Origin of the sequence: Lacinutrix sp. 5H-3-7-4, from assembly GCF_000211855.2 — a bacterium.
GTDB lineage: Bacteria > Bacteroidota > Bacteroidia > Flavobacteriales > Flavobacteriaceae > Lacinutrix.
The window spans coordinates 3,104,919-3,162,589 of sequence record NC_015638.1; the positions used below are offsets into that span (position 1 = coordinate 3,104,919).

The 57,671-nt window shown below is 30.2% G+C and carries 46 protein-coding genes and 1 pseudogene (1 of these 47 only partly in view); 23 read left to right on the top strand and 24 right to left on the bottom strand.

The features are described 5' to 3' along the window. The 9 genes from LACAL_RS14010 to LACAL_RS14050 form a co-directional block, all read right to left on the bottom strand. Positions 1-2,674 carry the 5' portion of a histidine kinase gene (locus LACAL_RS14010; protein ID WP_013871416.1) on the bottom strand. The gene continues 230 nt to the left of window position 1, outside the view, so 2,674 of the gene's 2,904 nt are visible here — the first part of the coding sequence; it begins with the start codon at positions 2,672-2,674; the stop codon falls past the left edge of the window. A gap of 132 nt (positions 2,675-2,806) precedes the next feature. Then, positions 2,807-3,145, bottom strand: coding sequence for a DUF4870 domain-containing protein (locus LACAL_RS14015; RefSeq protein ID WP_013871417.1), 339 nt, complete (start codon positions 3,143-3,145; stop codon positions 2,807-2,809). A gap of 127 nt (positions 3,146-3,272) precedes the next feature. Further along, the gene (locus LACAL_RS14020; RefSeq protein WP_013871418.1) at positions 3,273-3,689 is read right to left on the bottom strand and encodes a DUF6691 family protein; all 417 of its coding nucleotides are present in this window, start codon (positions 3,687-3,689) and stop codon (positions 3,273-3,275) included. A gap of 73 nt (positions 3,690-3,762) precedes the next feature. Next, positions 3,763-4,317 carry a YeeE/YedE family protein gene (locus LACAL_RS14025; protein WP_013871419.1) on the bottom strand — a complete coding sequence of 185 codons (555 nt, stop codon included), beginning with the start codon at positions 4,315-4,317 and terminating at the stop codon, positions 3,763-3,765. 71 nt (positions 4,318-4,388) lie between these two features. Further along, the gene (cydB, locus tag LACAL_RS14030) at positions 4,389-5,426 is read right to left on the bottom strand and encodes a cytochrome d ubiquinol oxidase subunit II (protein WP_013871420.1); all 1,038 of its coding nucleotides are present in this window, start codon (positions 5,424-5,426) and stop codon (positions 4,389-4,391) included. A gap of 12 nt (positions 5,427-5,438) precedes the next feature. Continuing rightward, a complete protein-coding gene (locus LACAL_RS14035) occupies positions 5,439-6,794 on the bottom strand; it encodes a cytochrome ubiquinol oxidase subunit I (RefSeq protein WP_013871421.1) in 1,356 nt (451 codons plus the stop codon). Positions 6,795-6,853: 59 nt separating this feature from the next. Continuing rightward, complete coding sequence (locus tag LACAL_RS14040; protein ID WP_013871422.1) at positions 6,854-8,269, bottom strand: rhodanese-like domain-containing protein; 1,416 nt, start codon at positions 8,267-8,269, stop codon at positions 6,854-6,856. Between the two features lie 65 nt (positions 8,270-8,334). Then, positions 8,335-9,141 (bottom strand): sulfite exporter TauE/SafE family protein, encoded by an 807-nt coding sequence (locus LACAL_RS14045; RefSeq protein ID WP_013871423.1) that lies wholly within the window; start codon positions 9,139-9,141, stop codon positions 8,335-8,337. A gap of 51 nt (positions 9,142-9,192) precedes the next feature. Beyond that, on the bottom strand, positions 9,193-9,825 hold the full coding sequence (locus LACAL_RS14050) for a Crp/Fnr family transcriptional regulator (RefSeq protein ID WP_013871424.1): 633 nt from the start codon (positions 9,823-9,825) through the stop codon (positions 9,193-9,195). A 108-nt stretch (positions 9,826-9,933) separates the two neighbouring features. Between LACAL_RS14050 and LACAL_RS14055 the strand changes: the two genes are divergently transcribed. Continuing rightward, positions 9,934-10,593, top strand: a complete 660-nt coding sequence (locus LACAL_RS14055; protein WP_013871425.1) for an HAD family phosphatase — start codon at positions 9,934-9,936, stop codon at positions 10,591-10,593. Between the two features lie 84 nt (positions 10,594-10,677). Further along, the gene (locus tag LACAL_RS14060) at positions 10,678-11,889 is read left to right on the top strand and encodes an ATP-binding protein (protein ID WP_013871426.1); all 1,212 of its coding nucleotides are present in this window, start codon (positions 10,678-10,680) and stop codon (positions 11,887-11,889) included. A 9-nt stretch (positions 11,890-11,898) separates the two neighbouring features. Here the strand turns inward: LACAL_RS14060 and LACAL_RS14065 are convergent, their stop codons facing one another. The 7 genes from LACAL_RS14065 to LACAL_RS15130 form a co-directional block, all read right to left on the bottom strand. After that, a complete protein-coding gene (locus tag LACAL_RS14065) occupies positions 11,899-12,339 on the bottom strand; it encodes a response regulator (protein ID WP_013871427.1) in 441 nt (146 codons plus the stop codon). Between the two features lie 12 nt (positions 12,340-12,351). Next, complete coding sequence (locus tag LACAL_RS14070; protein ID WP_013871428.1) at positions 12,352-14,187, bottom strand: PAS domain S-box protein; 1,836 nt, start codon at positions 14,185-14,187, stop codon at positions 12,352-12,354. After that, positions 14,174-14,590 carry a hypothetical protein gene (locus tag LACAL_RS14075; RefSeq protein ID WP_013871429.1) on the bottom strand — a complete coding sequence of 139 codons (417 nt, stop codon included), beginning with the start codon at positions 14,588-14,590 and terminating at the stop codon, positions 14,174-14,176. The genes LACAL_RS14070 and LACAL_RS14075 overlap by 14 nt, the downstream gene beginning before the upstream one ends. 6 nt (positions 14,591-14,596) lie before the next feature. Continuing rightward, a complete protein-coding gene (locus LACAL_RS14080; RefSeq protein WP_013871430.1) occupies positions 14,597-15,010 on the bottom strand; it encodes a hypothetical protein in 414 nt (137 codons plus the stop codon). A 202-nt stretch (positions 15,011-15,212) separates the two neighbouring features. Continuing rightward, positions 15,213-21,011 carry a PAS domain S-box protein gene (locus LACAL_RS15585; protein ID WP_013871431.1) on the bottom strand — a complete coding sequence of 1,933 codons (5,799 nt, stop codon included), beginning with the start codon at positions 21,009-21,011 and terminating at the stop codon, positions 15,213-15,215. Further along, positions 21,004-21,372: a response regulator gene (locus tag LACAL_RS14090; RefSeq protein WP_013871432.1), complete on the bottom strand. Its 369-nt coding sequence runs from the start codon at positions 21,370-21,372 to the stop codon at positions 21,004-21,006. The genes LACAL_RS15585 and LACAL_RS14090 overlap by 8 nt, the downstream gene beginning before the upstream one ends. A gap of 95 nt (positions 21,373-21,467) precedes the next feature. Next, positions 21,468-26,012: a PAS domain S-box protein gene (locus LACAL_RS15130; RefSeq protein ID WP_013871433.1), complete on the bottom strand. Its 4,545-nt coding sequence runs from the start codon at positions 26,010-26,012 to the stop codon at positions 21,468-21,470. A 130-nt stretch (positions 26,013-26,142) separates the two neighbouring features. Between LACAL_RS15130 and LACAL_RS14100 the strand changes: the two genes are divergently transcribed. After that, positions 26,143-27,141 (top strand): metal-dependent hydrolase, encoded by a 999-nt coding sequence (locus tag LACAL_RS14100; protein ID WP_013871434.1) that lies wholly within the window; start codon positions 26,143-26,145, stop codon positions 27,139-27,141. Between the two features lie 4 nt (positions 27,142-27,145). Here LACAL_RS14100 and LACAL_RS14105 read toward each other — a convergent pair whose 3' ends face one another. After that, positions 27,146-28,003, bottom strand: coding sequence for a phospholipase A (locus tag LACAL_RS14105; protein WP_013871435.1), 858 nt, complete (start codon positions 28,001-28,003; stop codon positions 27,146-27,148). Positions 28,004-28,619: 616 nt separating this feature from the next. Here LACAL_RS14105 and LACAL_RS14110 point away from each other — a divergent pair. The 8 genes from LACAL_RS14110 (at position 28,620) to LACAL_RS14135 (ending at position 34,393) form a co-directional block, all read left to right on the top strand. After that, entirely contained in the window at positions 28,620-29,282 is a 663-nt protein-coding gene (locus tag LACAL_RS14110) for a DUF3885 domain-containing protein (RefSeq protein ID WP_013871437.1), read from the top strand. 461 nt (positions 29,283-29,743) lie between these two features. After that, positions 29,744-29,992 carry a hypothetical protein gene (locus LACAL_RS15235; RefSeq protein WP_013871438.1) on the top strand — a complete coding sequence of 83 codons (249 nt, stop codon included), beginning with the start codon at positions 29,744-29,746 and terminating at the stop codon, positions 29,990-29,992. A gap of 86 nt (positions 29,993-30,078) precedes the next feature. Beyond that, positions 30,079-30,789, top strand: a complete 711-nt coding sequence (locus LACAL_RS14115) for a hypothetical protein (protein WP_013871439.1) — start codon at positions 30,079-30,081, stop codon at positions 30,787-30,789. 297 nt (positions 30,790-31,086) lie between these two features. Then, positions 31,087-31,335: a hypothetical protein gene (locus LACAL_RS15240; RefSeq protein ID WP_013871438.1), complete on the top strand. Its 249-nt coding sequence runs from the start codon at positions 31,087-31,089 to the stop codon at positions 31,333-31,335. 96 nt (positions 31,336-31,431) lie between these two features. Then, positions 31,432-31,959 carry an STM3941 family protein gene (locus tag LACAL_RS14120; RefSeq protein WP_013871440.1) on the top strand — a complete coding sequence of 176 codons (528 nt, stop codon included), beginning with the start codon at positions 31,432-31,434 and terminating at the stop codon, positions 31,957-31,959. Positions 31,960-32,145: 186 nt separating this feature from the next. Beyond that, entirely contained in the window at positions 32,146-32,511 is a 366-nt protein-coding gene (locus LACAL_RS14125) for a transposase (RefSeq protein ID WP_013869214.1), read from the top strand. Between the two features lie 5 nt (positions 32,512-32,516). Beyond that, positions 32,517-33,368 (top strand): IS3 family transposase, encoded by an 852-nt coding sequence (locus tag LACAL_RS14130; RefSeq protein ID WP_013871441.1) that lies wholly within the window; start codon positions 32,517-32,519, stop codon positions 33,366-33,368. Between the two features lie 50 nt (positions 33,369-33,418). Next, complete coding sequence (locus tag LACAL_RS14135) at positions 33,419-34,393, top strand: S9 family peptidase (protein WP_013871442.1); 975 nt, start codon at positions 33,419-33,421, stop codon at positions 34,391-34,393. Between the two features lie 42 nt (positions 34,394-34,435). On the opposite strand, the pseudogene LACAL_RS15245 reads toward LACAL_RS14135, so the two are convergent. The 3 genes and pseudogenes from LACAL_RS15245 to LACAL_RS14145 all read right to left on the bottom strand — a co-directional run. Beyond that, a pseudogene (locus tag LACAL_RS15245) lies at positions 34,436-34,690 on the bottom strand (transposase); the annotation flags it as partial. Further along, positions 34,683-36,077, bottom strand: coding sequence for a tRNA uridine-5-carboxymethylaminomethyl(34) synthesis GTPase MnmE (gene mnmE, locus LACAL_RS14140; protein ID WP_013871443.1), 1,395 nt, complete (start codon positions 36,075-36,077; stop codon positions 34,683-34,685). The gene mnmE and the pseudogene LACAL_RS15245, both read right to left, overlap by 8 nt. A gap of 3 nt (positions 36,078-36,080) precedes the next feature. After that, positions 36,081-36,728 (bottom strand): rhomboid family intramembrane serine protease, encoded by a 648-nt coding sequence (locus LACAL_RS14145; protein WP_013871444.1) that lies wholly within the window; start codon positions 36,726-36,728, stop codon positions 36,081-36,083. A gap of 61 nt (positions 36,729-36,789) precedes the next feature. Here LACAL_RS14145 and LACAL_RS14150 point away from each other — a divergent pair, with 61 nt between their 5' ends. Further along, complete coding sequence (locus tag LACAL_RS14150) at positions 36,790-37,680, top strand: lysophospholipid acyltransferase family protein (protein ID WP_013871445.1); 891 nt, start codon at positions 36,790-36,792, stop codon at positions 37,678-37,680. A 57-nt stretch (positions 37,681-37,737) separates the two neighbouring features. Here LACAL_RS14150 and LACAL_RS14155 read toward each other — a convergent pair whose 3' ends face one another. Next, positions 37,738-39,237 carry an aminotransferase class V-fold PLP-dependent enzyme gene (locus LACAL_RS14155; RefSeq protein WP_013871446.1) on the bottom strand — a complete coding sequence of 500 codons (1,500 nt, stop codon included), beginning with the start codon at positions 39,235-39,237 and terminating at the stop codon, positions 37,738-37,740. A 24-nt stretch (positions 39,238-39,261) separates the two neighbouring features. Then, on the bottom strand, positions 39,262-40,650 hold the full coding sequence (gene glmM / locus LACAL_RS14160; RefSeq protein ID WP_013871447.1) for a phosphoglucosamine mutase: 1,389 nt from the start codon (positions 40,648-40,650) through the stop codon (positions 39,262-39,264). A 123-nt stretch (positions 40,651-40,773) separates the two neighbouring features. Between glmM and LACAL_RS14165 the strand changes: the two genes are divergently transcribed. The 3 genes from LACAL_RS14165 (at position 40,774) to LACAL_RS14175 (ending at position 43,888) form a co-directional block, all read left to right on the top strand. Next, positions 40,774-41,367: an ACP phosphodiesterase gene (locus LACAL_RS14165; protein ID WP_013871448.1), complete on the top strand. Its 594-nt coding sequence runs from the start codon at positions 40,774-40,776 to the stop codon at positions 41,365-41,367. A gap of 19 nt (positions 41,368-41,386) precedes the next feature. Then, positions 41,387-43,075 carry a gamma-glutamyltransferase gene (ggt, locus tag LACAL_RS14170; protein WP_013871449.1) on the top strand — a complete coding sequence of 563 codons (1,689 nt, stop codon included), beginning with the start codon at positions 41,387-41,389 and terminating at the stop codon, positions 43,073-43,075. A 72-nt stretch (positions 43,076-43,147) separates the two neighbouring features. After that, complete coding sequence (locus tag LACAL_RS14175; protein ID WP_013871450.1) at positions 43,148-43,888, top strand: hypothetical protein; 741 nt, start codon at positions 43,148-43,150, stop codon at positions 43,886-43,888. Between the two features lie 3 nt (positions 43,889-43,891). Here LACAL_RS14175 and LACAL_RS14180 read toward each other — a convergent pair whose 3' ends face one another. Further along, a complete protein-coding gene (locus tag LACAL_RS14180) occupies positions 43,892-44,419 on the bottom strand; it encodes a hypothetical protein (RefSeq protein WP_013871451.1) in 528 nt (175 codons plus the stop codon). A 147-nt stretch (positions 44,420-44,566) separates the two neighbouring features. Between LACAL_RS14180 and LACAL_RS14185 the strand changes: the two genes are divergently transcribed. The 8 genes from LACAL_RS14185 to LACAL_RS14220 all read left to right on the top strand — a co-directional run bounded on the left by LACAL_RS14185 (position 44,567) and on the right by LACAL_RS14220 (position 56,678). Beyond that, positions 44,567-44,938, top strand: a complete 372-nt coding sequence (locus LACAL_RS14185) for a hypothetical protein (protein WP_013871452.1) — start codon at positions 44,567-44,569, stop codon at positions 44,936-44,938. Between the two features lie 121 nt (positions 44,939-45,059). Continuing rightward, on the top strand, positions 45,060-47,891 hold the full coding sequence (gene uvrA / locus LACAL_RS14190; protein WP_013871453.1) for an excinuclease ABC subunit UvrA: 2,832 nt from the start codon (positions 45,060-45,062) through the stop codon (positions 47,889-47,891). A gap of 98 nt (positions 47,892-47,989) precedes the next feature. Beyond that, entirely contained in the window at positions 47,990-48,157 is a 168-nt protein-coding gene (locus LACAL_RS15360; protein WP_013871454.1) for a lmo0937 family membrane protein, read from the top strand. A gap of 180 nt (positions 48,158-48,337) precedes the next feature. Continuing rightward, positions 48,338-49,027 carry a TIGR00730 family Rossman fold protein gene (locus LACAL_RS14200; RefSeq protein WP_013871455.1) on the top strand — a complete coding sequence of 230 codons (690 nt, stop codon included), beginning with the start codon at positions 48,338-48,340 and terminating at the stop codon, positions 49,025-49,027. A 74-nt stretch (positions 49,028-49,101) separates the two neighbouring features. Beyond that, positions 49,102-51,927, top strand: a complete 2,826-nt coding sequence (locus LACAL_RS14205; protein WP_013871456.1) for a metalloprotease — start codon at positions 49,102-49,104, stop codon at positions 51,925-51,927. Positions 51,928-52,089: 162 nt separating this feature from the next. Beyond that, positions 52,090-54,498: a thiamine pyrophosphate-dependent enzyme gene (locus LACAL_RS14210; protein WP_013871457.1), complete on the top strand. Its 2,409-nt coding sequence runs from the start codon at positions 52,090-52,092 to the stop codon at positions 54,496-54,498. Positions 54,499-54,585: 87 nt separating this feature from the next. After that, the gene (locus LACAL_RS14215) at positions 54,586-56,193 is read left to right on the top strand and encodes a class I SAM-dependent methyltransferase (protein ID WP_013871458.1); all 1,608 of its coding nucleotides are present in this window, start codon (positions 54,586-54,588) and stop codon (positions 56,191-56,193) included. Further along, positions 56,190-56,678 (top strand): AAA family ATPase, encoded by a 489-nt coding sequence (locus LACAL_RS14220; protein WP_013871459.1) that lies wholly within the window; start codon positions 56,190-56,192, stop codon positions 56,676-56,678. Before LACAL_RS14215 ends, LACAL_RS14220 begins: the two co-directional genes overlap by 4 nt. 46 nt (positions 56,679-56,724) lie before the next feature. On the opposite strand, the gene LACAL_RS14225 is transcribed toward LACAL_RS14220, so the two are convergent. After that, positions 56,725-57,561, bottom strand: coding sequence for an alpha/beta fold hydrolase (locus tag LACAL_RS14225; protein WP_013871460.1), 837 nt, complete (start codon positions 57,559-57,561; stop codon positions 56,725-56,727). Between the last annotated feature and the right edge of the window lie 110 nt (positions 57,562-57,671).

Sequence of the window (57,671 nt, forward strand, 5' to 3'; positions counted from 1 at the left end):
TTTGCTGAATAATTTTAGCTTTAATATGTAATTTTCGGTCACTTAATTTGTGTAACAATCCGTGTTTTAAAGCATTTTCAACATACGGCTGAATGAATAATGACGGCACTTTTATTTGTTTTGTTTTTAACTGATTATCGATAGTAATCTTATATTCCAATTCGTCTTCAAAACGCACTTTTTCTAATTCTAAATACAATTTTAAAGCATTTAATTCTTCTTCTAAAGTAATTTCGTTTTGCTGACTATAGTCTAAGTACATGCGAATTAAGCGGCTAAACTTCACTAAATAAGAGCTTGCCAATTCCTTTTCATTAGAAATGATATAATCTTGAATAGAATTTAAAGCATTAAATATAAAATGCGGATTCATTTGCGAACGTAAATTTTCTAACCTTAAATTGGTTATTTTTTTATCGGTTAAAATTCTATCAATTTCTGCAATGCGTTGTACTTCTTTTTGTTGTAATCGCCATCTAAAATATAACCAAACTAAACCTATTATTGTTGCTATAACTAAACCATAAAACCAATAGGTTTCCCAAAATGGTTTAGCAATTATAAAGGTTATTGGTGTAGCAAAAACAGCTTGTTTAGCACTTAAATTTTGGGCTTTTAACTCAAAAGTATATGTGCCACTAGACAAACTATTAAAGTTTACAAAGTGAGTGTTTACAGGTAAATTTTGCCAGCTTGTATCAATTTCTTTTACACGATATTGGTAATTAACATGTTGATTAGATTGAAATCCGTTAGAATTAAAAGCTAGTCCTATTTTATTATAATTATGAGGTAATTTATAGTTGTTTTTAACTACAGTATCACGATCGTTAATTTTTATAGCTTCTACCCTAACTTTAGCAGTTTTTAAATCTTTGAACAAGGTACCCGATTTTGGCAAAGTATAAAATGCTTTAGGCAAGTTTACAATAATTTGATTTTGAAGAATTAAAAAATCATTAACTGCTGTATTTAAACCATCTTGCGCACTTAATGATTTAAGCTGATGTGTTTTTGTATGATATTGAAATAACCCAGCATCAGTTGAAATCCATAACACTAAACCATCGGCATAAATGGCATTAATTTGAAGATTTTCAGGAAGCTTTATTCCTGAAGGTTTTAGCGTATTGTTTTCGTATTTTAATAATCCATTGTGTTGGGTTGCAACCCAAACTGTTCCGTTAGTTTTAGTTAGGGTATTAACCAGTAAACTTTTAGAATTGAAGGTAATTTCTTCTGCATTAAATGTTTGGGTATTGTATTTGTAAAGTCCATCGATATACGATACAAATAAATGATTATTAGAAACCACCGAAGCTTTTACACGACTTTCTTTTAGAATTTGTTGTTTAGGATTATTAAACGGATTTTTATATACAATTCCTTGACGATAATTACCATAAAACAAGGTATTAACATCTATTTTAGAAAATGTTTTAGCAACTGAAAATTGGTTATTTACGTCTAAAATTTCATCATTTTTTAGATTAACTACAAACGATTCTGAAGCATTAATACTTACTATAAGTTTTTCGCTTTGCGCATCAAAAAAAAGTTTTCCGATGATTTTTTTTCCTGGTAATTGCAGTGTTTTTGTTAGCTGATTGTGATTGTAAAACAGTAATTTACCATCATTGGTTCCTAAAACAAATTGATTGTTTTGTAATGCTAAAGACGCTGTTATTTTAGCGTCTATAAATTCTAAACTTGTACGTCTAACATTAAGATTTGGAACTACAAACACGCCGTTATCTAGTGTTGTAAACCAATAATTATTATTAAAATCTACTTGAACATCGGTAATAGATTCTGTTTTAAAAAGTTGTTCTTTAAACGTGAAAATTTCATTTTCAAAACGATAAACAAACACACCAGAACTGGTTAAAAACCAATACTCATTTTCAATATTTAAAACATTATAAAAAATTTCGTTTTTTAATCTAGCAGGTGTTATTACTTTTTTTGATGTGTTTTTGGTTTTATCTATTCTATAAATAAGATTTCCACTAGAACTCTTATATGTAAAAAAAACAATGTTTTTAAAGGCAAAAATTCTTGGTGATTGTATACGATTACTACTTGTGATTTCAAGTATTTTTGTATCTGTATTACTATCAAATTTGTATAATCGATGACGCTCTAAATCGCCTTCAAAATTGATTACAAATGTGTAGTTATTGTTACCATCTTTAGCATTAGTAATACACATGCCTTTAAACACTTCGGTAACTTTTTTGGTGCTTTTATCAATATCAAAAATGCCAATAACGGTAAATAAACGTATGCTGTTTTCTAGTATTTCAAAATTTGCTAATTGTCCATTTACCAATTTACTAGCATCATAAAATAGCTTTAAGCTACTGTTTTCAACATAAAATAATTGCCCGTAAATATTGTTGCACCAAAGTCGGTTTTTAGCATCAAATTTTAACTGAAAAAGAGAATTTCCTCTTTGTTTAGGATGACTAAAGTGTTTGTAGTTTTTTCCGTTATAGCGGTATAAACCTTTGTCTGCAGCTAACCAAATGTAGTGTTGTTGGTCTTCTATTACATCATAAAACTCAACATCTGGAAGTTTAGAAACATTAGACATAGGCACAAAAACAGGATTTTGCGCTTGTACCAAACAAATGTTTATTAAAAATAGTATGTAAATAATAAAACGAGACATAGTGACTGATAAACAAAATTAATATTTAATCACATATTCTGTTTTATTTTTTTCTGTAGGTCTGTCTTTTTTTTCTAAACAAAAAACGCAACCTATAGAGGTTGCGCTTTTCTTTATCTAATAATCACTTTTTCAACTAACAAAATTATAAGATAAGGGATAAGATGGATTTTCTCCATTACTAGCTTTTATTGCATTTATTATTGGAAATATTATAGAAAAAAGTCCTAATATTATAAAGCCAAGTATGCCTAAACCAAATAATAAAATTAAAGGTATACAGATAATACAGTTTACAATTAAGCTTAATTGAAAATTAATAATTTTCTTGCCATGACTGTCTATCTCGTAATTTTCGTCTTTTTTTGTTGCCCAAATAATTAGAGGAACTATTAAACCTCCAAAGCCAGTAATTACTGTAAGTAATTGGCTTAAATGGGTTATAACAACTAATTGTCTATCGTTTTGCATTTTTTTTTGATTTAATACTGAAAAAAATCCAGTTGATTGATTGATACTTATATGACGCAGAACAATAACAATTGTTACATTTTTTATAAAGAATTTATTAATTTAAATAGAAAAATACCAAAATGTATTAATGTGGTAATTTATTTCTTAAAACACCATATATAAAAGTACCTAAAAGCGCTCCTAAAATAAGCACTAGTATACTAGGCAATAAACTTCCTAGAAGTACAAACATTGGTCCTGGACATGCACCAGCTAGCGCCCAACCTAATCCAAAAAGAATACCTCCTAATAAATATCGCGTTACACCTTTTTCTTTTGGTGGAATGTTAATAGTATGACCACTAAAATCTTTTGATTGATTATATTTCAAATATTTTACTACTATAATACCTAACACGATTGCAGATCCAATAATGCCATACATGTGGAAACTTTTAAACTGAAACATTTCGTAGATACGAAACCATGAGGCTACTTCAGACTTTATAAATAATATTCCTAAGAATAAACCTATACTAAAAAACGATAAAAAACTTTTCATTTGCTATATATTATAACTTTTAGGTTGTTGAAACCTAATTAATAAACTACCTCTTTTTACAAGTTTAGTTTTGTTAAAAAATTAAAGGAAATATTAAATGAACCATTATTAAGCCTCCAACAAAAAAACCTATAACAGCTATTAAAGATGGTAACTGTAAATTACTTATACCAGAAATTGCATGTCCAGAAGTACAGCCACCAGCGTAACGTGCACCAAAGCCAACTAAAAAACCACCTATTAACAAAATAGAGAAACCTTTAACAGTTAACATATGCTCTGTGCTAAAAATTTCTGAAGGTAAAAAAGCAGTATTTGTACTAGTAATCCCTAATTCTTGTAATTGTAAAACAACATCATTATTAATTTGAGGTGCTGTAGGAGATAAAAATTGCAAAGCTATATAACCGCCAACAATTACGCCCAAAACGATATATAAATTCCAGGTTTGTTTTTTCCAATCGAATTTAAAAAAATCCACAAATTTTCCTGCACCACCTATAGAACACATGGTTCTTAAATTAGAAGACATACCAAATTTTTTACCTGTTTTTAAAAGTAAAAACATAGTTAAGGTTATAAGCGGACCTGCCACATACCATGGCCAAGTATTATATATTAAATCCATTAAATTATTTTTTATGCAAATATAAACGTTTAGAAATGTACTATTTGTAACAATTGTAACACAATCGAATTTTAATAACTAGTATCGTCTAACTTAACAGTACCATGAAATGTTTTGTATAGAAACAAAAAATAACCTGCTAAAAGCGGTGCACCAATTACAACTATAGTTAACATTATACCTAATGACTTTTGAGATGACGCTGCATTATAAATTGTTACATCAAAACTAGAATCTATTGTTGAAGGTAATAAAACAGGATATAATTGAAACGCTACTAGCATTAATAAAAAAGCCATTGTAAGCGAAGAAAAAATTAATGCTCTCGTATATTTCTTTTTTGTTGTTAATCTTGGAACATTTGCTACAGATAAAAAAGCCAAAATTGGTAAAATAAAAAACACAGGATTTTCTTTAAATTTATCTGCTACTCCTGGTAAAAATATTAAAGTATATAGCGATGTAATTGAAAAACTACTTATAAAAAAAATAATCCCTTTTTTTAATAAAAAAGTTAATCTAGCATGCAAACGTCCTTCTGTTTTAAGCAATAAAAATATGGCGCCTTGCATCATGAATAAAGATAAAGTTGTTAAACCAACTATAATAGCATAAGGATTTAAAAAAGAGAAAAATACGCCACCCTTGTAAGCAAAGTTTTCATGAATTTCTATGCCTTGTAATATATTCGCTAAAACTACTCCTAATAAAAAAGAGATTAGTGTATTAGATGTAAAATAAATTATATCCCATGTTTTTCTCCACCATTTCATCTCTTCTGCGCTTCTAAATTTTATAGAAGCAGAACGTAATACCAGTAACATTAAAAACAACATAAAAGGAACATACATGGAAGATAACATTGTGGCATACATAACAGGAAACCCTGCAAATAATGCGCCACCACCAATAATTAACCACACCTGGTTTGCATCCCATAGTGGACCAATAGCATTTATTGCTATACGTCTACTTAAATCTTTTTTAAAAAATAAATGCCAAGCACCGGCTCCATAATCAAAGCCTTCTAATATGGCATAACCAGAGAATAATAAGCCTACTACTAAATACCATAATGTTGGATAATCCAGACCAAAAATAGTTTCCATAATTATTATATTTTAGACGTATTTTAAAAATTCGTTAGGATTTTTAGCTTCATCATAAGGACCATGTTTTATTTTTTTGTTTAATGAATAAATAAACAGAAGAAAAAGTATTGCATATACTACCAAAAACAAAATCAATGAAAATAAAATTTGATTTGATGACACTTCTTGAGAAAACCCTTCATTGGTTTTTAAATGTCCGTAAACAATCCATGGTTGCCTTCCCATTTCTGCCGCAAACCAACCTACTTGATTTGCTATTTGCGGCAATAGTACAGAAAAAGCGAAAATTTTTAGCAACCATTTTTTATCAAAAAGTTTTCCTTTCCACCATAAAAAACTAGCATACAGTGTTAGTAATATTAAAAATATACCTATTGAAACCATTATATGATAAAACTGAAAAACGGCATTAACTTGACCTGGTCTTTCTTCTTCTGGAAATGCATTTAATCCTGTAATTGGCGCATTAAAATCCTGATGTACTAAAAATGAAAGTCCTCCTGGTAATGCTAAACCGGTTACATTTTGTGTTTCATTATCTACCCAACCAAAAAGGTATAAATCTGCCGGAGCAGACTTATTATAATGGCCTTCCATTGCTGCTAATTTTGCTGGTTGATTTACTGCAACTCCATCTGCAGAGCTGTGTCCAGACACCAATTGTGAAAGAGAAATAATAGTTGCAACACCTAGTGAAATTTTAAATGCTTTTTTTGAAATTTCTATATATCGTCCTTTTAAAAGGTAGTATGCATGAACACTCAATACTAAAAATGCTCCGGCAAGAAAAGCGCCTTGCCAGACATGAATAATTCTATCTACACTTGAAGGATTAAAAACCATTGCCCAAAAGTCTGTAACTTCTGCTCTTGCATTAAATCCTTCACCAACAATTTTATAACCTGCTGGAGTTTGTTGCCAACTATTGGCTACTACAATCCAAACTGCAGAAAACATAGACCCTAAAAACACACCTATTGTAGAAATAAAGTGCACTTTTGGTGAGACGCGATTCCAACCAAATACTAAAACACCTAAAAAAGCACTTTCTAAACCAAAGGCAAATAAACCTTCTGCCGCCAAAGCACTTCCAAAAATATCACCTACATATCTTGAGTATACAGCCCAATTGGTACCAAACTCAAATTCCATTATTATTCCTGTAGCTACACCTATACCAAATGTTAATGCAAAAATTTTAAGCCAAAAACGAGTTAATATTTCATAATGTTTATTTCCCGTTTTTAAATATAAACCTTCCATAATTACCATTATTAAACCAATACCTATACTTAACGGTGGATATATGTAATGGAAAGCTATTGTAAATGCAAATTGTATTCTTGCTAATATTTCGGTATCCATATTTTATTTTTTTAGCTACATTGTTATTATAATTTTATTTTGGTATTTATTAATGCTTATTATTTTTTTAAGGTGCTTGGGCAAACAAAATCTGAAACTGGTATTCCTGCTTTTTTAATTGCTCCCATTCCTCCTGCGACATCTACTAGGTTATGTATACCTCTACTTTTTAATATTGAAGCTGCAATAACTGAACGGTAACCACCAGCACAATGCACATAAAATGGTTCGTTTTCCGGGAATTCTGCTAAGTGGTTGTTTAAATTATCTAATGGTGTGAAATTTGCGTTTTCTATATGACCTGCAATAAACTCACCTTCTTTTCTAACATCGAAAACAGGGATTTTATTTTTTTCTAATCTTGATTTAAATTCATTGGCAGATATAGAAATTAAACTATCGGTTTCTTTACCTGAAGCTTCCCACGCTTTAAAACTTCCTTTTAAATATCCTAATGTATTATCAAAGCCTACACGAGATAATCTTGTTATAGCTTCTTCTTCGCTGCCTTCATCTACAACTAAAAGTATTGGTTGATTAATATCTGCTATTAAAGCGCCAACCCAAGGAGCAAATCCTCCTTTTAAACCAATAAAAATAGAGCGTGGTATATGACCTTTAACATACTCTGATTGATGCCTCACATCTAGAATTAAAGCTTCGGTTTCGTTTGCTGCAGTTTCAAATTCGTCTGGTGTTAGTGCTTTACTACCTTTTTCTATTATAGTATCTATATCTTGATATCCTTCTTTATTAAGTTTTACGTTTAAAGGAAAATATTTTGGTGGTGGTGCTAAACCATCGGTTACTTCATTTATAAATTCTTCTTTCGTCATATCTTGACGTAAAGCATAATTCATTTTCTTTTGGTTACCTAAAGTGTCTACAGTTTCTTTCATCATGTTTTTTCCACATGCAGAACCTGCACCATGTCCAGGATATACTGTAACATCATCTGCTAGTGGCATAATTTTATTACGAAGACTTTCAAAAGACATTCCTGCAAGATCTTCCATTGTCATATCTGCAGCTTTTTGGGCTAAATCTGGACGACCAACATCTCCTAAAAATAATGTATCACCACTAAATATGGCGTGATCTTTTCCTTTTTCGTCTTTTAATAAATATGTTGTACTTTCCATGGTGTGACCTGGAGTATGCAAAGCTGTAATTGTAATGTTTCCAATTTTAAAGACTTGTCCATCTTGAGCAATAATAGCATCAAAAGATGGGTTTGCTGTTGGTCCATAAACTATTGGTGCTCCAGTTGCTTTAGATAATGTTAAGTGACCTGATACAAAATCTGCATGAAAATGTGTTTCAAAAATATATTTAATTTCTGCTTCATTTTTTTTTGCTGTTGCTATATAGTCTTTTACTTCTCTTAAAGGGTCTATAATTGCAACTTCGCCTTCACTTTCTATATAATAAGCACCTTGTGCTAAACATCCTGTGTATATTTGTTCTATTTTCATGACTTATATGTTTGTTATACAAAATTAAGGCATTTAAACTAAAATTAAGGTAACCTTAGTTACATTCATGAGCTAATAAAAAACTCCATATAAAAAATAAATATTGCCATTAAAAAGATAAAGTATCCAAATCCTTTTTTTAGTTTTTTTCCATCAACAAAATTACTCAGGTAGCTTCCTAAAAATATTCCTATTAATGATATTGTTGTAAAAAGTATTAAAAAACTCCAGTTTACATTCATTGTTATTGCATCTCCTAAAAAGAAACCTAATAGAGATTTTGCTGCAATTATTATTAGTGATGTTGCTATAGCAACTTTCATTTTAACTTTTGCTAATATCACTAAAGCTGGAATAATTAAAAAGCCGCCACCTGCACCTATTAATCCTGTTAGCGCACCAACAAAAAGACCTTCGATTAAAATTAATGGATAATTGTATTTTACTTTTTTATTTACGTTTACTTCTTTTCTTGTTTTTAACATAGCTATTCCTGCGGGAAACATTAATAAAGCAAACAAGCCAAACATAGCCATACGCCTTGTAAAAGTTATATTATTGTAAAAGAATAAAGTATTTGGTAAAATAGGTATTATAAAATATCTAATTGTAGTTACTCCTATTATAGCAGGAACTCCAAATACAATTGCGGTTTTCCAGTCTACATAACCTTTTAAATGTTGTTTTAAACCTCCTACTAATGCACTAAAACCGACAACAAATAAGGAGTAAGCTGTTGCTGTTTTTTCGTTTATATTAAACAAATATGCCAATACTGGCACTGCTAATATAGAACCACCACCACCAATTAATCCTAAAGACACACCTATTAACAGTGCTCCTAAATACCCAATAATTTCAAGACTATGCATGCTTTTTTTAGCAAAAGTATGCCTATAAAAGTGTTTTGTATGTAACTTATGTTACAGGTCTAAAACTTTTATATAATTACGTTGTAACTCTATTTTATTACTGTTTTCTAATTTTTTTAATAGCCTAGAAATAACGACTCTTGAAGTATGAAGATCGTTTGCGATATCTAAATGTGTTGTATTAATAATATCGTTATGGTTTACTTTTGCTTTGTCTCTTAAAAACTTAATTAAACGCTCGTCCATTTTAAGAAAAGCAATACTATCTATAGTTTCAAACATTTCCATCATTCTATCATGATAGCTTTGCAGTATAAAATGTTGCCATGTTTGATATTTACTCATCCATTCTCCCATTTTTTTTATTGGCACCATAATTAGTTGGGTATCAACTTCGGCAACTGCTCTAATTTTGCTTTTTACTTGACCCATGCAACAGTTAATTGTCATTGCACAAGTATCACCTTGTTCTATAAAATATAGAATTAGTTCGTTACCATTTTCGTCTTCTCTTAAAATTTTAATTGCGCCGTTAATTAAAAGTGGCATAGCCATAAGTTCCTGACCAATATCCATAAGCATATCACCTTCTGACACAGTTTTTAAAATTCCTACTTTATTAATTTCTTGTAATAATTCATCTTCAAAAAGGTAGTTGTATTGTTTTAAAAATTGCTCTTTCATATGCTCTTTTATATAATTTCAAAGCTAACACTATTTCCATAATTATTATGTTTAGTGGCTTTTTTATGTCACAAATAAGTTCATTAATTTAGCCAAAAAGTAAAAGAAATGCTAAACGCGATACTATTTGATATGGATGGTGTAATTGTAGACACCGAACCGTTACATAAAAAAGCTTATTTTAAAATGTTTGAAGCTTTTAATATTGAGGTTTCCATAGAATTATACGAATCCTTTACAGGACAATCTACATTAAATGTTTGCAAAAAACTTTGTGATATTTATAAACTTGATAGTGATCCCGAAGATTTAGTACAAACAAAAAGAGATTGTTTTAAAGGTTTGTTTAATACAGATCCTAGTTTAAAATTAATTGATGGCGTTTTAGATTTAATAAAAAACTATCACGCTAATGGTTTAACTTTAGTTTTGGCATCTTCTGCTTCTATGTTTACTATTAATAATGTATTTACAAGGTTTAATTTAGATCAATATTTTAAAGCAAAAATTAGCGGTGCTGATTTAGAAGCTTCTAAACCTCATCCCGAAATATTTATTAAAGCTGCAGCATTAGCAGGTTTCCCAAAGCAAAACTGCTTAGTGATAGAAGATTCTACAAATGGTATAAAAGCTGCTCACTCTGCAGGTATTTACTGTGTCGCTTACAAAAGTGAACATTCTACTAATCAAGACTATAGTTTGGCCAACTTAATAATTAACAACTATAAATCAATTTTTTATGAAAAAATTGGGACATTTTTTCAATAAAAAATGAAACCTTGCAAGGAGAATTTACGTATTTAGTCTAATAAATAAGTATTTAAACGGAGTTTTATTGGTTTTTATACGTTAATGACCTCAAGTATTATGATTGAAGCACAAATACCCAAAGATGAAAGAAAAAGACAACGTGCTGTTGAGAGTTACGCTATTTTAGATACTTTTCAAGAAGAAAATTACGATAGTTTAACGGAGTTGATGTGCTATATTACAAACACACCTATTTCGTTAATTACCTTTATAGATAATGACCGAAACTACATAAAATCTAATTGTGGATTTCCACATAGCGAAACGCCACGTAATGTTTCGTTTTGTGGTCATGCTATAAACAGTGATGAAATCATGATTGTTGAAGATGCTAGAAAAGATGAGCGTTTTCACGATAACCCTTTAGTTGATAAACATCAAGCAATATTTTATGCTGGAGTACCATTAATAAATCCCGAAGGATATAAATTAGGCACTTTATGTGTTTACGATCACGTACCACGCCAATTAGACGAAGCACAAAAAAAAGCTTTAGTTACAATTTCTAAACAGGTGGTTAACTTACTAGAAACCAGGCTTAGAAACAAAAGACTAAACGAAATAAAAAATAAGTTAGAAAAACGAAACGACGAGCTTAATAAATTTGCTGGTGTAGTTTCTCATGATTTAAAATCGCCTTTGTCTAATATTTTAGCATTAACACGTTTGCTGGAAGAAGAAAATAAAGGAAAACTAACTAAGGACTCGAAAATGTATTTAGAATACCTTCAAGACTCCTCGGTTGAATTAAAAAATTATATTGATGCTACTTTAGCATATTATAAAAATGACGAATTAATTACACAAAAAAAAGAAGTAATACCGTTTGAAGATTTAATTTTAAAGGCAAAAAAAATAGCAGTTCCAAAACAAAATGTCGAGCTTATTTACACGCAAAATGTTGGTAACATAACTATTAATAAACCAGCTGTTTTACAAATTTTGGTTAATCTATTAACTAACGCTGTAAAATATAGCGATAAAGAAACTACAATTGTTAATATTGATTTTCAGGAAAACGACGATTTTTATAGTTTTACTGTTAAAGATAATGGTCGTGGTATTCCAGAGGATAAATTAAATACTGTGTTTGATTTATTTGTTACTCTTGGAAATAAAGATAACGAAGGTAATTTAGGCACAGGTATGGGACTTGCTTCTGTTAAAAAACTAGTTGAAAGTCAAAATGGAAGTATTACATTAAATTCTACTCTTGGAAAAGGCAGTATATTTAAGTTTTATATTGAAAAGTAAATTATAGGCTTAAATGTTTTCCTGAAAATTATTTTCTTTTTCTAATTTATAATTATTGAAAACACTTTTTATTGTTTCTTTTGTTAATGGTTTATTTATAAACCCAATACAAGATTCTTCATTTTTAACTTTTTGAATATCTATTATATTTACTGAAGAAGACAACATATAAATTTTAATTGAACTTTTATTTTCAATATTAAGCGCTTTAAAAGCTTCTAGAAACTGAAATCCGCTCATGTCTGGCATATTAATATCCAAGAAAATTATGTCTGGCTTACTAAACGTATTATAATCCATAACATTTTCTAAAATTTTTAGATATTTCATTGCTGAATTTGCACTTGTAAAAGCTTCTATATTACATAGTGCAGATTCTTTTTCGATAATTTTTTGATTTATAAATAAATCTATTTTATTATCATCTATTAACATTAAGTTTACTATCATAACATAAATATTTTAATTAAAAGGTAAAAACATTTTAAAACGTGTGCCGTAATTAACTTCACTTTTAACTTGTATTTCACCTTTTAAACCTTCAACTATACTTTTTACTATATATAAGCCTAAGCCACTTCCTGGTACCGTATCTGAATTTGACTTGTAATATAAATTAAATATTTTATTAATATCTCTACTATTTATACCAATACCATTGTCATAAATTTCAATTTCTACTCCTTTACTGTTTGTATTAACTAAAATATCTATATTAGGTTTGTGTGTTGGCGCTAATGGTCTTGAGTATTTTATTGCATTTTCAATTAAGTTATTAAATATAGAGACTATTAACTCTGGTTTAGACTTAAATGTTCTTTCTATATTAACATCTACATTAAAATCTATTGTACTACTTACTTTATCACAGCTTAATTTTCTTAATACTTTATTTATTATTTGTGTAAAGTTTATTCTTTTAAATTCTGATTTTTTTGCAGTAATCATAGACGCCTCTAGTAGATTGTTGGACAGGTTTCTACCATTATCTATAGTTGTATCTAGCATATGCACAATATCTTGTGCGTGGTTAATATCTGTTTCGTCTTTTAATAAATTAATTAATCCTTTAGCAGAAGCAAATGGCGCTCGAAGATCGTGAGCAGAACGGTATAAAAACAGTTCTAAATCTTCGGTTTTTTGTTTTAGTTTTTCTTTTAAGTTTTTACGATCACTAACATCTAACATCATGGCGCAATAAGACATTTTACCGTTAAATGTTAAGCTACTAAAAGTAAACTCTACAGGAAATTCTTTACCATTTTTTTTAAGGCATTGCATTTCTATAATATCTACTTGTTTATTGTTTTTAAGTAATTTTACTGCATTTGCTAATTCTTTTATGCTTGATTCTCTATAGGTTTTAGATGTTAAAACAGCTAATGGTCTACCTAATATTTCTTTTTCGGTGTAACCAAAAGCTAATTCTGCACCTCTATTCCATTCTCTAATTTTGCCTTCGTGATCTGCTACCACAATTATACCCACATCAATAGATTTATAAATTAATCTATATTTTGCTTCTTTTTCTTCAACTTCTTTATCTAATTCTTTAAACTCTGTAACGTCATTAATGCACAAGGTTAGAGAATCTACTTCGCCTAGCGCATTAAAATTAGGAGAAACAATAGATGAGTAAAAAGATTTTGCACCTTTAAAATCAAAGTCGAAAAAATCAAATTGTCTTGCCTTTTTACTTTTAAAAGATTCGTAGATATTATTTTTAAATTCTTCGTAACAATTAAAGCCAATATAATCGTAGATATAAGTATCTATAATATCATTAACTTCTTCTTCCCAAAAGTCTTTATTTACTTTTAAAATTTTACCAAATTTACTTATAGAGAAAATACGAAAAGGAATGCTTTTTAAAAACATATTGTTTTTATTTCTTTCTGCTATAAGTTCTTTATTTTGTAATTTAAGCTTTGTATTATCTTTACATATAACTAAATATACGAGTTTGCTTTCTTTATCTACAGGTATAACTGTTGTGTCTAACCATAAATCATTATTATAATGGTCTTTTGCTTTTAATTCGCCATTCCATTTTTCTTTAGATTTTATTGTTTTCCAAAGTGTTTTATAAACCAAGCCGCTGTGTAATGGAGATTCTAAAAGTTTTAATGGTTCTCCTAAAAGCTCATTCTCACTATAACCTAAAAGTTTACACATATTTGCATTAGCATATTCTACTCTACCAAATTTATCTATCATGGCATAAATGGATTGTTCGCCAATAACATCTAAAATAGTAGTGTCTTGTAAATATGGTAAGTTATAGTTAGTTGCTTTCATATAAATTATTTTTTATTGCTAGAGAATGTTTTTTAGCTGCTGCGATATCTTTAAATACACCAAATGGTGTAATGGGATCATACAGCCGTTTATAAAAGCCTATTAATAGTTTTGTGCCAATGGTATTACTTATATAGGATTCTGAGATTTTTAATTTTTCTAATTCTGGATTAGAGGCTAAATATTTAGCTGCTGCTATAGAAAAAGTACCGCGTGCACCTTTTAGGTCTATAATAAATGGCATGGCTTTACCATTACATAATTTTATGATTGCAGCGATATAAGATTTTAGCAAGCTTAACTCTAGTTTTGCTCCAGCATCGTCATTATTAAATTCACAATACAATATATTGGCTTCGTCTGTCCAAAACATTGCATTATTAAATCCTATCATTTTACTCATGGCGGTTTAGTTTAATTTATTAAACACTCTACTTTTATTCTCGGCATATACAATGGCCAAGCTATTTTCTGAATATGGTTCTACTACAATATTTTGATCTCCTAAAGAACCTCTATATGAAAAGATTGATTTTAAGCCTTGTGAGCGTGAGATAAAAATTCTAGAAAAGTTAAGCGCATTTATTGCTGCACTATTAGAGATTAGTCTAAAAATGTTTACAGCATTTAAACTACTAACTTGATCCAGGTTTAATAAAAGAGGCATATCGTTTCTAAAATTTAGAATACTAACTGCATTGTAGAAAATCTCTTCTATATCATGCTCATTATAGCTTGTAAAAAAGCTTGGATAGATTTTGCATAAAATAACTTCTCTGTTTACGTAAAATTCAATACCATTAAATTGGATAATGTTGTTCATAGTTTGTAATGTTTTTTATTAATTATGATTTGGGATAAACACCAATCCAATTGATGTGCCAAAAAAATAATTACTTAAAAAAATAATCACAAACACCTGATAAATAGGTATTTAAAAAAATAAGTAAGAAAAATCACAGTTTTAAAATCCACGAAATACCGTGAATTAGATAGTTGCAAAAAAAGGCAGACACGGAATACCGTTACTTTTTATTGCTTTTTTTTATGTCAAGTTTTGACATTCTATCTCTTAATGTACTAGGCTTTAATTTTAGCAATTCTGAAGCACTGTTTTCTCCACTAATTTTCCAATTACATTTTTCTAAAACCTGAAGAATATGGTTACGTTGTGCCGTATCTAAAGAAAAATCTTTTTCGTTAATGGTTTTTGAGTTTTGTACAGTAGATTCAAAACCTGGTATTAGTAATGTTTCACTTGTAGATAATATTGAAGCTCGCTCTATTAAGTTTTCTAATTCCCTTATATTACCTGGCCAATTATAGGCTTTTAGTTTACTCATAGACTCGTCTGCAATAAATTTTATGTTTTTACCATAAGCCTTATTAAATTTATCTACAAAATGTTCTACTAATAACGGTATATCGTCTTTTCTTTCTCTTAGCGGTGGTACTGCTATAGGAAAAACGTTTAGCCTAAAATACAAATCTTCTCTAAATTGTTTCTTTTTAACTTCTTCTTCAAGATTTCTATTTGTTGCAGCTATTACTCTAACGTTTAATTTTTTTACGTTAGCACCACCAACAACTTCAATTTCTCCTTCTTGTAAAAATCTTAAAATTTTAGGTTGCATATCTAGTGGTAATTCTCCTATTTCATCTAAAAATAAAGTTCCTTCATGTGCTAATTCAAACTTTCCTATTTTGTCACTAAATGCTCCTGTAAAAGATCCTTTTTTGTGCCCAAACAATTCACTTTCTATTAACTCTCTTGGTATTGCAGAACAGTTTACTTTTATTAATGGTTTTTTATTTCTAGAACCTATATTGTGTATTGCTCTTGCTAATAACTCTTTACCTGTACCAGATTCTCCTAATAAAAGTACTGTAGCATCTGTTGGTGCTACTTTTTCAATTTCAGTTAAAACATTACTAAACTCAACACTACCATAAACCATTTCTTCAAAATTAAAAACAAGATCTAACTCATTTCTAAGGTAAACGTTTTCTTGTTCTAATTGATCTCGTAATTGATTTAACTCTTTATTTGCTTCTACCAGCAACTGGTTGGTTTGTACAATACCACGTTCTGCTATTATACGTTCTTTACTTTCAACCATAAGTGATACAAGACTTGCTATTGAGAGCGCAAAACTTTCTTCGTCTGGTGTAAATACTCTATTTGGTACTGTACACTCAAAACTTATTATACCATAATCTTCATTTCTACCATAAACAACAACGTCTAATCTTGATAAAATTTTATTATAGTTATAAAATTCATCTGTAAATGCGCTTGTAATTGGATTATTAACAACATCTGATATATTTAGACTGGATTTTTCCTCGAATGCTTCAAAATATTTAGGGTATTTTCGTTTTGTAACTAATACTTTGTTTGCTTCAAATTTATCTTCTATTAAATTATAGAAAACTTTACTTAGTAATTGCGTTTTACGGTCTTTATATTCCCAAATGGTAACCATTGCAACATCCATTGCTTTAGCAGATGTAATGGCTATTTTTTTTAGAGACTCGTTAAAATCTTCACCTATTGAATTAGCGAGTTCTATTATGGTATTTTTTCTAATATTTGATTTTAAAGCTCTTTCTTTTAATTCATTTTCTCTTTCAACATTTTTAGTCACATCGTTTATAGTAGAAAATAAGGCAATTAATTCTCCATTTTTATCTTTTATGGCAGATATAGCTAAAACAGCAGGAAAACGTTCTCCTTCTTTTCTCATTAGTTTTAATTGAATGGTTTTTCCAATATTATCTAATGGGTTTTCTAAAATATTATATATGTTTTTATACTCTTCTGGTGGCCAATAAGGAAATGGTGCTTTAATACCTATTAGTTCTTCTTCTGTAAACCCTGTCATTCTACACAGTGCTGGATTTACTTTTATATGTACACCATTAGTGTTTACTACAGAAAGTCCTTCTTGAAGCGAGCTTAATAACTCGTCTGAAAATTCTTTCTCGATAATTAATTCGTCTTCAGCAATTTTTCTTTGATTGCTCTCAATCATTAAAGACACTATGTTTGCTATGGAACTTGCAAATTCCTGCTCATCTGCCGTCCATTCTTTTATTGTTTTTGTTTGCTCGAAACTTAATACACCATAAAAACCATTTGCTGTGTTTATGAAAACATCCATCATGGATTTAATTTTATTTGGTATAAAATACTCTTGTGCAGAGTCTTTTGTTATTGGGTTTGTTAAAACGTCGTTTACAATAATTGTTTTTTCGGCTTTTAATTGCTCTAAGTAAGCTGAATGTACGGTTAAGTCTACTATATCGCCTTTTGTATATTTATTTGTTTCTAAATCGTAATTTTTTTCGCAATAAAATTCTACATTATCTTTATTGTAGCTCCAAATGTTTACTCTGCCAACATCTAATGTTTGTGCCGCGAGTTTTGTTATTTTATTTAGTGAGGTTTTTAAATCTTTTCCTACAAGCTTTGCCAGTTCTAATATTACTTCCTTTTTTTGTTTTGATTTTTTAGCGTTTTCTCTTAGTATTTTTTTATTTTTTTCTTCTTCGGAAATATCTTTCATTGTACCAAACAATGCGATGACCTCATCTTTGTCATTTTTTATATTTCCTGCTAAAAATGAAGCTAAAAATTGTTCTCCATTTTTTCTAATTAGTTCTAATTGAAACAGAGGTATTTCACCTTCAACCAAACTTTGAATAATATTAGATATTTTTTCAAAATCTTCTATTCTAGCAAATGGATATGGCATCTCCATACCTATTAGCTCTTCATTTGTATAACCAAGAATGTCGCAACTAGACTTATTTGCCATTAATATTTCGCCTTTTAAATCTACTATTAAAAGTCCTTCTTGCATTGCCATAATGAGCCTATCGTTAAACTCTTTGGCGCTTTTAATATCGTTTTCGGCTTTTTTACGCTCTGTTATATCTTGAATTGTGCCTATAAAATTAGTTGCCTCTTTTTTATTATAGACTATTTCTCCAAGGCCATGAACCCATTTTTCTTGTTTATTATTTTCTGTTAAAATTTTATATTCTAAATCGAATGTTTTAGCATTTTTAATACACTCTAACATTTGATTTTTTACCATTGCTTTATGCTCTGGAACAACTATGTTTTGCCATAAACTAAATGGTATTTTTAAGCCTTTTTTAACTCCTATTATATTACTAAACGTTATTGATGTTTCGGCTTCTTTTTTTAACAAGTCTAGATTAAAACTCCCAATTTTAGCTATATCTTGGGCTACAATTAGGGATTTTTCATTTTCTTTTAATTTAATTTCTGACTCTTTACGACTTGTAACATCTTGTATTGTACCAATCATTTTAACTGGCTTTGCCTCTTCATCAAAAACTGTTTCGGCAATACCATATAACCAGACTACTTTTTTGTCGTTATGTCTTATTACTCTATACTCTTTATTAAATTGCTTGTAGTTTTTTATACAACTATTTAGATAGGCAACTAACTCTTCTCTATCTTCTGGATGAATTAATTTCGCCCAGTTATCTAGAGTTTTGTTGTAGTCTTTTGGTATACCAAAAATTTTATCAAGAACGTCTGTTGTTTGCCAAGTATTTGTTGTGAGGTCTACAGTTATTGAACCAATATTACCAACTTCCTGAGATTGCCTTAACCTAAACTCGTCTTCCTCTAGTTTAATTTGTATTTGTTTACGCTCTGTAATGTCTTGTAACGTTCCTATTAATTTTACAGGATTACCATTATCATCAAAAATACTTTCGGCTATACTATGTACCCAAATTTCTTTTTTATCTACAGGTCTAATGATCCTGTATTCTTTGTCAAATTTTTTGTTATATTTTATGGCTTGCTGTAAGGCTCCAAAAATTTCATTTATATCTTCAAGATGAATATGTTTATTGTAATTTTCTACTGTTTTTACAAAGTTTTTATCTACACCAAGGATATTGTCGAATATTTTAGACGACTCAAATTCCATAGTTTCAAAATCTACTACTATAGAACCAATGTTACCTACTTTTTGAGATTGTTTTAATCTAAACTCGCTTTCCTGCAGTTCTTTTTCTGCCTTTTTACGAAGTGTAATATCTTGTACTGTTGCAAAATTAGCTACTTTATTTCCTTGCTCATCATCTAGTCTAGAGACTAAAATATGTACTGGGAATTTTTCGCCATTTTTACGTTGGTATATGTTTTCGTAATCTGTTAAGTTTTTATCTTGTTTTAGTAACTTATACCTTATATCATTTTCTTTTTTTAATTCTGGTGGAGAAAATGGGTATGGACGTTTAACTCCTAAAAGTTCGTTTTTTGTGAAACCCGTCATTTTACAAAATGAAGGATTTACTCTTATAATTTTAGAATCTAGATCTATTGCGTACAAGCCTTCTCGCATAGTATCTAAAAGGTTTGAAGTAAACTCTTTTTCTTTTTTTATTTCTTTTAGGTGTTGTTGACGCTCTGTTATATCTCTTACAACCCCTAATATATAACCAGATTTTTGTTTTCTTGCAGAAATTTCGGCATCTAATAAATGGCCTTTTTTATGTCTAAACTTTTTTATTAATACTACTGGTTTTCCTTCTCCTAAATCTTTGTTTACTATAGGGTCTTGAAATACTTGATCTACTACAATGTCTTGGATTTTAAGTTTTGAAAACTCTTTTAGAGTATAACCTAAATTTTTATAAGTCGCTTTATTAAAATCGTATATTACACCATCTTGTTTGTATGTAATTATAGCATCGTTAGTTTGGTCTATTAAATTTCTATAATATTCGTCTTTTTGCTTTACCTCTTCAATAGCCTTAGTTTTTTCTATTGCTATTTTGGCTAAGTTTACTGCAAAATTAAGTTCTTTTATGTCTTCTAAAGATGGTGTGTTTACAGATTTTGTATAGATTGCAAACGTACCATATACTTTATTATCTTTTGACAAAATAGGTAACGACCAGCATGATTTTAAATTAAATTTTGCTGCAATATCTTTATAGTCTTCCCACAGTTTATCTTCTGGTATATTAGAAACAATTACTGGTTTTTTTAGATATGCTGATGTTCCACAAGAGCCTACGTTTTTTCCTATTTTTAAGTTTTTAATATGCTTAGTATATCCTTTTGGCAATGATGGTGAAGAAAATGTGCTTAAAAGTTTACTATCATCATCTAAAAGGCTTAAAGAACCATAGGTGTTTGGGTGTATAGACTCATAATTTAAAAGCAACCTATCGAATACTTTTTTTAGTGGCGTGTTTACTGCTAATAGTTCAAGAACTTCGTTTTCATGAAGTAATAATTGCTCTGCTTTATCTTTTTCTAAAACTTCCTTTTTAAGGTCTATATTTTTTTGTTCTAGTTTACTTATTAGCCTTTCGCTAAAAAATTTTAAAACCTCTTCTTCTGTTATTTTCTCTTTATCTGTTGCTTTGTTTTTAGGTGTATTATTTTTAAATATTTTTTCTATTGTACTTAATAATTTATTTTGATCATTAGGTTTACGTAAAAAGCGAGTTGCTCCTATTTTTAATGCTAAATCTTCGTCTGGTTTTTCGGTATAAGTAGAGGTATAAAAAATAAAAGGTATTTCTCTATATGTTTCGTCGTTTTTACATGCTTGACAAAACAAATAGCCATCCATTACTGGCATTAAAATATCTGATATTATTAAATCTATATTACATTTTTGAAGTTTCTCTAAGCCTTCTTTTCCTTCTTTTGCTTCTATAATTGCATATCCAGCTTCTAATAATATTGCTCTTAGTAAATATCTATTTTCAAAGGTGTCATCTACTAACAGTATGGTTTTTGTATTTTTTTTATTCATAATAGATATCTTCCATTTGTTGTATAAATGTCTCTGGATTTATAGGCTTTTCTATATATCCATTAGCTCCAGATTTTAAAGCTTTCTCTCTATCGCCACTCATAGCATAAGAAGTTACTGCTATAATAACAGTAGATTTAGGCAAACCATTATTTCTTAATGCTGAGCATATTTGGTATCCATCCATGTCTGGTAATTGAATGTCCATTAAAATTAGATTTGGTTGGTTTTTTTTTGCTAATTCTATACCGTCTTTACCATTAAAGGCTTTAGAGACTTCAAAACCTTTACTGGCAAGTAAGTAAGCTAACATATACATGTTTTGCTCATTATCTTCAATTATTAAAACGGTTGGTTTCATGTACTTTATATATTAATATATCAACAATCAACACAGCACCGTTAAATATATTAAAATGTTTGTATTAAAAAGATACAATTTTCATTATTATTCTGTTATTTTTTACTTTTTAAAGGTAATTTAAAGGTAAATGTGCTGCCTTCACCTAATTGACTTTTTACAAGTATCTCTCCTCCAAGTTTTTCGACTAAACTTTTACTTATAGATAAACCTAATCCTGTACCTTCATGTCGCCTGCTAAGTCCTGCTTCTAATTGTACAAAAGGCTCGAAGAGTGTTTTAATATGTTTTGCTTCTATACCAATACCTTGGTCTATAATTTTAGTAATAACAAAATTACCTTCTAGTTTAACTTTTATAGATATTATACCTTTATTTGAAAACTTTATTGCGTTAGAAATTAGGTTTAGTAATATTTGCTCTACGCGCCTTTCGTCACTTTCTATAACAATATCAAAGTTTGAAATTTCAGTTTTAATTTTCAATCCTTTTTTTTCTGCTTGTGGTGTTAAAAAGGCTATTGTTTTTTCTAATATTTCTAAATATTTAAATGCACTGTATGCTACGTTTAATTTACCTGCTTCAATTTTTGATACATCTAAAATATCGTTTATTAAACTTAACAAACTTTCGCCACTGCTTTTAACCATTGTGAGTTGCTTTTTTTGCTCATCGTTTAAAGGACCTGCCAATTGTTTTAATAATATACCTGTAAAGCCTATTATAGAATTCATAGGTGTACGTAACTCATGAGACATGGTTGCCAAGAAAGCAGATTTCATTAAATCTGCAGATTGTGCTTTTTCTTTTTCTTTTTCTAATTCTAATGTTCTTAACTCTACTAAATCTTCTAATTTGTTTCTATATATTTCAAGTTCTAATTCTGATTTTTGTTTCTCTGTATTATCTATCACCGCAAATAGTGCATGAGGTTCTCCTCCTATTTCTATAGCTTCGACAGAAACTAAAAGGCTTATTTTTTTTCCGCTTACTAAGGTTCTTGTTAGTTTTTCGTTAGACAAGAAACCTTGTGTCATCATTTTTTTAAATAATTTATCTTTTTGCTCGTAATATTTAGCATCTATAATCTCTACTGTTGGGTCTTCTAGTTTGTTTCCTATTAAGTGCTCTCTAGTAGTTTCTAACATTCCAGCCAATGCTTCATTAACATCTATTCTAATTTGATCCATATTAATTATTGAATAGCCTATGGCACTAGATTGAAATACTTTTAAAAACTTTTCTTGACTTTCTTTAATTTTTATTTCATCTTTTTTTCTTTCTGTTATATCTCTAATTACACCAATAAGGAGTTTTTTATTACTAACGTCTATATATCTGGTTTTTTTAACGGATAGTGTTCTTATTATTTGATTATTAAGGCTTACTGTTTCTTCATTAACATTTTCGACACCTGTTGCTAAAACTTGTTTATCTATCTCAAGAAATCTTTCTCTTTCTTCGTACGGTACTTTTTCGGTTAGTGTTTTACCTAATATTTGTTCTCTTGGTAAATTAAATAGTGAACACAATGCATTATTTACAAGTATTAACTTACTGTTTTCATCTTTAACAAAAACGGGATCTCCTATATTATTAATTATGTTGTTTAGGTATTGTTTGTGTTTTATTTCTAATTTTTCGTTATTCTTTTTTGTAGTTACATCTAAAGCTACACCTATATAACCGTACAATTTATTATTAGCATTAAAGGTTCTAACTGCACTAACTGAAAGCCATGTTATTTTCCCTTTTTTATTTTTAAACCTAAGGTCTACATAGTAATTTTTTTTTAGCGATACAGCTTTCATCCAGCTTTGTAGAACTCTATCTCTATCTTCTGGATGGATTGCTTGGGTCCAACCAAAGCCCATAGCATCATTATATGACATGTCTGCATATTTTACCCATGTTGCATTAACATAGTTACATGTGCCGTCTAAATCCATTTTAAAAATTCCTACTGGTGCATTTGAGGTTAATTCTCTAAATAGTTTTTCGCTATTAATAAGTTTTTCTTCGGCTATTTTTCTATCTGTAACATCTAAGGCCATACCTATATAGCCATTAATGTTATTTTTAGAATCAAAAGTTCCTACTGTTTTTACAGATACCCAGGTAATTTTACCATTTTTATGTTTAAATCTAAAAGATGTTTCAAGTTCTTTACTACTGGATTTCATATAAGCTTCCCACTCAATGGTAATTCTTTCTCTATCATCTGGATGTATAGCGTCTGCCCAACCATATCCCATTGCTTCATTATAATCTATGCCTGCATATTCTATCCATCTTTCATTTACATAGTTACAATAACCATTAGCGTCTGTTTGAAATATTCCAGCTGGTGCTTTAGATGTTAACCTTTTAAATAGATGTTCGCTTTTTATTAATTTTTCTTCGGCAGCTTTTCTTTCAGTAATATCTATTAATAAACCAACGTAGCCTTGAAATTGCTTATTATCATCAAACAGTGCTGCAGACTTGGATGTAAACCAAAGAATTTCGTCTTTTTTATTTACAAATCTTAAATCTGTTAAGTAATCTTCTTTATTTTTTAATGCTTGGTGCCAACCGCTTAAAATTCGATCTTTATCATCTGGATGTATTGAATCTGTCCAACCGTAACCTAGAGATTGTTGGTAGGTTAATCCAGAATATTTAATCCAACCATCATTAACAAATATGCATTCTCCTTCTTTATTAGTTTTAAACATTGCTACAGGAGCTCCATGTGTTAAACCTCTAAATAAAAGCTCGCTATCTCTTAGTTTCTCTTCGGCAGCTTTTCTTTCTGTAATATCTATAACTGTTCCCTGAAACATTATAGCTTTATTCATTTCGTTAACTATTACTTCCATTTGTACCATTACATATCTAATGGTATTATCCTGCCTTAGTACTTTATATTCAAAAGGTTCTGTGCTTTTATTATTTATTCTATTTTTTGTTATTTCTTCATGAAATGCTTTATCATCTGGATGAACTCTACTTAATACTGTTTCGTAATTAAGTTTTTTATTTATATCTACATCGTAAATTTCATAGAGTATATCTGACCAAAAAACCTCGTCTTTTACAATGTCCCAACTCCAGTAACCTATATTCCCTATTCTTACTGCTGCTTGTAATTTTTGTTGTATATTTTTTATTTTAGATTCTGATTCTTTTCTTTTTTTTATGTTTGATGCCACTACGCCTAATGCAATTGGTTGTTGTGTTTTACTATCTTTTATAGCAAACCCAGACATTTCAATAGGTAACAAATTATTGGTTTTAAAGTTTTTAAAATTTGCTTCACCATACCACTTACCTTCTTTTTCTATAGCAGGCATGTGTTCATTTTCTATTACTTTATTATATTCTTTTGGGAAAAAATCTGAAATTGAATTTGGCAGTACTTCATCTTTTTCAAGCCCAACTAATGCTCTACCTTTTGTATTTAAATATATTGGTTCACCTTTTAATGATGCCAAACCAATAAACTCGTCGCTTGTTTCTACTAACGAGAGTAACATTTGGTTTTGTTTATCTTGTTTTTTCTTTTCGGTTATATCTGTAAAATATATTGCTAAACCATTAGAAGATGGGTATATTCTGTTTTCAAACCATTTATCTAAACCTTGATAATAATCCTCAAAATATTGTGTCTCCTGTGTACTAAAAGCTTTTTTATATGTTTTATAAAAATTAGAACCAACACCTTCCGGGAATTCTTCCCACATGTTTTTACCTATTAAACTTTCTCTACTTCTACCTATATATTCTACAGCCTTATCATTTAAATAAGTGTAACACCAGTTAGAATCTAAAGACACAAAACCATCTGATATGCTGTTTAATGTAGATATTAATTGTGTTTCTAATTCATTTTTTACATAAGCATTTTTATATGTTGATTGGTAACGTAATATTGAAAAAACATCTCTATTTTGACCTGCAATAAAACTTGCCTTGTTTTTTTGTTTGCCTTTATATTTTATATAAATATATAATACTAATGCAAATAATGTTGCTGTTATTAAAACTCCTAAAATATTATTTGATAAAGCTGTATTGAAACTTTGCGAACCGTAATTAAATAATACATTTAAAAGTGATACATCAAAAACTAAAACAAAGAGTAGCGAAAGAAATAGAATTACAAAATAATTTAGTTTGCTAAATTTTGAAACTAAAGTTTGATAGGCAGTTATTATTAATAAAAAGTCTAAAAGAAGCACTAAAGTTCCAGAAATTACAAACCTTTGATTCATAAAAAACACAGACGATTCTACCTTATCGAATCCTGTAGAATATAATTCTTGTGTGTACGAAACACTAAACAAAATAGAGAGAAAAAAATTGGAAATTATTATACCTAGAATTAATGTTCTTGTGCTACTTACGCCTTCTTTAATATATACAAGTAGTAAAGCAAATAAAACCGAACAAAAAAGAACTTTAGAATTAGGATAAGTTGCTACGTCTCCCAATAAATTAAAACTTATAATTTTTCCTGAGAAAGCTTGCAGGTATTGTATAGCTCCTAATATTAAATATAATGGTGCTAAACCTATTTTGTGTCTAAATTCAAATAGTATTAAAATACTAGATGATAAAAGTAAAAATTCTAATAGTATTGTTAGGTAAATACTCATAAAGATAGCGTTAGAGGTCTTAACAAGATAAGTGTTTATTTATAAACTCCCAATATGATTATTGTAAATAGTATAAAAAAGGATTTATGATAAACTAAAATCTACAGTAATTACTACATTCGCCACTATTATGGATTCACTTACTCAAATTATATTAGGTGCCAGTGTTGGCGAAGTTGTACTTGGTAAAAAAATAGGCAATAAAGCTTTGCTATACGGAGCTATTGCTGGTACAATACCAGATTTAGATGTATTTGCTTCTTTTTTTACAGATACGGTTACAGCACTTGCTATACATCGTGGTTTTACTCATTCAGTATTATTTTCTATTGTATTTGCTCCTGTTTTTGGATGGATTGTGAATAAATATGAACGTTATAAGAATTTTAAGTCTTGGTCGCTATTATTTTTTTTGGCATTTTTAACACATCCAATTCTTGATGCTTTTACTACTTGGGGAACCCAACTATTTTGGCCTTTAGACATTAGGCTAGCTTTTAAAACCATTTTTGTAATAGACCCTTTATATACACTACCTTTTTTACTTTGTTTAATTATTGTAATGTTTTATAAACGACATACTAAAAAAAGGCATTTTTATAATATTCTAGGTCTTAGTATAAGTTCAATTTATTTATGTACTACACTTATTTTTAAACATTTAGCTCTTGAGGAATTTAAAAATGCTTTGCAAAACCAAAATATTAAGTACAAACAAATAGATACTCGACCTTCTCCACTTAATACCATTTTATGGAGTGCTAATATAGAAACCGAAAACAATTACCTTTTGGCTAATTACTCTTTTTTTGACACAAAACCTATTACTTTTTATACTTACAATAAAAACCATGAGTTAATAAAACACCTTGAAAAAAACAAGAAAGTACAAAAAATGATAGCAATTTCTAATGGTTGGTACACTATCTCTAAAAAAGATGATAGCTTATTTTATAACGATTTGCGTTTTGGCCTCTTAGATTTAGAACCAGAATCACAAGCTTTTGTATTTAAATATAAAATTGAAAAAGATGAAAATGGAATTGTTTCATTTACAGAACAAGAAAAAAACAAACGTGATGCAAAAAAACTTATGCAAAACCTATGGAAACGTGTAAAAGGAAACTAATACATTATTTACCATTAAACCATTTAAACTCATTGGTTCTAATTACATAACCTAACCTTATCATACTGCTAGATTGCTCGTAGTTTAATAAACCTTCGGCTTGACCAACAAACCACTCTAACATTATGTATTGATTTGATACATTTTGTTTAAATGGATTAAAATATAATCTTGATCTAACAGAGCCTTTGCCATGTAAATTAAGACCTTTTCTAAGCCTTAAATCAAATATAAACTTATCTGGTTTTATAGTATGTGTTAAATTTACTTCACCCAAACCTACATACTCTAACAGTTCTGGATTTCCATCTCGATACCCAAATGGTACCCAAGCCTTAACATTAGCTATTGTGTTTTTAAAAATTTTTGTAGTGTACTCTAAACTTAATCGATTCCAACTTCTTGAAGCAATACTATCTCTTCCATTAGATTCATGTTCGAAAGCAACAACTGCTAAACCTTTTAAACGTTCATCTTTATCATAAATAATTTTTCCTACAGCTAATGATGGATTAAAATTAATATCCTTAAACGGAAAAGACTCTTCATAAATATTCCAAAAAGATTTTTGTGTATATGTTAAATATATATATGTATCCCAAGGTAATTTACTTCTTGTAAGTATTTGCTTAAAGCTTATTTGGTATTTTGCATTTGCTGTACTGCTGTTTATGGCATTATTTGTAGGAACTCCTGTTATGAAATAATTATCTTTATGTATTGAAAAATAAGGTGTTTTTGCTATCGAATCTTGCAACTCCTCTTTAGTAAATGCTTGCGCATTAATATTTAAAGTTATTAATAGCATAGCTATTAAACTACTTATTGTTATTATTTTTTTACTTTTTAAAAAGTCTCTCATTACTTTACAATTTACTTACTAATACAGAAGTTTAAAATCCTAATAAACAACACTCTAGACTAAAGAAATGTACAAATTTGTATAAATTTAAACTTAATCTATTGTTATTATTAATATTTTAAGCCTTTAATTATTTAAGTCTTCGTTCCATTATTTTAAGCTAAAATAATGGTTTTATTTAACTTGTTTGCTTATGTCAATCAAGCTTTTTTATTATTGAAACTAAATTGCTATCTACATTTTAGCTAAGCAAACCTTTACTTGTATTATAAGTTTTAAATTTAGAATTTGGGTAATTAAATTTTAATAAAAATAAAATAGCATCATTTATAATTTCCCGCTTTTACCATTGATTTAAATTCTCCAGAACATTTTGTTAAATAATAGCTACTTAATACACTTAAAACATTTTAAACCTATTTTAAAACAGCATATTTATGATTTATTTTAATATTACTATATATTTAACTTTAAAAACATTTTTTTTTTAAAGTTGCGATATCATGCCAAAAATAAAATATATACAAACTTTAATAAAAGTTGGTATATACCGCCAAATTTGTTTGCTAACCGGTACAAAAATGATTATGTTTGGTATATATAATAGTTGGCAATAATGATGAAAAAGAACCTCGAAATAGAATTAGAATATCTGAATTCAGCAATTGACTTGACTGATTTTAATACAATTGAGCGTGGACTAAAATATCATTTACGATTTGAACTCGGTGACCCATATGAAAACGGAACTAAAAAACGAGTAAATCAATCCACAAAACGTGCGACTGAATTATTTGAAAATCACATTGACGAAGATTCAGAAATTTATTTGATTATTTACGACTTCGGAGACGATATGTTTGCTCAGACACCAAACCACATTTACGACTTATTAAAATCGGAAAACATAAAAACCGAACAGTTTACGGAAAATTTGGCGACAAGATATTTTGACCACGAAGACAATATTGAGCGAGAAAAAGGAAAATTAACGATTTGCAAAGCGGAAAGAAATGAAATTAAATACTCTGAAATATTTAATGGAATAGCGAATACCGAAATGGGATTTTCACCAACCATTCATCAACTTGTTTATTTTTTTGAACCGAGAACTAAAAAATGGTTTTGGATGTACGATGACAGAGGTTGTTTAATGTTCAGCGACAAAATATCGGACTTAAAACAGAACCTGATAAAATTTGACAATTGGATAGTGGAAAATCAAAGAGATGAAATGGAAAAACAATTTGAACAAATCACTATTGCCAACAATGTATAACCGCAATTACGGCGGATTCGACTACGTCCGAATCCACTCGGAATTGCTAACGTCTGTGCTAAACCGAAAAATTTACGTACTTTAACCCGTAACTGACGGTTATACGAGACCGTTCTGGTTAATGCTGCGCTACGCTTGCATTAACCAGAACCGCCGACGAGCCGCAGAGTTCTTGTTGACTGCAAAGCTTCGCTTCGCACTAAACAAGAACTCTGCCTATAAGTCATTTTTAACGAAATCAAATAACTTCGTCATATTTGATTTCGCCAAAAACAACTCATAGTCGTCGGCGGTTCTAATTAATTTAACAAATAATACGGAATCGTTCGTGATTTAGAAGGAATATAGACGGGATGTATACAAGTTAATTTACTTGCAAGTCTTTAACGATTGGCATCGTAGAAATGCATTTCTAAACGTTGTTAACGTATTAAAGACTTAAGTTAAGATAGCAAAAAAAAATGAGAAAGTCAAATGCTATCTTATATACAGAGCTCTTATGCCTTATAAATCATCACGTGTGCAACTACCCTTATACAAGGTATAAAGGTAATAACACACGATCTCACGAGTGCTTCTATAGCATATCTGGTACTGGATTTGTTAAACTACGTTTTTTTGGTTACAGCTTAAAAGCTGAATGTGCTGTAAAAAACTTATCAGAACGCCGTATACAAGTCATACCTTACATGTCTTTTTATTTTAGATAGTCTAATTTATTTATTTAAACTATCTTTAGTTTTGGATATGAGTCGGTACGACTCGTATACATAAACGTTAGGCAACATTAAGACGAATGAACTACATTAAAATATTTGCAATTTCAATTTTATTATTTAGCTGTTCAGAAAATAAAAATACTACAACTGACCTAGAAAAAATTGGATTGACTGGACAAGTGAAAAGCCTAAAGTTTGAACACACAAAAAATGAAAAAGAAGATGAAAATAGCTTTTACATTGATAATGAATTTTACTTCAATGAAAATGGAATGATATCCGAACAGAATCAGTATTCGTCCGAAGGTTTATTACATTTTCATTCTTTTAATTATGATGAAAAGAACCTTTTGATTTCGAAAACATATTTCAATGGTTCAAGGGAATTTGTAAGTAAATCCAAAATTGAAAACGTACTAAATAAAAAAAGAAAATTAATTATGCAATCTGAATACAGAGCTTTAGGAAACTCTTTAACAGATTCAATAAATTTAAAATACAGTGTGTTTCCTTACCAAATAACAGAGTTTTTATATGATTCAAATTGGAATTTGATTAAGTTTAATGTTTACGATAGATTTTCCTCAAATATCAAAGATGTTACTGAATTGAATAACGGAAAAATAGTAAAAAACTCAATCGTTGTTATTGAAGATGGAGAAATTTTTAGCGAAAGTATTTATGATTGTGTTAAGTATGATTCTAAAAAAAACTGCATCAGATATAAAGCTACGGGAATTGATTCAACAGAATCTTTTATAAATGCAAGAATTGAATATTATAAATAACGTTGCCTAACAACGTATATAATCCATTGCTAGTACTAGCCTACTTACGAAAATCCTCGCGGATTTTCTATCTGGTTTTTATTTGCTAAATTACGTGCTAAACTACGCAACGTATCATATACAAAACCGTTCTAATTAATTTAACAAATAATACGGAATCGTTCGTGATTTAGAAGGAATATAGACGGGATGTATACAAGTTAATTTACTTGCAAGTCTTTAACGATTGGCATCGTAGAAATGCATTTCTAAACGTTGTTAACGTATTAAAGACTTAAGTTAAGATAGCAAAAAAAAATGAGAAAGTCAAATGCTATCTTATATACAGAGCTCTTATGCCTTATAAATCATCACGTGTGCAACTACCCTTATACAAGGTATAAAGGTAATAACACACGATCTCACGAGTGCTTCTATAGCATATCTGGTACTGGATTTGTTAAACTACGTTTTTTTGGTTACAGCTTAAAAGCTGAATGTGCTGTAAAAAACTTATCAGAACGCCGTATACAAGTCATACCTTACATGTCTTTTTATTTTAGATAGTCTAATTTATTTATTTAAACTATCTTTAGTTTTGGATATGAGTCGGTACGACTCGTATACATAAACGTTGTAACACATTTGACCAAACTACCGCAAATGAATGAAATTAAGATACCTTTAAGCAAAACGAAAATCATATTAATTATGATTGGCGCATTAGCATTTGTTATTGGTGGAGCTTGGGGAGTTTTAGAACCTGAAAGATTTGCATCTATTCGTTATCCGAAAAACATTGTTTTTATAAGTGGACTAGCAGGAGTTTTATTCTTTGGACTTTGTTTCGTTTTTATAGCTAAAAAAGTCTTTAGCAGAAAAGCAGGTTTAACTATAAATGATGACGGAATTATTGACAACTCAAACGCTACAAGTGTTGGACTTATAGAATGGAAAGATATAACTGGAATAAAATCTTGGGGAACAGGTTCAGCAAAAGTTATTGTCGTTTTGACTTCTGAGCCAGAAAAATATATTGAACGTTCAAAGAACTTTATTTCAAAAAAAGCAATGAAAGCGAATAATAGAATCTATGGTTCACCATTGTCAATTATTTCGAACTCATTGAGAATAAATTTCTCGGAATTAGAAAAACTGATTTCGGAACAAATTGAGAAACGGAAAAAATAAAAAAACGTGTTACAACACCGTATATAATTTATTGCTAGTTATAGCCTACTTACGAAAGTCCTCGCGGACTTTCTATTCGGTTTTTATTTGCTAAATTAGTTGCTTATACACGTAACAAACCATATACAACAACGTTGGCATTCATTATGACCCGTCCTGAATAAAGGCTACATAATTTTAAACATTATGTACAAAAACGACAAAGTAATTAGACGGTATTCAGAACCTTTTAAATTAAAAATTTTAGCCGAACTTACAACCGGAAAACACACAAAAAGCGAACTTTGTAAACTCTACTCTATTGCACCTACAACTGTAAACGAGTGGATTAAAAAATACAATCGTAAAGACTTAATGAACACCAGAGTAAAAGTGGAAACTAAAGACGAAATATCTAGAATTAAAGCGCTACAAAAAGAGAATGAAAAACTTAAAAAGCTACTGCTTAAAAAGGATCTCGATGCTATGGTAGAAGAATCTTACCTGGAAGTAGCTGCTGAAAAATTAGGATATAAAAATGTTCAGCAACTTAAAAAAAAACTCAATATCTAGCCTTTATTAAAACTAGAAATAGAGCTAAGGGATTTGCTTCTTTATCAACTATAGTTAATTGTTTTGGACTTAAACGTGATGCGTATTATAAATACAAATCTAGAGCTGATAAACGTTTAAAAATAGAACAACAAATTATAGAAATTGTAAGTAAAAGACGTAAATCCCTTCCTAGAGAAGGCGTGCGTAAACTCGAAAAATCACTAAAAGACGATTTTATCAAAGCTAACTTAAAAGTTGGTAGAGATGCTTTGTTTAACGTGCTTAGAAAACACCAAATGCTGACTCTTAGAAAGAAAACTAGTGCCAGAACAACGAATTCTTATCATCGCTTTTACAAATATAATAACCTGATAAAAGATATGGAAATTACAAGGCCAAATCAAGTGTGGGTAAGTGATATAACATACATAAGAACTATTAAAGGTTTTTGTTATCTCGCTTTAATAACAGATATGCACTCTCGCAAAATTGTTGGCTATGATCTTAGTGATAGCTTGGAACTAAAAGGATGTGTAAGAGCGTTAAATAAAGCTATTTATCAAGCTAAAAACATTAAACAACTTATTCATCATTCCGATAGAGGAATACAGTATTGTAGCAATCAATACACCCAAATACTTAAAAGTAAAAAGATAGATATTAGTATGACTGAAGAAAATCATTGTTATGAAAATGCCTTGGCTGAACGCGTAAACGGCATATTAAAAGATGAATTTTATCTCGACCAAACCTTTGATAACGTGGCTCACGCTAAAAGAGCTGCAAAAAATGCAATTAATATATACAATGAAGTAAGATTACATTTATCTTTAGATTATAAAACACCTAATATGGTATATAAATTATCAGCTTAATTCAATTTTAACCTGTAGCCATATTTCAGGACAAGACATTTAACAAACCTATGAAATACATTACAATATTTGCTTTTTTATTATTATTTACGAATTGTGATGCCCAAGAAAAAAAACTTCTTCTTCGTCAAAAATTAATATCTGATTTATCAGAAACACCAATTTATCCGAGATTAACAGAAGACATAAATGGACAAACTAAATGGAAAGAAAATTTTAAATATTTAGACAGTATTGACATTTATTCAATCACATATTTAAGTGATGGTTTGAAAATTAACGGACTTTTGGTTAAGCCCAAGAAAAAAGGGAATTATCCTTGTGTAATATACAATCGAGGTGGAAATAGAGATTTTGGCTCACTTAAAATTGTTCACGGAGCAATTACACTTGGTCAGATTGCAAAAGAAGGTTATGTGGTAATTGCAAGTCAATATAGAGGAAATGGAGGAAGCGAAGGAAAAGAAGAATTTGGTGGCAAAGATGTTAATGATATAACTATTCTAACAGAAGTCTTAAATGAAATTGAAGTTGCTGACACGAATAGAATAGGAATGTACGGCTGGAGTCGTGGCGGAATGATGACATATATAGCATTGACAAAAACCGATAAGATTAAAGCAGCTGTAGTTGGTGGAGCAGTTTCTGATAATTTTAGTTCTATTAAAGATAGACCTGAAATGGAAACAGGTGTTTTATCAGAACTGATTCCAAATTATGCTGAAAATAAAGATGTAGAATTAGAAAAAAGGTCTGCAATAAAATGGGCTGATAAATTCCCGAAAGATGTTCCGATATTAATGCTACACGGAAATTCTGATTGGAGAGTAAAACCAGAACAAAGTCTAAACCTTGCCTTGGAATTTGAAAAAAATAGAATTCCGTACAGACTTATAATGTTTGAAGGAGGCGACCACGGAATTTCTGAACACAAAGATGAAGTTAATGAGCAAGTTTTAAAATGGTTTGACAAGTATTTAAAGAACGCTGAACAATTGCCGAATATGGAATATCACGGAAGATAAAAACGGTGTACAACAAAGAACTGAGTTAAAAAACAAGCAATTTTAAGCTAATTTTGAAACAAAGTTTTCATCATAAGGCAACCCACTTTTTTCAATAGCAAAAGCTTGTTTTAATAGTTTATTTGCCACAGCAATTAATGCTAGTTTTTTACTCTTTCCTTTGGCTACTATTCTGTCAAATGATGCTTTACAAGATTTGTTGTATTAATAGGCTGAAAAGGCTGCTAAAAACAACAAATTTCTAAGTTTTTTATTACCCACTTTACTTATGCGACTTCGTCCTCGCACACTACTTCCCAATACAGAAGTTTGCAAATATATTACCTAATAAATCGTCATTTGTAATAGCTCCAGTTATCTCTCCAAAGTGATATAAAGCTTGCCTAACATCTATAGCCATTAGGTCGCCAGATAATCCAGACTCCAAACCTGCTTTTACTTTATTTATTTCTTCAAAAGCTTTTAATAGCGAATCGTAATGACGTGTGTTTGTTACAATGGTTTCATTATTTCTTAGCGCTCCAGTGTTTACAAAACCTATTAATTTTTCTTTTAATGCCTCTACTCCTATTCCAGATTTAGCTGATAGCAAATGAATATTATCAATTTTAGATTTTAATTCTTCGGTTTCAGATGCGTTTAAAGTATCTATTTTATTTGCAATAATAACTAATGGCTTAAGCGGAAAACGATTTTTTATCTTTTCAATTTCTAAAATTAATCGTTGACTTTCAGTTTGAAACTCTTCAGCAGAAAAAAGCAAAATCACTACTTGTGCTTGCTCCATTTTTTCAAAGGTTTTTTTAATGCCTATGCTTTCTACTACATCTTTAGTTTCTCTAATTCCTGCAGTATCTATAAACCTAAAACCTATTCCTTCAATTACTAATTCATCTTCAATAGTATCGCGAGTGGTTCCTGCAATGTCACTTACAATGGCACGTTCTTCATTTAAAAGGGCATTTAACAATGTAGATTTTCCAACATTTGGTTCTCCTACAATGGCAACTGGTATACCGTTTTTAATTACGTTTCCTACTGCAAAAGAATCTATTAAACGTTTTAATACAAAGGTTATTCGGTTAATTAATTCTTTAAACTGTGTTCTATCTGCGAATTCAACATCTTCTTCTGCAAAATCTAATTCCAATTCTAATAAGCTGGCAAAATTTAAAAGCTCTTCACGAAGTTTTGCAATTTCTGAAGAAAAACCTCCACGCATTTGCTGCATTGCTATTTGGTGCGAGGCTTCATTATCACTCGCAATTAAATCTGCAACAGCTTCTGCCTGACTTAAATCCAGTTTTCCATTTAAAAATGCTCTTAGAGTAAATTCTCCTGCATCTGCCATACGGCAACCGTTTCTTAAAAATAATTGAATTATCTCTTGTTGTATATAAACAGAACCATGACACGAAATCTCTACTACATTTTCTCCTGTATAAGAGTTTGGATTTTTAAAAACCGAAACCAAAACCTCATCTATAATTCTATCTCCATCTACAATATGGCCTAAATGTATAGTGTGTGTTTTTTGCTTTAAAAGTGATTTATTTTTTTTTACAGACTTAAAACCGGCATTAGCAATTGTTATAGCTGCTTCTCCAGAAAGACGAATTATTGCAACTGCGCCAGCGCCAGATGCGGTTGCTAATGCAACTATAGTATCGTTATTAAAACTCATAAATTATATTTTTCCTAAGCGTTTTAGTATAAATAAAAGTATAATTGGTACAGCTAATAAAACAATCATTAAAATACTGGTTTTAAATAACCACGATGCCAAAATTAAGGTTAATACATAGCCTCCAATTGCTCCACCAAAATGAGCGTCATGACCAATATTATCATTTCGGGCTTTCATGCCATAAATAGAATATAACAAATAGCCAACCCCAAAAACATAAGCAGGAATTGGTATAGGAATAAAAAATAAATACAAACTCATACCTGGCTGCAATAGTATTGCCGAGTAAATAATACCCATAACTGCTCCACTTGCTCCAACTGCCGTATAATGATATTCGTTTTTATGAAAATAATATGATAAAACATTACCCAATAATAAACTGCCCAAATAAATTATAACAAAATTTATATCGCCTAGCATACCAACAACAACTGGTGCAAAAAAGTACAACGAAAACATATTAAATATTAAATGTTGCAAATTAACATGCAAGAAACCAGAGCTTAACATTCTAATTTTCTCTCCTCTAATAATTGCGCCAATACTAAACTTGTATTTTTCAAAAAACTCAAAATCGTTGAAACCTTTTAAAGAAGCAATAACATTAGCTCCAATAATTACAAGTGTTATAATATTTATGTCCATTAACTACTTAGTTTTATTTTAAATATAGTATATCTTTGTATTGCAAATCTAAAACTAATTGATGCAATTTTTAGTCTATATTTTAATTTATCCGTTTTTCTGGATAATTTCTATCCTTCCGTTTAAGCTTTTATATGCTTTTTCCGATTTTCTATACCTTTTTATCTATCGTATTTTTGGATACCGAAAGAAAGTTGTAATTAATAATCTACAATTAGTATTTCCTGAAAAGTCTTCAGAAGAAATAAATACAATCACAAAAAAATTCTATCACCACTTGTGTGATATGATTGTAGAGTCTATGAAATCTATGACTATTTCTGAAGCCGAAATGAAAAAACGCTACACTTTTACTAATGTTGAAGTAATAAAGAAACTTGAAAAGGAAAACAGAGATATTATTATTATGTGTGGTCACTACGCAAGTTGGGAGTGGATTTTTATTTTACAAACTTACGTAAGTCATAAAGGTTTTGGCGTATATAAAAGATTAGGAAACAAATATTTTGATAGACTTATAAAACGTATTAGAGCTCGTTATAATAGCCATTTAATCACCACCAAAGAAACTATACAAACTTTAAAAGATGTAAAAGCTAGTGGTGAGTTAAGTATTACTGGGTTTGTTGCAGACCAATCTCCAAAACCAGATAAGGCACACCATTGGAACGAGTTTATGGGAGTAATGGCTCCAATACATACAGGTGCCGAAATGCTTGCTAAGCGATTAGATATGGCTGTTGTGTTTTTTGATGTTAGAAAAGTTGGACGTGGTTATTACCAAACAACATTTAAAACAATTGCAGAAAACCCAAATACATTTGATAATTATGAAATTACAGACATATTTAAAAACTATGTTGAGCAACAGGTAAAAGAAGAACCAGAATATTATTTATGGACTCACAAACGCTGGAAACACCGCGATAAAGTGCCTAAAAAGTTTTTATAAAAAAGGTACTCATTAAAAGCATTACCATTAATACTTTTAATAAATAACCTACTGTTTTTAAAGCTTAAACCAATCTTCTACACGAGTATCTTGCTTTGGTATAAAAGTTTTATGTATAAACTCGTTGTTTGCTTTATTATACTCGTAGTCTTTAGACCATTCTAAGTGGTTTTTAGCTAATGCTATTAAGCTTTCACAAACATAGTCTATCTCATCGCATGTAGTTGTTGGATGTATAGACATACGTATCCAACCTGGTTTATGTGTTAAATCTCCCGAAGTAATTTCACAGGTTAAAGCATTAGACTTCTCACGGTCTACATTTAATAAATAATGCCCATAAGTACCTGCACAACTACAACCGCCACGCGTTTGAATTCCAAAGCGATCGTTTAATATTTTAACTCCTAAATTAAAATGTAAATCTTCAATATAAAATGATACTACACCCAACCTATCTTTTTGGTTTGGAGCTAAAATTTTAATGTTATCTATATCTCCAAGGTTTTTAAATATTAAATGTAATAGTTCATGCTCACGATCTAACATGTTTTTTACACCCATTTGGTCCTTTAGCTTAATTGCTAATGCCGTTTTTATAGTTTGTAAAAATCCAGGTGTTCCACCATCTTCTCTATCTTCTATACTATCTATATATTTGTGTTCTCCCCAAGGATTTGTCCATGATACAGTACCGCCACCTGGACAATCTGGAATCATGTTTTTATATAGTTTTTTATTAAAAACTAAAACACCAGAAGTTCCTGGTCCTCCTAAAAACTTATGAGGAGAAAAGAATATAGCATCTAATGCTTCGTCTTCATCTTCTGGATGCATATTAATATCTACATAAGGTGCAGAGCAAGCAAAATCTACAAAACAAACACCGCCGTGCTTATGCATCATTTTTGCAATTTTATGATGTGGTGTTTGTATTCCTGTAACATTACTACCTGCTATTACAGATGCTATTTTTAATGTACAGTCTTTATATTGCTCTAAAAGCACTTCTAAATTTTTAATACAAAAATTACCATCTTCTCCAGCAGGAATTACTTCTACTTTAGCCATAGTTTCTAGCCATGATGTATGGTTAGAATGGTGCTCCATATGTGTTACAAAAACTACTGGTCGTAACTCATCTGGAATAGTAGCATATTTTCTAATATTCTCTGGTATTTTTAAACCTAAAATACGTTGAAACTTATTTACTACACTTGTCATCCCGTTTCCTGCTACTATTAAAACATCATCTGCATTAGTGTTTACATGACCTTTAATAATATGTCTTGCTTTATGGTAAGCATTCGTCATTGCTGTACCAGATACTGTTGTTTCGGTATGCGTGTTAGCTACAAAAGGTCCAAACTGATTTGTAATTTTCTCTTCAATTGGCCTGTATAATCTACCTGAAGCAGTCCAATCTGTATAAACCATTTTTTGTTTACCGTATGGCGATTCAAACTCTTGGTCTATACCTATTATATGTTTTCTAAATTGAGAAAAATAAGCTTCTAATTCAGATTTTTGTTCTCTTGGTGCTTTTGTAGTAATCATAATTTTTTTTGTGTTACTAAAATACTAAATATTAGCTATTTGCTTAATTTCTGCAATAATCTTATCTGCTAATTCATCTGCTTTTTCTTGTGATAATGCTTCAGTATAAATTCTAATAATAGGCTCGGTGTTGCTTTTACGTAAGTGTACCCAATTATCTGCAAAATCAATTTTCACACCATCAACAGTGTTTAAATTTTCATCTTTATATTTTGCCGCCATTTGCATTAAAATCGCATCAACATCTATTTGTGGCGTTAATGCAATTTTCTTTTTACTCATAAAATAACTTGTATAAGTTTTGCGTAACGCACTAACACTCATTTTCTTTTCGGCTAAAAGTGTTAAAAATAAAGCGACACCAACCAGTGCATCACGGCCATAATGAGATGCTGGATAAATAATTCCTCCATTTCCTTCACCACCAATTACAGCATTATTTTTTTTCATTAAAGCTACTACATTTACTTCTCCAACTGCACTAGCTTCATACGTTCCGCCATGTTTTTCTGTAACATCTCTTAGTGCTCGAGTTGAGCTCATGTTACTTACTGTATTTCCTGGATTTTTACTTAAAACATGATCTGCACAAGCTACTAAAGTGTATTCTTCGCCAAACATATCTCCGTTTTCGTCCATAAATGCTAATCTGTCTACATCTGGATCTACTACAATTCCAAAATCTGCATTATGTTTTTGTACCTCTGCAGATAAATCTGTTAAATGTTCTTTAAGCGGTTCTGGATTATGAGGAAAATGTCCGTTAGGTTCACAATATAATTTTACTGCTTCTACACCTAAACGTTCTAAAAGCAAAGGTATTGCAATACCTCCTGTTGAATTAACTCCATCTACAACAACTTTAAAATTAGCTGCTTCAATAGCACTTTTATCTACATATTCTAGTTCTAAAACCTCATCTATATGCAAATCTATATAAGCTTGATTTTTAGTTATTTTTCCTAAATTATCTACATCTACAAACGCCATGGCATCGCTTTCTGCGATATCTAGAATTTTTGCACCTTCTACTGCATCTAAAAATTCTCCTTTTGCATTTAATAATTTTAATGCATTCCATTGTTTTGGGTTATGACTTGCAGTTAAAATTATACCTCCATCAGCATGTTCCATAGGTACTGCAATTTCAACTGTTGGCGTAGTAGACAAACCTAAATCTATAACATGAATACCCAATCCTACCAGAGTATTCATTACTAAATTCTGTATCATTTCTCCAGATATTCTTGCATCACGCCCAACAACCACACGATAATCTTTTTTATCACGTTGTGATTTTAACCATATACCGTAAGCAGATGCAAACTTTACAGCATCAATTGGTGTAAGGTTATCGCCAACGTTTCCGCCTATTGTACCTCGAATTCCTGAAATAGATTTTATTAGTGTCATAAATTATTTTCTTAATTATTGCACAAATATACTATTTCAAAAGCGTAATTATAAATTATGAATTTGTAAATTGACGATTGTAAATAATCTAACTAAATTATTCCTGCCTCTGCAGGAAAAACTATGAATTTCCTAGCGCACATTTATCTTTCTGGTAACAATAAACAAATAACTATTGGTAATTTTATTGCTGATGGTATTCGAGGTAAAAAATATCTTAAATACCCAAAAGATATACAAACCGGTATTTTATTACATCGCCAGATTGATACGTTTACAGATGCACATAAAACAGTTAGAGTTAGCACAAAAAGGCTTCACAAAAATTACGGGCATTATTCTGGTGTAATTGTAGATATTTTATATGATCACTTCTTGGCTAAAAACTGGAGCCAATATTCTAATGTGCCTTTAGCAGAATATATTGAAGATTTCTACACTAATTTACAAGATAATTTTGAAATACTTCCTTCTAGAATTCAAAAAATGATGCCTTATATGATTTCAGACAACTGGCTTTTAAGCTATGCCTCAATAGAAGGCATTGCAAAAGTTTTAGATGGTATGAATCGTAGAACACAAAATCGTTCGCAAATGAATTTAGCCATAAACGAACTCCAAGAATTCTATAATGATTTTGAAGACGAGTTTACCAAATTTTTTGATGAACTCATCCACTTTTCTGCAAAAAAATTAAAAGAAATAGAAAACCGATAAACTACTTTACTACCGTAATATGAAATTACAAAACACGCTAATTTATTTAGCAGTATTAACAGTCTTTTTCTCTTGTAAAAAAGAAGAACCAATACGTGGATTAATTACTAAAAATGCTATGGTTGTTTCTGCTAGAACAGAAGCTTCTAATATTGGCAAACAAATTTTAGAGCAAGGCGGAAACGCTTTTGATGCTATGATGGCTACAGATTTAGCTTTAGCAGTTGCTTATCCTTATGCCGGAAATCTTGGTGGTGGCGGTTTTATGGTTTATAGACTTAACAGTGGTAAAATTGGTGCCATAGATTATAGAGAAAAAGCGCCTTTAGCTGCAACAAAAAACATGTATTTAGATTCAATAGGCAACGTTATACCACATTTAAGTACTCGCGGTGCAATGGCTGTTGGTGTTCCATGTACTGTTGCTGGTGTTTTTGAGGTGCATAAAAAGTTTGGTTCTTTACCAATTACAACCATAATTAAACCTGTAATAGAATTAGCTAAAAAAGGATTTGTAGTTACAAAAAAACAAGAAGTTAGATTAGCCGAAAAATTAAAAGATTTTAAAATCACCAATAAAGATTCTATTCTTTTTACAAAAGTTTGGAAAAAAAACGACACCATAAAACAGCCACATTTAGCTAAAACCTTAACTCGTATTATGAATAATGGCAGCGATGAGTTTTATAAAGGACAAACAGCTAAAATATTAGCTAGATTTATTCAGGAAAATGGCGGTATAATAACCAAAGAAGATTTAGCTAATTACAAACCAGTATGGAGAGAACCAATTACTTTTAATTATGATGATTTACGTATAATTTCTATGTCTCCACCATCAAGCGGTGGTGTGGCAATGGCACAAGTTTTAAAATCTGTAGAAGCTTTTGATTTAGATAAATTTGGACACAACTCCGTAAAAACTATTCAAGTATTAGCAGAAGCAGAACGTCGTGCCTATGCCGATAGAAGTTACTATTTAGGTGATCCAGATTTTACTAACATACCACAAGATAAATTAATAAGTGATGCTTATTTAAAAAACAGAATGGCAAGTTTTTCATTTAAAAAAGCAACACCATCAAGTGAAGTTTCTCATGGCACTATAGATATTGTTGAAAGTAACGAAACCACGCACTACTCTATTATAGACCAATTTGGAAATGCTATTGCTGTAACCACAACTTTAAATTCTGGTTACGGTTCTAAACTATATTGCCAAGAATTAGGTTTCTTTTTAAATAACGAAATGGACGATTTCTCTAGCAAACCTGGCATACCAAATGTTTATGGTTTAATTGGCGCTGAAGCCAATGCCATTTTACCAGAAAAACGCATGTTAAGTTCTATGACACCAACTATTGTAGAAAAAGACGGTAAACTTTTAATGAGCGTTGGAACTCCTGGCGGATCTACAATTATAACATCAGTATTACAAACTATTTTAAATGTGCATGAATTTAAAATGAGTATGAAAGAAGCTGTTGAAGCACCACGTTTTCATCACCAATGGTTACCAGACGAAATTAGAATGGAACCAAACCGTTTTAGTAACGACACCATTTTAGCTTTACAACAAAAAGGGTACACCATAAATGAAGAACGCTCACCTGTTATTGGCATTGTTGATGGTATTTTAGTTTTGCCAAATGGTACGCTTGAAGGTGGCGCAGATTCTCGTGGTGACGATGCTGCCGCAGGATTTTAAAACTTACCATATATTTTTCAGTATTTTTGCACAAAAATTAGCCTAGCTTAAAAGTATTTTTATCTATATATAATGAGTAAAAAGAAAAAACTTACAGTAAAAAAAGTATTAAAAGTTATTGCAGGAATTATAGTGTTCTTTACCCTACCAACACTACTACTCTATGGTTTTGTTTACTTTAAATATAATGAAGAGTTACCTCAAGGTGAAAATACACCACAAGCAGATATTTTAGCAAATAAAATGCTAACTGCTTTAAATTTTGAAGCTTACAAAACAACAGATTATATTGAGTGGACTTTTAAAAAACGTCATCACTATAAATGGAATAAAGCAAAAAACACTTGTGAAGTTTACTGGAAAAACTACAAAGTAAATCTAGATTTAAACAACAAGTTTAATAGTAAAGTGTTTAAAAACGAAACACCAATTACTAGCCAAGACAAAAATGAACTTATTGAAAAAGCAATCACTTATTTTAATAACGATTCTTTTTGGCTTGTTGCACCATACAAAGTGTTTGATAATGGTACAACAAGAAGTATTGTTACAAAAGAAAACAATGAAAAAGCGTTATTAGTAACTTATAATTCTGGTGGTTCAACACCTGGAGATTCATACCTTTGGCATCTTGATGAAGAACACAAACCAAAAAGTTTTCAAATGTGGGTAGACATCCTACCTATTGGTGGCTTAAAAGCAACGTGGAACGACTGGAAAACAACCAAAACCGGAGCTCAATTACCAACATTTCATAAAATGATGGTTTTAGGTATTGAAATTGAAAATATTAAAACCAAACAATCATTATAGTTACTATTTACTCTTCTGCCCAACAAACTGCTGTGCTTTCACCTTAAAAAGTACATTAAAGGTTGTTAAGCTTCCGTAGCTTCGTGTAATATATTGTTGTAAATCTATTTTCTCTTGTTCGTCTAGATTTTTACTTGAATTTATTTTTTGCTCCATAACTCGCAAACGGTCACGAACCATAGTGATTTTATGAAAAAAATCATCTATTTTAATTTCTTTGCTTTTTAAATTGGTATCTCCTGGCTCTAAAATTAGTTTTCCGCCTTTCCATTTATCACCAATATGCACAACTTCACTAACGTCGCTATACTTTTTCAGCAAACGCATAAAGCTTTGTTCTACATCAAAAAAACTAACTGTATCTACTTCATTTTCTGCTGCTTCAATAACCTCTATACTTTCATCTAAATCAATAGTTTCTAGTCCGTTTTCAATAAAAGTTACCCAATACTGTTTATTATCAACATTTGTAATAACACCTTTACCAAACTTAGTGTGATTTATTCTTGAACCTATTCCTAATATTTTCATTTTAATTATTTTTCAAAGTTATTTTTACAAGCTAAATGTATCATTTATTTTATTGAATAAAAATTTAAAATTTGTTTGTTAACAATTTCTAAAAGCACTTGATAATTCTATTTTTCTATAGTATTTTTAAAATAAAAACAAATTATCATGAAATTACTTACAACCATCTGCTTTATAGCCTTAAGCTTATCTTTAAGCGCAAAAAACTCAAATTTAATTTTACAAAATATGCCAGAAGTTGGTGATCAATATATTGTAAATGAAAATACAAGTGAAACTTACAAGCATATTAATTTTCCAAGACCAAATATTTTAGTTAAACGTGGTGCAGTTGCAAGCTATAATAGTGTAAAAGATGCTATTATTACAGTAACTAATGTTGCTAAAAATAAAAATGGCGAAACAATTATTACCGTAGAAAGAAAAGACGGCACAAAGTTTTTTGGCTTTTTAAAGTCGGCAGAAATTAATTATGAAAAAGCATTAGAAGCTAAAGAAATAGCTAAACTTAAAGCTTAATTAGCACGCTTAAAACATTAAGTATCATCACTATTTCTATAAACTAAACTCACAATATTATTACAACAAAAACGCGTATCTTTACACCTTTTCTTAATGTAAAAAGGAAGGACAATAATTTATGACCAATTACGAAGAAAACATTGAGGTACAAGGTGCCAGAGTTCACAATTTAAAAAATATAGATGTTACCATACCAAGAGAAAAACTAGTTGTTATTACTGGTTTATCTGGTAGCGGAAAATCTTCTCTGGCGTTTGATACTATTTATGCTGAAGGACAACGGCGTTACATTGAAACTTTCTCTGCATATGCAAGACAATTTTTAGGTGGTTTAGAACGTCCAGATGTTGATAAAATTGATGGCTTATCTCCTGTAATTGCTATAGAACAAAAAACAACCAGTAAATCACCAAGATCTACTGTTGGCACTATTACAGAAATTTACGACTTTTTACGTTTACTTTATGCTCGTGCTAGTGATGCGTACAGTTATAATACTGGCGAGAAAATGGTAAGCTATAGCGACGAGCAAATAAAAAAGTTAATTATAGAAAGTTATAAAGGAAAAAGAATTAACATACTTTCTCCTGTTATACGTTCTAGAAAAGGACATTATCGTGAATTGTTCGAGCAAATTGCAAAACAAGGTTTTGTAAAAGTTAGAACCGATGGTGAAATTAAAGATTTAGTTAAAGGCATGAAGCTAGATCGTTATAAAAACCACGATATAGAAATTGTTATTGATAGACTTAAAGTTGATGATAATATTGCAAATGATAAACGATTAGATGAAACTATAAACACAGCCATGTATCATGGTGACGATGTTTTAATGGTTATAGATCAAGATACGCAAGAAGCTCGTTATTTTAGTAGAAATTTAATGTGCCCAAGTTCGGGAATATCATATCCAAATCCAGAGCCAAATAATTTTTCATTTAACTCACCAAAAGGTGCTTGCCCAAATTGTAACGGAATTGGTGATTTATATCAAGTAAATGAAAGAAAAATTGTTCCAGACAATACGCTTTCTATTAAAAACGGCGCATTAGCACCACACGGTCCAGAAAAGAAAAGCTGGATTTTTAAGCAACTACAACTTATTGCAGAGCGGTTTAATTTTAAATTAACAGACCCTTATAAAGATATACCAAACGAAGCAAAACAAATTATTTTATACGGTGGTAATGATAAGTTTTCTGTTGAAAGTAAAACGCTAGGTATAACCAGAGATTATAATATAGATTTTGAAGGTGTTGCAAATTTTATAGAAAACCAATACAAAACGGCAGAATCTCGATCTTTAAAACGTTGGGCAAAAGATTATATGGACAAGATTAAATGTCCCGTTTGCGAAGGCTCAAGACTTAGAAAAGAATCTCTTTATTTTAAAGTAGCCGAAAAAAACATTGCAGAATTAGCAAATAAAGACATTGTTGATTTAGCAGAATGGTTTCAAGATTTAGAAAAACATCTTAGCGATAAGCAAATTAAAATTGCTGAAGAAATAATTAAAGAAATAAAAGCCAGACTTCAGTTTTTACTGGATGTCGGTCTAAATTACCTATCCTTAAACCGAAGCTCTAAATCACTTTCTGGTGGCGAAGCACAACGTATTCGATTAGCAACACAAATTGGTTCGCAATTGGTTGGTGTTTTATATATTTTAGATGAACCAAGTATTGGTTTACACCAGCGTGATAACGAAAAACTAATAAACTCATTAGTTTCGCTTCGTGATATTGGAAACTCGGTAATTGTTGTTGAGCATGATAAAGATATGATTGAAAGAGCAGATCATGTTATAGACATTGGACCAAGAGCAGGAAAACATGGAGGAGAAATTATAAGCGAAGGCACACCAAAGCAATTATTAAAAGAAAACACACTTACTGCTGCATACCTAAATGGCAAAAAAGAAATTGAAGTTCCTAAAAAACGCCGTGAAGGCAATGGTAAGTTTATAGAGCTTAAAGGCTGTACCGGAAATAATTTAAAAAATGTTTCGGTTAAATTTCCTTTAGGAAAAATGATTGGAGTTACTGGCGTTTCTGGCAGCGGAAAATCTACACTTATTAACGAAACTTTATACCCTATTCTTAACGCCTACTATTATAACGGTGTAAAAAAACCCATGCCATACAAAAGTATTAAAGGTTTAGAGCATTGCGATAAAGTTATAGATATAAACCAATCTCCAATAGGTAGAACACCAAGAAGTAATCCTGCAACATACACAGGTACTTTTAGTGAAATAAGAAGTTTATTTGCTAAAATACCAGAAGCCATGATACGTGGTTACAAACCCGGCAGATTTAGCTTTAACGTAAAAGGCGGTCGTTGTGAAACTTGCAAAGGTGGCGGTTTACGTGTTATAGAAATGAATTTCCTTCCAGATGTTTATGTAGAATGTGAAACATGCCAAGGTAAACGTTTTAACCGTGAAACCTTAGAAATTAGATACAAAGGAAAAAGTATTAGCGATGTTTTAAACATGACAATTAATGAAGGTGTTGATTTTTTTGAAAACATACCAAAAATTCATAAAAAACTTAAAACCATAAAAGATGTTGGTTTAGGCTATATTACTTTAGGCCAACAGAGCACAACGCTTTCTGGTGGAGAAGCCCAACGCATTAAATTAGCCACAGAGTTAAGTAAAAGAGATACAGGAAACACGTTTTATATTTTAGATGAACCAACTACCGGACTACACTTTGAAGACATTAGAGTACTTATGCTAGTACTAAACAAATTAGCAGATAAAGGTAATACCGTTTTAATAATCGAGCATAATCTTGATGTAATTAAAACCGTAGACCATATTATAGATGTTGGTTACGAAGGTGGTCAAGGTGGCGGACAAATAATTGTTGAAGGTACTCCAGAAAAAGTTGCTAAACATAAAAAAAGTTATACTGCAAGATTTTTAAAAAAAGAGCTTAATTAAATTAAAAAATACAATTGTGTGCTTTATCAGTTTGTTAACAGTAAGGCGTTTTAATATTTTGTATATTTAAAATAGTTAACCATAAAAATCAAAAAATTATGAGAAGTATACTTTGGCTTGTAGCCGTAATTTGTATTATAATGTGGCTTTTAGGCTTTTTAGGTGTAATGCCAGGATTAGATGGTAATAGTTTAATTCACATTTTATTAGTAATCGCAGTTATAGTAATTCTTTATAACATTATTTCAGGCAGAAAACCACTATAAAAATTTAGTTTAAACATATTAAAAAAGGCAACCAAAATGGTTGCCTTTTTTTATTTCAATATTTTAAGCTTAAAGTCACTATTTCTGTTAAATTTGTGATGCTGAAAATTATGCAACGTATTATTAATAAAAAACACTAATTACATCTTTCAAATATAGAAAGTAAATAACATTATATACATGAGAAAAGAACAACATCACAAAGGTTGGAATGAAAATAAAACAAACGATTCTTGGGCAATCTTCAAAATTATGGGAGAGTTTGTTAACGGGTTTGAAAAAATGAGTCAAATTGGACCTTGTGTTTCAATTTTTGGTTCAGCAAGAACAAAACCAGATCATAAATATTATAAACTAGCTGAAAACGTAGCAAAACGTATTTGCGAAGCAGGTTATGGTGTAATTACTGGTGGTGGACCAGGTATTATGGAAGCAGGTAACAAAGGTGCACATTTAGCAGGAGGAACATCTGTTGGATTAAACATAGAATTACCTTTCGAGCAACATGACAATCCATATATTGATAATGATAAAAGTCTGGATTTCGATTATTTCTTTGTTCGTAAAGTAATGTTTGTAAAATACTCTCAAGGTTTTGTTGTTATGCCAGGTGGTTTTGGTACACTAGACGAGCTTTTTGAAGCCATTACACTTATACAAACAAACAAAATCGAAAAATTCCCAATCATACTTGTTGGTACAGACTTTTGGTCTGGATTAATTGATTGGGTTAAAGAAACTGTTTTAGATAAATTTACTAACGTAAGTCCTGGAGATTTAGATTTAATTCACCTTGTAGATACAGAAGAAGAAGTAGTAACTATTTTAGACGCTTTCTATAAAGAATACAACTTAAGTCCAAACTTCTAAAAGTTAAACTGTTAAATTGGCATACGTTTTTAAAAAATTATTACGTTATTAGTAAAAAAAGCGCTGTATATCCTTTGAAAAAGAATTACATATTACTCTCTCTATGCCTTATTTTTAGTAATCTGGTTATTAGCCAAAATACTATTGACATTAAAGCAAACTTTGATGTTTCAACAAAAAGCATACATATTAATCAAACTATAAAGTATTTAAATACTTCTAACAAAGTATTAGACACTATATACTTAAACGATTGGAGTAATAGCTATTCATCTAAAACAACGCCTTTAGCAACACGTTTTGCCGAAGAATTTAAAAACACATTTCATTTTGCAAAAGATGAAGATCGTGGTTTTACACTAATATCTTCTATTAAAGACGAAAATCAAGAACTATATCACTCACGACTAAAACAGCATCCAGATGTTATAAAAGTCGCCTTAAATAAACCACTAGAGCCTGGAAATACTTATAACATCACACTAAATTATACCGTACAAGTGCAAAACGATAAGTTTACACGTTACGGTATAAGTGATGATAATAATTTTATGCTACGTTATTGGTACATTACACCAGCAATATTTAATGGAAAATGGCAATATTATAGTAACAAAGATTTAAATGATGCTTATATACCAAAAGCAGAAATTACAATTGAAGCTAATTACGATGCAGCTTACACATTAATTTCAGAGTTAAATGAAATAAAGTCTGAAGAAAATCAAGGTAGAAAAATAACTACAATACATGGTAAAGACCGCATAAATACAAAATTTACATTAAAACAAAGCAACGATTTTAATACCGTTGAAACAGATTATTTTGCGATACAGTCAAATATAGATACAGAAAATTTACCAAGAACAGATGTTGCAATTATAACAGATAGAGTTACAAAATATATTACTGAAAATATTGGCGAATACCCTCATGAAAAACTACTCTTAACCTGGATAGATTATAAAAAAGAACCAATTTATGGTTTAAATTTATTACCAGATTTTATTCGTCCGTTTCAAGATACATTTCAATACGAAATGAAAATATTAAAAACAGCGTTAAGAAATTACCTTGAAAATGTTGTTTTAATAAACCCAAGAGAAGACCAATGGGTAATAGATGGTATTCAAACCTATTTTTTAATGAAATATGTTGAAGAAAACTATCCTCGGGTAAAGCTTACTGGAACATTAGGCAATATATGGGGCATTAGAGCATTTCATGCAGCAGATTTAAAATTTAATGACCAATATAATCTTGCCTATTTACATATGGCAAGAACAAATCTAGACCAGCCACTAACAATGGCTAAAGACTCTTTATTAAAATACAATAAAAATATTGGTAATAAATATAAAGCAGGATCAGGATTAAGATATTTAAACAGCTATAACAATAGTAAAGTAGCAGAAAATGCAGTAAAACAATTTATAAACGAAAAAAGCTTAAAATCTACAACAGGAATAGATTTCTACCACTATTTAAAAATCAATAGCATTAAAAATATAGATTGGTTTTATGAGGATTTTTTAAACACAAATACTAAAATAGATTACCGTATAAAAAATATAAATAAAAAAGGAGATTCGTTAGTTGTAACATTACTTAATAAAAAAGAAAACAACGTACCAATTTCTTTATTCTCAATTAAAAATGATACAGTTGTAAATAAAATCTGGATTAAAGGTTTTAATGGCGAAAAAACAATTACTATTCCGGGAGCAGATTTAGATAGACTAGCTTTAAACTACGACAAAATTATTCCAGAAGTTAAAGATAGAAATAACTGGAAAGCTGTAAACAAATTATTAGATAAACCAATTCAGTTTAGACTATTTAAAGATGTTGAAGATCCCGATTATAGCCAAATATTTTTTATGCCAGAGTTTGCATATAATCTGTACGATGGTTTTTCGCCAGGACTTAAACTCTATAACAAAACAGTACTTTCAAAAGATTTTCTTTATAAATTTAGTCCTAAATATGGTATAAAAAGTAATGCTTTAGTTGGAAGCGCATATTTAAGTTATATAAACAGAAAAGAGGACGTTAGAAACTTTAGCACAAGATACACAGTACGAGTTGAAAACTATAACTACGCAAAAGACCTATCTTATACAACATTTACACCATCAATTTCATTTGCTTTTAGAGACCCTAAAGATTTAAGAAAAAACAAAAAGCAATATTTAAATTTCAGGTATGTAAGTGTCGATCGCGACGAAGATCCAACAGGAGAATTTGAAATTGAAGGCGAACCAAAATATGGCGTTTTTAATGCTAATTACACTTCAATAAATAATAATTTAAAAAACTTTGGCTCAATAGCAACAGACCTTCAATTAGCTAAAGACTTTGGAAAACTTTCTGCTACTTTAGAATTTAGAAAGTTAACCGAAAAAAATAGACAGTACAATGTAAGAGCATATATTGGTACGTTTTTATACAACAACACATTTCAAGACACCAACTTCTTTAGTTTTGCACTAGATAGACCAACAGACTATTTGTTTGATTATGATTATTTGGGTAGAACCGAAGATGAAGGCATAACCAGCCAACAACTAATTCTTGCCGAAGGTGGTTTTAAATCTCAATTAAAACCTGCTTTTGCAAACCAATGGATTTCAACTATAAATACAAGTACAACTATTTGGCAATACATTATGGCTTATGGCGATGTAGGTTTTGTAAAAAACCATTTTAGCAGTCCAAAATTTGTTTATGATTCAGGCATTCGCTTAAACCTTGTTCAGGATTATTTTGAATTATATTTACCTGTTTACTCCAATAAAGGTTGGGAGATTGCACAGCCAGAATACGATAAAAGCATTCGTTTTATTGTAACATTATCCCCAAATACATTAATAAAATTATTTACTAGACGCTGGTATTAATTAATTGAATTATTTTCAACAGAAATTCATATAATTCAATATTAATAAGTAATTCGTACCAAAAACCGCGTTTCAATACTAAATTATCATTTTTTTAAGACATTTTAGTGTTGCCAAAATCAGTTTTATTCGCTAAATTTGCTTATCAAAAAAACTAAACATATGAGCACAAATTCCGACTTAAAAAAAGAGCTATCATTTAACGATTTTAAAACTCAGGTTTTAGAAGATTATAAGATTGCTGTAACCAGTCGGGAATGTAGCCTACTTGGTCGTCGCGAAGTATTAACAGGAAAAGCCAAATTTGGTATTTTTGGTGATGGTAAAGAAGTACCACAATTAGCATGGGCAAAAGCCTTTGCAAATGGCGATTTTAGATCAGGATATTATAGAGATCAAACTTTCATGATGGCTATTGGCGAATTAACTATACAACAGTTTTTTGCTGGTTTATATGCCAATACAGATTTATCTCAAGAACCAATGTCTGGTGGTCGCCAAATGGGCGGACACTTTTCTACGTTTAGTTTAGATGAAAACGGAAATTGGAATAACCTTACAAAACAAAAAAATTCTAGTGCAGACATCTCGCCTACTGCAGGACAAATGCCAAGACTTTTAGGTTTAGCACAAGCTTCTAAAGTATATAGAAATGTAAAAGGAATAGATACAACTAATTTTTCTACAGAAGGAAACGAAATCGCTTGGGGAACAATTGGTAATGCTAGTACAAGTGAAGGTTTATTTTTCGAAACCATAAATGCTGCGGGAGTTTTACAAGTACCAATGGTAATTAGTGTTTGGGATGATGAATATGGTATTTCTGTACATGCAAGACACCAAACAACTAAAGAAAACATTTCTGAAATTTTAAGTGGTTTCCAACGTGATAAAGATGCCAATGGCTACGAAATTTTAAGAGTAAAAGGTTGGGATTATGTTGCTTTAATTGAAACTTATCAAGAAGCTGCAAGAATTGCACGAAAAGAACATGTACCTGTTTTAATTCACGTTAACGAACTTACACAACCTCAAGGCCACTCTACATCTGGTTCTCATGAACGCTATAAAGATGCAGACCGTTTAAAATGGGAAAAGCAAAACGATTGTAACGTTAAACTTAGAGAATGGATGCTTGAAACAGGTATCTCTACAGACGAAGAATTAACTGCCATTGAAAAAGATATTAAAAAAGCTGTACGCGAAGGTAAAAAAGCCGCTTGGACAGCCTTTTTAAATCCAATTTTAGAAGAAAGAACAGAAGTCTCTAAAATACTTACTCAAGTAGCAGAAACTAGTGCCAATAAAGTTTTTATAGAAAAAATAATTAACGATTTATCTGCTATCAGTGAGCCAGGTAGAAAAGATATTCTTTCTACAGCTAGAAAAGTACTACGTTATGTTGTCAACGAAGACTCTTCAGCTAAAACAACATTAATAAACTGGATTGATACTTATTTCAATAAAATTCAACCAAAATACAGTTCGCATTTACATAACGAAACAAAATCAGCAGCCATAAATATTAAAGAAGTTAAACCTATTTACGATACAGATGAAGAAGTTGATGGTCGTGTGGTAATTAGAGATAACTTTGATGCTCTATTTAATAACTATCCAGAATCTTTAATATTTGGTGAAGATGCAGGAAATATTGGAGATGTAAACCAAGGATTAGAAGGTTTACAAGAAAAATATGGTGAGTTACGTGTTGCAGATGCTGGAATTCGTGAAGCTACCATTTTAGGTCAAGGTATTGGTATGGCAATGCGTGGTTTAAGACCAATTGCCGAAATTCAATATTTAGATTATATTCTATATGCGTTACAAATAATGAGTGACGATTTAGCAACCTTACATTACAGAACAAAAGGACGCCAAAAAGCACCACTAATTGTTCGTACTCGTGGTCATAGACTAGAAGGTATCTGGCACTCTGGTTCTCAAATGGGTGGCGTTTTAAATTTAATACGCGGTATACACGTTTTAGTACCAAGAAACATGACCAAAGCAGCTGGTTTCTATAACACATTATTAGAAAGTGACGAACCTGCTTTAATTGTAGAATGTTTAAATGGTTACCGTTTAAAAGAGAAAAAACCATCTAACTTTGGAGAGTTTAAAACACCTATTGGTGTTGTAGAAACAATAAAAGAAGGAAACGATATTACGTTACTTTCTTACGGCTCTACTTTACGAATTGTAGAAGAAGTAGCAAAAGAGTTACAACAAGTTGGTATTGATGTAGAAGTTATAGATGCACAATCTCTATTACCTTTCGATATTAATCATGATGTAGTAAAAAGCCTTGAAAAAACGAATCGTTTAATGGTTATAGATGAAGATGTTCCTGGAGGCGCTTCTGCTTACCTATTAGATCAAGTGTTAAATAAACAAAACGGGTATCAGTTTTTAGATAGTGCACCAAAAACATTAACAGCAAAAGCGCACAGACCTGCTTATGGTAGTGATGGCGATTATTTCTCTAAACCATCTGCTGAAGATATTTTTGAAGCAATTTACGCTGTAATGCATGAAGCAAATCCTAAGGATTTTCCTAAATTAAGATAAACATACAGACTTTATATTTGTTCTGCATCAAAGTTTTTACTTTTTAGTAAAGCTTTTTAACTATTTTTAAATTCTAACTTAAAAATTATGCTAACTAAAAAAGACAAAGAACTTTTAAGAGGAAATATTTTTAGACATTTAGACGGTATCGCAATAGCCACAACAACTTATGCACTGCATAAAAATGGTGTTTTACAATACTTATTAGATTATAAAATAGTAACGCTTACCAAAATCACCTCTCATTTTAATGCTAACGAGGGTTATTTAAATGTTGCTTTGAGATTACTTTGTTCTCAAGGTTGGCTAAACCAAAATGTAGACAATGAAAAAGACATTGTATCTTTCTCTATAAATGAAAAAAGCAAACAAGCATTTTCTTATGCACATATTTACAAAGATGCTGTAACCATATTAAATTACGCTGTAAAGTTTCCTGAAGAACGTATTGGTAGCGATGCCTTTTTAGCTCTAGAACGTGTGTTTAATAAGTATAGAGATAATTTTGGCCTTAAAAACACTAAAAGTAATACTGTAGAATATCAAATATTAAAACACATTGAAGGTTGTATTACAGCTCCTATTACTGTATTATTAGGTGTTAACGGTTTGTTCCATAAATATTTTATGGAAGCTTCTTTTACTGCAGAAGAGTACCATAAAGATCCAGAAAGTTTTAAAAAGATTTTAGATTTCCTTACAGATTTAGGATGGTTTAAAAAGAAAAATGAAACTTACCAATTTACAGACGAAGGCTTATTTTTTGCAAAACGAGCATCGGCTTATGGCGTAACCGTTTCTTATTTACCAACATTTTTAAAATTAGACGAGTTACTATTTGGTAACCCTAAAATTCTTAAAAATGATGATCCAGAAACTACCGAAAAACATGTACATAGAGAAATGAATGTTTGGGGAAGTGGTGGCGCTCATTCTACATATTTTAAAGTAATAGATCAAGTTATTATAGAGTTATTTAATAAACCTATAGATGAGCAACCTAAAGGTATTTTAGATATGGGCTGTGGTAATGGTGCTTTTATACAACATATATTTGATGTTATAGAACACCAAACTTTACGTGGTAAAATGCTTGAAGAGCATCCATTATTACTTGTAGGTGCAGACTTTAACAAAGCTGCTTTAAAAGTAACTAGAGCGAACCTTATTAAAGCAGATATTTGGGCAAAAGTTATTTGGGGAGACATTGGTAGACCAGATCTATTAGCTAAAGATTTAAAAGAAGATTATAATATTGAGCTAAGCGATTTATTAAATGTTCGAACCTTTTTAGACCATAATCGTATTTGGGAAACACCAAAAAAACCAACAAATCGTGTAAGTAATTCTTGTGGTGCTTTTGCATATCAAGGTCAACGAATAAGCAATAACCTAGTTGAAGATTCTTTACTAGAACATTTACAAAAATGGAAACCATTTGTAGAAAAATTTGGCTTATTAATTATAGAGTTACACACTATAAAACCAACACTAACAGCTAATAATATTGGAAAAACAGCATCTACTGCTTACGATGCTACACATGGTTATAGTGACCAATATATTCTTGAAGTAGATGTGTTTAATAAAATTGCACAAGAAGCAGGTTTAAATCAAGATCCTAAATATTTTTCAAAATTTCCTAATAACGATTTAGCAACGGTAAGCATAAACTTATTAAAGGGAAAAAAATGATTCATTTAATAGTTGGAAATACTGGTGCAGGAAAAACAACTTACGCTCACAAACTTAAGGAAGAAAATAAAGGCATAATTTTTTCTATAGATAAATGGAATAACATTTTATTTATGCCAGACAAAACAAAAGAAGATAAACTTGATTGGATGTTAGAAAGAATATCCAGAAGCGAAACACTAATGATGCTTTATATTTTGCAATTAGAAGATAATAGTGTGGATTCTATTTTAGATTTAGGCTTCTCTAAATTTAAACATCGCGAAAAGTTTAGAAATTTTGCTGCTAAGCATAATATTAAATATCAATTACACTTTTTAGACAGCTCTAAACAAATTAGAGAAAACCGCATTTTAAAAAGGAATGCAGACAAAGGCATTACTTACGAGTTTAATGTAAAGCAAGAAGATTTTGAATTTATGGAAACATGGTTTGAGCCGCCTAATTCTAGTGAGTTAAAAAGTGCCATCCATATTAAAGCATAAAAAAAGCCTGCACTTGCAGGCTTTTTTTATCTAATTTTAAATTTAATTAAGACTTTAAAAAATCCATTAAAATAGAATTTAACTCTTCCTTATGCGTAATATTTAAACCATGTGGCGCACCTTCTATAATTTTATAAGTAGAATTAGCTATACCTTTTGCTGCTTGCTCTGCAGATGTTCCTATTGGTACTGTATTATCTTCATCGCCATGCACAATTAAAGTTGGAACTTTTACATTTTTTAATTCTGGTCTAAAATCTGTATGCATCCAAGCTAAAGCTGCTTGAATTGTACCTCTTGGCGAAGCATGAGAAGCCACTATAAAATCGTAATCTAAAACAGCTTGACTAATACGTCCTTCTTTTTTAGTTTCATCAAAATTATAAAACCCTTTATGAAAATCTTTTAAAAAGCCAACGCGATCATTTTCTAAAGCATTTTGTATGTCTTTAAGTGCAGATTCTGGTACACCTGCTTCATTATCCTCCTTTTGTTTTACTAACGGGACAATAGAAGAAATTAGTGCCGCTTTAGCAATTTTACTATCTCCATATTCTGTTAGGTAACGTACTACTTCGCCGCCACCCATAGAGAAACCAACTATAATAGTGTCTTTAAGTTTTAAATCTTCAATAATTGCATTTAAATCACTAGCTAAAGAAGAATAATCATATCCATCCCAAGGTGCAGAAGATATACCAAAACCTCTTCTATCGTAAGAGATACAACGGTAACCGGCTTCTACAATTTTCCAAACCTGGTGCTCCCAGGATTTTCTGCTTAGTGGCCAACCATGAATTAATATTACAGGTTGTCCTTTACCGTAATCTTCATAAAATATATCTACTTGTTCTGTACTTTTTTTGTTTGAAATAAATGGCATCTATTAAATTTTTGGTTAATATTTTCTTTAAACTGAACTAAAAAATTCAGCAACCAAAAGGTACTTCAATTCTAAAAAAAATACTGTTAAATAATTTTTAATTGTGATAA

What these genes read in the sequence shown, in the direction of transcription:
- cydB (WP_013871420.1), bottom strand. Translation starts at nt 5,426, where the DNA reads ATGGAAACTATTTTTGGTCTGGATTATCCAACATTATGGTATTTAGTA.
- LACAL_RS14040 (WP_013871422.1), bottom strand. Translation starts at nt 8,269, where the DNA reads ATGAAAATAGAACAAATATACACAGGATGTTTAGCACAAGGTGCTTAT.
- LACAL_RS14050 (WP_013871424.1), bottom strand. Translation starts at nt 9,825, where the DNA reads ATGAAAGAGCAATTTTTAAAACAATACAACTACCTTTTTGAAGATGAA.
- LACAL_RS15240 (WP_013871438.1), top strand. Translation starts at nt 31,087, where the DNA reads ATGAGAAAGTCAAATGCTATCTTATATACAGAGCTCTTATGCCTTATA.
- uvrA (WP_013871453.1), top strand. Translation starts at nt 45,060, where the DNA reads ATGACCAATTACGAAGAAAACATTGAGGTACAAGGTGCCAGAGTTCAC.
- LACAL_RS14115 (WP_013871439.1), top strand. Translation starts at nt 30,079, where the DNA reads ATGAACTACATTAAAATATTTGCAATTTCAATTTTATTATTTAGCTGT.
- LACAL_RS14225 (WP_013871460.1), bottom strand. Translation starts at nt 57,561, where the DNA reads ATGCCATTTATTTCAAACAAAAAAAGTACAGAACAAGTAGATATATTT.
- LACAL_RS14025 (WP_013871419.1), bottom strand. Translation starts at nt 4,317, where the DNA reads ATGGATTTAATATATAATACTTGGCCATGGTATGTGGCAGGTCCGCTT.
- LACAL_RS14070 (WP_013871428.1), bottom strand. Translation starts at nt 14,187, where the DNA reads ATGAAAGCAACTAACTATAACTTACCATATTTACAAGACACTACTATT.
- LACAL_RS14125 (WP_013869214.1), top strand. Translation starts at nt 32,146, where the DNA reads ATGTACAAAAACGACAAAGTAATTAGACGGTATTCAGAACCTTTTAAA.
- mnmE (WP_013871443.1), bottom strand. Translation starts at nt 36,077, where the DNA reads ATGAGTTTTAATAACGATACTATAGTTGCATTAGCAACCGCATCTGGC.
- LACAL_RS14155 (WP_013871446.1), bottom strand. Translation starts at nt 39,237, where the DNA reads ATGATTACTACAAAAGCACCAAGAGAACAAAAATCTGAATTAGAAGCT.
- LACAL_RS15130 (WP_013871433.1), bottom strand. Translation starts at nt 26,012, where the DNA reads ATGAGTATTTACCTAACAATACTATTAGAATTTTTACTTTTATCATCT.
- LACAL_RS14180 (WP_013871451.1), bottom strand. Translation starts at nt 44,419, where the DNA reads ATGAAAATATTAGGAATAGGTTCAAGAATAAATCACACTAAGTTTGGT.
- ggt (WP_013871449.1), top strand. Translation starts at nt 41,387, where the DNA reads ATGAAATTACAAAACACGCTAATTTATTTAGCAGTATTAACAGTCTTT.
- LACAL_RS14175 (WP_013871450.1), top strand. Translation starts at nt 43,148, where the DNA reads ATGAGTAAAAAGAAAAAACTTACAGTAAAAAAAGTATTAAAAGTTATT.
- LACAL_RS14200 (WP_013871455.1), top strand. Translation starts at nt 48,338, where the DNA reads ATGAGAAAAGAACAACATCACAAAGGTTGGAATGAAAATAAAACAAAC.
- LACAL_RS14120 (WP_013871440.1), top strand. Translation starts at nt 31,432, where the DNA reads ATGAATGAAATTAAGATACCTTTAAGCAAAACGAAAATCATATTAATT.
- LACAL_RS14045 (WP_013871423.1), bottom strand. Translation starts at nt 9,141, where the DNA reads ATGCATAGTCTTGAAATTATTGGGTATTTAGGAGCACTGTTAATAGGT.
- LACAL_RS15360 (WP_013871454.1), top strand. Translation starts at nt 47,990, where the DNA reads ATGAGAAGTATACTTTGGCTTGTAGCCGTAATTTGTATTATAATGTGG.
- LACAL_RS14020 (WP_013871418.1), bottom strand. Translation starts at nt 3,689, where the DNA reads ATGAAAAGTTTTTTATCGTTTTTTAGTATAGGTTTATTCTTAGGAATA.
- LACAL_RS14060 (WP_013871426.1), top strand. Translation starts at nt 10,678, where the DNA reads ATGACCTCAAGTATTATGATTGAAGCACAAATACCCAAAGATGAAAGA.
- LACAL_RS14055 (WP_013871425.1), top strand. Translation starts at nt 9,934, where the DNA reads ATGCTAAACGCGATACTATTTGATATGGATGGTGTAATTGTAGACACC.
- LACAL_RS14165 (WP_013871448.1), top strand. Translation starts at nt 40,774, where the DNA reads ATGAATTTCCTAGCGCACATTTATCTTTCTGGTAACAATAAACAAATA.
- LACAL_RS14065 (WP_013871427.1), bottom strand. Translation starts at nt 12,339, where the DNA reads ATGATAGTAAACTTAATGTTAATAGATGATAATAAAATAGATTTATTT.
- LACAL_RS14145 (WP_013871444.1), bottom strand. Translation starts at nt 36,728, where the DNA reads ATGGACATAAATATTATAACACTTGTAATTATTGGAGCTAATGTTATT.
- LACAL_RS14090 (WP_013871432.1), bottom strand. Translation starts at nt 21,372, where the DNA reads ATGAAACCAACCGTTTTAATAATTGAAGATAATGAGCAAAACATGTAT.
- LACAL_RS14100 (WP_013871434.1), top strand. Translation starts at nt 26,143, where the DNA reads ATGGATTCACTTACTCAAATTATATTAGGTGCCAGTGTTGGCGAAGTT.
- LACAL_RS14110 (WP_013871437.1), top strand. Translation starts at nt 28,620, where the DNA reads ATGATGAAAAAGAACCTCGAAATAGAATTAGAATATCTGAATTCAGCA.
- LACAL_RS14015 (WP_013871417.1), bottom strand. Translation starts at nt 3,145, where the DNA reads ATGCAAAACGATAGACAATTAGTTGTTATAACCCATTTAAGCCAATTA.
- glmM (WP_013871447.1), bottom strand. Translation starts at nt 40,650, where the DNA reads ATGACACTAATAAAATCTATTTCAGGAATTCGAGGTACAATAGGCGGA.
- LACAL_RS15235 (WP_013871438.1), top strand. Translation starts at nt 29,744, where the DNA reads ATGAGAAAGTCAAATGCTATCTTATATACAGAGCTCTTATGCCTTATA.
- LACAL_RS14035 (WP_013871421.1), bottom strand. Translation starts at nt 6,794, where the DNA reads ATGGATACCGAAATATTAGCAAGAATACAATTTGCATTTACAATAGCT.
- LACAL_RS14075 (WP_013871429.1), bottom strand. Translation starts at nt 14,590, where the DNA reads ATGAGTAAAATGATAGGATTTAATAATGCAATGTTTTGGACAGACGAA.
- LACAL_RS14185 (WP_013871452.1), top strand. Translation starts at nt 44,567, where the DNA reads ATGAAATTACTTACAACCATCTGCTTTATAGCCTTAAGCTTATCTTTA.
- LACAL_RS14210 (WP_013871457.1), top strand. Translation starts at nt 52,090, where the DNA reads ATGAGCACAAATTCCGACTTAAAAAAAGAGCTATCATTTAACGATTTT.
- LACAL_RS15585 (WP_013871431.1), bottom strand. Translation starts at nt 21,011, where the DNA reads ATGAATAAAAAAAATACAAAAACCATACTGTTAGTAGATGACACCTTT.
- LACAL_RS14135 (WP_013871442.1), top strand. Translation starts at nt 33,419, where the DNA reads ATGAAATACATTACAATATTTGCTTTTTTATTATTATTTACGAATTGT.
- LACAL_RS14080 (WP_013871430.1), bottom strand. Translation starts at nt 15,010, where the DNA reads ATGAACAACATTATCCAATTTAATGGTATTGAATTTTACGTAAACAGA.
- LACAL_RS14215 (WP_013871458.1), top strand. Translation starts at nt 54,586, where the DNA reads ATGCTAACTAAAAAAGACAAAGAACTTTTAAGAGGAAATATTTTTAGA.
- LACAL_RS14220 (WP_013871459.1), top strand. Translation starts at nt 56,190, where the DNA reads ATGATTCATTTAATAGTTGGAAATACTGGTGCAGGAAAAACAACTTAC.
- LACAL_RS14105 (WP_013871435.1), bottom strand. Translation starts at nt 28,003, where the DNA reads ATGAGAGACTTTTTAAAAAGTAAAAAAATAATAACAATAAGTAGTTTA.
- LACAL_RS14150 (WP_013871445.1), top strand. Translation starts at nt 36,790, where the DNA reads ATGCAATTTTTAGTCTATATTTTAATTTATCCGTTTTTCTGGATAATT.